Annotated in this window: 50 protein-coding genes and 1 tRNA gene; 30 read left to right on the top strand and 21 right to left on the bottom strand. The window is 67.8% G+C overall.

Annotated features, from left to right (window positions below):
• Nucleotides 1-33 precede the first annotated feature (33 nt).
• From lipA to AC07YS_RS27200, 4 genes are read right to left on the bottom strand one after another with little or no spacing between them, the layout of a single operon-like run.
• Complete coding sequence (lipA, locus tag AC07YS_RS27185) at nucleotides 34-1,017, bottom strand: lipoyl synthase (RefSeq protein ID WP_495269895.1); 984 nt, start codon at nucleotides 1,015-1,017, stop codon at nucleotides 34-36.
• A gap of 7 nt (nucleotides 1,018-1,024) precedes the next feature.
• Nucleotides 1,025-1,702, bottom strand: coding sequence for a lipoyl(octanoyl) transferase LipB (lipB, locus tag AC07YS_RS27190; protein ID WP_062480168.1), 678 nt, complete (start codon nucleotides 1,700-1,702; stop codon nucleotides 1,025-1,027).
• Entirely contained in the window at nucleotides 1,699-2,007 is a 309-nt protein-coding gene (locus AC07YS_RS27195; protein ID WP_070063793.1) for a YbeD family protein, read from the bottom strand. The genes lipB and AC07YS_RS27195 overlap by 4 nt, the downstream gene beginning before the upstream one ends.
• On the bottom strand, nucleotides 2,004-2,897 hold the full coding sequence (locus AC07YS_RS27200; protein ID WP_495269894.1) for a D-amino acid aminotransferase: 894 nt from the start codon (nucleotides 2,895-2,897) through the stop codon (nucleotides 2,004-2,006). The genes AC07YS_RS27195 and AC07YS_RS27200 overlap by 4 nt, the downstream gene beginning before the upstream one ends.
• Nucleotides 2,898-3,034: 137 nt before the next feature.
• On the opposite strand from AC07YS_RS27200, the gene AC07YS_RS27205 reads away from it, so the two are divergent.
• The 16 genes from AC07YS_RS27205 (at nucleotide 3,035) to AC07YS_RS27280 (ending at nucleotide 17,731) form a co-directional block, all read left to right on the top strand.
• Nucleotides 3,035-3,505, top strand: coding sequence for an ATP synthase subunit I (locus AC07YS_RS27205; protein WP_056576477.1), 471 nt, complete (start codon nucleotides 3,035-3,037; stop codon nucleotides 3,503-3,505).
• 26 nt (nucleotides 3,506-3,531) lie between these two features.
• Nucleotides 3,532-4,410, top strand: coding sequence for a F0F1 ATP synthase subunit A (atpB, locus tag AC07YS_RS27210; RefSeq protein WP_062480174.1), 879 nt, complete (start codon nucleotides 3,532-3,534; stop codon nucleotides 4,408-4,410).
• 49 nt (nucleotides 4,411-4,459) lie between these two features.
• Nucleotides 4,460-4,729 (top strand): F0F1 ATP synthase subunit C, encoded by a 270-nt coding sequence (gene atpE / locus AC07YS_RS27215; RefSeq protein WP_056576471.1) that lies wholly within the window; start codon nucleotides 4,460-4,462, stop codon nucleotides 4,727-4,729.
• A gap of 33 nt (nucleotides 4,730-4,762) precedes the next feature.
• Nucleotides 4,763-5,233: a F0F1 ATP synthase subunit B gene (locus AC07YS_RS27220; RefSeq protein WP_062480176.1), complete on the top strand. Its 471-nt coding sequence runs from the start codon at nucleotides 4,763-4,765 to the stop codon at nucleotides 5,231-5,233.
• A gap of 7 nt (nucleotides 5,234-5,240) precedes the next feature.
• Nucleotides 5,241-5,771, top strand: coding sequence for a F0F1 ATP synthase subunit delta (locus AC07YS_RS27225; RefSeq protein ID WP_062480178.1), 531 nt, complete (start codon nucleotides 5,241-5,243; stop codon nucleotides 5,769-5,771).
• A gap of 47 nt (nucleotides 5,772-5,818) precedes the next feature.
• A complete protein-coding gene (atpA, locus tag AC07YS_RS27230; RefSeq protein ID WP_095747008.1) occupies nucleotides 5,819-7,432 on the top strand; it encodes a F0F1 ATP synthase subunit alpha in 1,614 nt (537 codons plus the stop codon).
• Between the two features lie 33 nt (nucleotides 7,433-7,465).
• Entirely contained in the window at nucleotides 7,466-8,341 is an 876-nt protein-coding gene (gene atpG / locus AC07YS_RS27235) for a F0F1 ATP synthase subunit gamma (protein WP_489062055.1), read from the top strand.
• A 43-nt stretch (nucleotides 8,342-8,384) separates the two neighbouring features.
• Complete coding sequence (atpD, locus tag AC07YS_RS27240; protein WP_062480184.1) at nucleotides 8,385-9,800, top strand: F0F1 ATP synthase subunit beta; 1,416 nt, start codon at nucleotides 8,385-8,387, stop codon at nucleotides 9,798-9,800.
• Nucleotides 9,801-9,818: 18 nt separating this feature from the next.
• The gene (locus AC07YS_RS27245; protein ID WP_062480186.1) at nucleotides 9,819-10,238 is read left to right on the top strand and encodes a F0F1 ATP synthase subunit epsilon; all 420 of its coding nucleotides are present in this window, start codon (nucleotides 9,819-9,821) and stop codon (nucleotides 10,236-10,238) included.
• A gap of 250 nt (nucleotides 10,239-10,488) precedes the next feature.
• Nucleotides 10,489-11,658, top strand: coding sequence for an ROK family protein (locus tag AC07YS_RS27250; RefSeq protein WP_062480207.1), 1,170 nt, complete (start codon nucleotides 10,489-10,491; stop codon nucleotides 11,656-11,658).
• Nucleotides 11,655-13,190 carry a sugar ABC transporter ATP-binding protein gene (locus tag AC07YS_RS27255; RefSeq protein ID WP_495269893.1) on the top strand — a complete coding sequence of 512 codons (1,536 nt, stop codon included), beginning with the start codon at nucleotides 11,655-11,657 and terminating at the stop codon, nucleotides 13,188-13,190. Before AC07YS_RS27250 ends, AC07YS_RS27255 begins: the two co-directional genes overlap by 4 nt.
• A complete protein-coding gene (locus tag AC07YS_RS27260; RefSeq protein ID WP_492699624.1) occupies nucleotides 13,156-14,193 on the top strand; it encodes an ABC transporter permease in 1,038 nt (345 codons plus the stop codon). Before AC07YS_RS27255 ends, AC07YS_RS27260 begins: the two co-directional genes overlap by 35 nt.
• A gap of 53 nt (nucleotides 14,194-14,246) precedes the next feature.
• The gene (locus tag AC07YS_RS27265) at nucleotides 14,247-15,212 is read left to right on the top strand and encodes a substrate-binding domain-containing protein (RefSeq protein WP_495269892.1); all 966 of its coding nucleotides are present in this window, start codon (nucleotides 14,247-14,249) and stop codon (nucleotides 15,210-15,212) included.
• 37 nt (nucleotides 15,213-15,249) lie between these two features.
• Nucleotides 15,250-16,380, top strand: coding sequence for a Gfo/Idh/MocA family protein (locus AC07YS_RS27270; protein WP_495269902.1), 1,131 nt, complete (start codon nucleotides 15,250-15,252; stop codon nucleotides 16,378-16,380).
• 52 nt (nucleotides 16,381-16,432) lie between these two features.
• Entirely contained in the window at nucleotides 16,433-17,137 is a 705-nt protein-coding gene (locus AC07YS_RS27275; RefSeq protein WP_495269891.1) for a phosphatase PAP2 family protein, read from the top strand.
• Nucleotides 17,138-17,206: 69 nt separating this feature from the next.
• Nucleotides 17,207-17,731, top strand: a complete 525-nt coding sequence (locus AC07YS_RS27280) for a DUF3617 domain-containing protein (RefSeq protein WP_495269890.1) — start codon at nucleotides 17,207-17,209, stop codon at nucleotides 17,729-17,731.
• Nucleotides 17,732-17,749: 18 nt separating this feature from the next.
• Here the strand turns inward: AC07YS_RS27280 and trxC are convergent, their stop codons facing one another.
• From trxC to AC07YS_RS27300, 4 genes are all read right to left on the bottom strand, one after another.
• Entirely contained in the window at nucleotides 17,750-18,199 is a 450-nt protein-coding gene (gene trxC, locus AC07YS_RS27285) for a thioredoxin TrxC (protein ID WP_495269889.1), read from the bottom strand.
• 61 nt (nucleotides 18,200-18,260) lie between these two features.
• Entirely contained in the window at nucleotides 18,261-18,791 is a 531-nt protein-coding gene (locus AC07YS_RS27290; protein ID WP_495269888.1) for a TPM domain-containing protein, read from the bottom strand.
• A 5-nt stretch (nucleotides 18,792-18,796) separates the two neighbouring features.
• Entirely contained in the window at nucleotides 18,797-19,723 is a 927-nt protein-coding gene (locus tag AC07YS_RS27295) for a TPM domain-containing protein (protein ID WP_495275743.1), read from the bottom strand.
• Nucleotides 19,724-19,735: 12 nt separating this feature from the next.
• Nucleotides 19,736-20,335, bottom strand: a complete 600-nt coding sequence (locus tag AC07YS_RS27300) for a LemA family protein (protein ID WP_172438430.1) — start codon at nucleotides 20,333-20,335, stop codon at nucleotides 19,736-19,738.
• Nucleotides 20,336-20,382: 47 nt separating this feature from the next.
• On the opposite strand from AC07YS_RS27300, the gene AC07YS_RS27305 reads away from it, so the two are divergent.
• The 4 genes from AC07YS_RS27305 to AC07YS_RS27320 all read left to right on the top strand — a co-directional run bounded on the left by AC07YS_RS27305 (nucleotide 20,383) and on the right by AC07YS_RS27320 (nucleotide 23,339).
• The gene (locus AC07YS_RS27305) at nucleotides 20,383-21,186 is read left to right on the top strand and encodes a hypothetical protein (protein ID WP_495269021.1); all 804 of its coding nucleotides are present in this window, start codon (nucleotides 20,383-20,385) and stop codon (nucleotides 21,184-21,186) included.
• Nucleotides 21,187-21,238: 52 nt separating this feature from the next.
• Entirely contained in the window at nucleotides 21,239-21,691 is a 453-nt protein-coding gene (locus AC07YS_RS27310) for a YybH family protein (RefSeq protein WP_062481770.1), read from the top strand.
• Nucleotides 21,692-21,781: 90 nt separating this feature from the next.
• Entirely contained in the window at nucleotides 21,782-22,798 is a 1,017-nt protein-coding gene (locus AC07YS_RS27315; RefSeq protein ID WP_495269041.1) for a YheT family hydrolase, read from the top strand.
• Nucleotides 22,791-23,339 carry a DUF2946 family protein gene (locus AC07YS_RS27320; RefSeq protein WP_495269022.1) on the top strand — a complete coding sequence of 183 codons (549 nt, stop codon included), beginning with the start codon at nucleotides 22,791-22,793 and terminating at the stop codon, nucleotides 23,337-23,339. The genes AC07YS_RS27315 and AC07YS_RS27320 overlap by 8 nt, the downstream gene beginning before the upstream one ends.
• A gap of 91 nt (nucleotides 23,340-23,430) precedes the next feature.
• On the opposite strand, the gene AC07YS_RS27325 is transcribed toward AC07YS_RS27320, so the two are convergent.
• From AC07YS_RS27325 to AC07YS_RS27340, 4 genes are all read right to left on the bottom strand, one after another.
• Complete coding sequence (locus AC07YS_RS27325) at nucleotides 23,431-24,036, bottom strand: c-type cytochrome (RefSeq protein WP_062481762.1); 606 nt, start codon at nucleotides 24,034-24,036, stop codon at nucleotides 23,431-23,433.
• A gap of 115 nt (nucleotides 24,037-24,151) precedes the next feature.
• Complete coding sequence (locus tag AC07YS_RS27330) at nucleotides 24,152-25,576, bottom strand: efflux transporter outer membrane subunit (RefSeq protein WP_062481759.1); 1,425 nt, start codon at nucleotides 25,574-25,576, stop codon at nucleotides 24,152-24,154.
• Nucleotides 25,569-28,736, bottom strand: coding sequence for an efflux RND transporter permease subunit (locus AC07YS_RS27335; protein ID WP_062481757.1), 3,168 nt, complete (start codon nucleotides 28,734-28,736; stop codon nucleotides 25,569-25,571). Before AC07YS_RS27335 ends, AC07YS_RS27330 begins: the two co-directional genes overlap by 8 nt.
• A 15-nt stretch (nucleotides 28,737-28,751) precedes the next feature.
• A complete protein-coding gene (locus AC07YS_RS27340) occupies nucleotides 28,752-30,047 on the bottom strand; it encodes an efflux RND transporter periplasmic adaptor subunit (protein WP_495269023.1) in 1,296 nt (431 codons plus the stop codon).
• A gap of 179 nt (nucleotides 30,048-30,226) precedes the next feature.
• Between AC07YS_RS27340 and AC07YS_RS27345 the strand changes: the two genes are divergently transcribed.
• The 4 genes from AC07YS_RS27345 to AC07YS_RS27360 all read left to right on the top strand — a co-directional run bounded on the left by AC07YS_RS27345 (nucleotide 30,227) and on the right by AC07YS_RS27360 (nucleotide 32,219).
• A complete protein-coding gene (locus tag AC07YS_RS27345; RefSeq protein WP_139705040.1) occupies nucleotides 30,227-30,895 on the top strand; it encodes a TetR family transcriptional regulator in 669 nt (222 codons plus the stop codon).
• 42 nt (nucleotides 30,896-30,937) lie between these two features.
• A tRNA-Arg gene (locus AC07YS_RS27350) sits at nucleotides 30,938-31,012 on the top strand.
• Nucleotides 31,013-31,173: 161 nt separating this feature from the next.
• The gene (locus AC07YS_RS27355) at nucleotides 31,174-31,401 is read left to right on the top strand and encodes a hypothetical protein (RefSeq protein ID WP_062481748.1); all 228 of its coding nucleotides are present in this window, start codon (nucleotides 31,174-31,176) and stop codon (nucleotides 31,399-31,401) included.
• A gap of 89 nt (nucleotides 31,402-31,490) precedes the next feature.
• Nucleotides 31,491-32,219 carry a glutathione S-transferase gene (locus AC07YS_RS27360; RefSeq protein ID WP_495269024.1) on the top strand — a complete coding sequence of 243 codons (729 nt, stop codon included), beginning with the start codon at nucleotides 31,491-31,493 and terminating at the stop codon, nucleotides 32,217-32,219.
• A gap of 2 nt (nucleotides 32,220-32,221) precedes the next feature.
• Here AC07YS_RS27360 and rsmI read toward each other — a convergent pair whose 3' ends face one another.
• Nucleotides 32,222-33,178, bottom strand: a complete 957-nt coding sequence (gene rsmI, locus AC07YS_RS27365; protein ID WP_495269025.1) for a 16S rRNA (cytidine(1402)-2'-O)-methyltransferase — start codon at nucleotides 33,176-33,178, stop codon at nucleotides 32,222-32,224.
• A gap of 48 nt (nucleotides 33,179-33,226) precedes the next feature.
• Between rsmI and AC07YS_RS27370 the strand changes: the two genes are divergently transcribed.
• The 3 genes from AC07YS_RS27370 to AC07YS_RS27380 all read left to right on the top strand — a co-directional run bounded on the left by AC07YS_RS27370 (nucleotide 33,227) and on the right by AC07YS_RS27380 (nucleotide 35,119).
• Nucleotides 33,227-33,598: a YraN family protein gene (locus tag AC07YS_RS27370; RefSeq protein ID WP_495266704.1), complete on the top strand. Its 372-nt coding sequence runs from the start codon at nucleotides 33,227-33,229 to the stop codon at nucleotides 33,596-33,598.
• An 85-nt stretch (nucleotides 33,599-33,683) separates the two neighbouring features.
• Complete coding sequence (locus tag AC07YS_RS27375) at nucleotides 33,684-34,325, top strand: SIS domain-containing protein (protein WP_062482322.1); 642 nt, start codon at nucleotides 33,684-33,686, stop codon at nucleotides 34,323-34,325.
• Nucleotides 34,322-35,119: a BON domain-containing protein gene (locus tag AC07YS_RS27380; protein ID WP_095950095.1), complete on the top strand. Its 798-nt coding sequence runs from the start codon at nucleotides 34,322-34,324 to the stop codon at nucleotides 35,117-35,119. The genes AC07YS_RS27375 and AC07YS_RS27380 overlap by 4 nt, the downstream gene beginning before the upstream one ends.
• A 30-nt stretch (nucleotides 35,120-35,149) precedes the next feature.
• Here AC07YS_RS27380 and AC07YS_RS27385 read toward each other — a convergent pair whose 3' ends face one another.
• The 3 genes from AC07YS_RS27385 to AC07YS_RS27395 all read right to left on the bottom strand — a co-directional run bounded on the left by AC07YS_RS27385 (nucleotide 35,150) and on the right by AC07YS_RS27395 (nucleotide 38,337).
• The gene (locus tag AC07YS_RS27385) at nucleotides 35,150-36,058 is read right to left on the bottom strand and encodes an NAD(P)-dependent oxidoreductase (RefSeq protein ID WP_495269026.1); all 909 of its coding nucleotides are present in this window, start codon (nucleotides 36,056-36,058) and stop codon (nucleotides 35,150-35,152) included.
• Between the two features lie 69 nt (nucleotides 36,059-36,127).
• Nucleotides 36,128-37,264, bottom strand: coding sequence for a PilT/PilU family type 4a pilus ATPase (locus AC07YS_RS27390; protein ID WP_307588155.1), 1,137 nt, complete (start codon nucleotides 37,262-37,264; stop codon nucleotides 36,128-36,130).
• 29 nt (nucleotides 37,265-37,293) lie between these two features.
• Nucleotides 37,294-38,337 carry a type IV pilus twitching motility protein PilT gene (locus tag AC07YS_RS27395; protein WP_062482334.1) on the bottom strand — a complete coding sequence of 348 codons (1,044 nt, stop codon included), beginning with the start codon at nucleotides 38,335-38,337 and terminating at the stop codon, nucleotides 37,294-37,296.
• Nucleotides 38,338-38,388: 51 nt separating this feature from the next.
• On the opposite strand from AC07YS_RS27395, the gene AC07YS_RS27400 reads away from it, so the two are divergent.
• Nucleotides 38,389-39,090 carry a YggS family pyridoxal phosphate-dependent enzyme gene (locus AC07YS_RS27400; protein WP_495269027.1) on the top strand — a complete coding sequence of 234 codons (702 nt, stop codon included), beginning with the start codon at nucleotides 38,389-38,391 and terminating at the stop codon, nucleotides 39,088-39,090.
• A 5-nt stretch (nucleotides 39,091-39,095) separates the two neighbouring features.
• Here AC07YS_RS27400 and AC07YS_RS27405 read toward each other — a convergent pair whose 3' ends face one another.
• The 3 genes from AC07YS_RS27405 to AC07YS_RS27415 form a co-directional block, all read right to left on the bottom strand.
• On the bottom strand, nucleotides 39,096-39,833 hold the full coding sequence (locus tag AC07YS_RS27405) for a hypothetical protein (RefSeq protein ID WP_307588150.1): 738 nt from the start codon (nucleotides 39,831-39,833) through the stop codon (nucleotides 39,096-39,098).
• Nucleotides 39,834-39,929: 96 nt separating this feature from the next.
• On the bottom strand, nucleotides 39,930-40,397 hold the full coding sequence (locus AC07YS_RS27410) for an Lrp/AsnC ligand binding domain-containing protein (RefSeq protein ID WP_062478450.1): 468 nt from the start codon (nucleotides 40,395-40,397) through the stop codon (nucleotides 39,930-39,932).
• 143 nt (nucleotides 40,398-40,540) lie between these two features.
• Complete coding sequence (locus AC07YS_RS27415) at nucleotides 40,541-40,996, bottom strand: hypothetical protein (RefSeq protein WP_095950083.1); 456 nt, start codon at nucleotides 40,994-40,996, stop codon at nucleotides 40,541-40,543.
• 252 nt (nucleotides 40,997-41,248) lie between these two features.
• Here AC07YS_RS27415 and AC07YS_RS27420 point away from each other — a divergent pair, with 252 nt between their 5' ends.
• Both AC07YS_RS27420 and AC07YS_RS27425 read left to right on the top strand, forming a co-directional pair.
• On the top strand, nucleotides 41,249-42,523 hold the full coding sequence (locus tag AC07YS_RS27420) for a Glu/Leu/Phe/Val family dehydrogenase (protein WP_062478443.1): 1,275 nt from the start codon (nucleotides 41,249-41,251) through the stop codon (nucleotides 42,521-42,523).
• Nucleotides 42,524-42,627: 104 nt separating this feature from the next.
• Nucleotides 42,628-43,305: a DUF2242 domain-containing protein gene (locus AC07YS_RS27425; RefSeq protein WP_495269028.1), complete on the top strand. Its 678-nt coding sequence runs from the start codon at nucleotides 42,628-42,630 to the stop codon at nucleotides 43,303-43,305.
• A gap of 13 nt (nucleotides 43,306-43,318) precedes the next feature.
• On the opposite strand, the gene rocF is transcribed toward AC07YS_RS27425, so the two are convergent.
• Both rocF and AC07YS_RS27435 read right to left on the bottom strand, forming a co-directional pair.
• Nucleotides 43,319-44,245: an arginase gene (gene rocF / locus AC07YS_RS27430; RefSeq protein ID WP_492687256.1), complete on the bottom strand. Its 927-nt coding sequence runs from the start codon at nucleotides 44,243-44,245 to the stop codon at nucleotides 43,319-43,321.
• On the bottom strand, nucleotides 44,242-44,461 hold a 220-nt coding region (locus AC07YS_RS27435; RefSeq protein ID WP_495273945.1), incomplete at its 5' end, for a prolyl oligopeptidase family serine peptidase. The genes rocF and AC07YS_RS27435, both read right to left, overlap by 4 nt.

Consider the following 44,461-nt stretch of genomic DNA (forward strand, 5'->3'; position numbering starts at 1 on the left):
CGCCCGCGCATGGCGGGCGGCCGGGCGGTGCCGTCAGACGCCGGCGGCGTGCGCCTGCTGGTCGGCGTGGTAGCTGGAGCGCACCATCGCGCCCACGGCCGCGTGGCTGAAGCCCATCTTGTAGGCCTCTTCCTCGAACATCTTGAAGGTGTCGGGGTGCACGTAGCGGCGCACCGGCAGGTGCGAGCCCGACGGCGACAGGTACTGGCCGATGGTCAGCATGTCGATGTCGTGGGCGCGCATGTCGCGCATCACCTGCAGGATCTCTTCGTCGGTCTCGCCCAGGCCGACCATGATGCCGCTCTTGGTCGGCACGTTGGGGTGCAGCGCCTTGAACTTCTTCAGCAGGTTCAGGCTGAACTGGTAGTCGCTGCCCGGGCGCGCTTCCTTGTACAGGCGCGGCGCGGTTTCCAGGTTGTGGTTCATCACGTCGGGCGGCGCGGCCTTGAGGATTTCCAGCGCGCGGTCGTCGCGGCCGCGGAAGTCGGGCACCAGGATCTCGATCTGCGTCATCGGCGAGAGCTCGCGGATGTGGCTGATGCAATCGACGAAGTGCTGGCTGCCGCCGTCGCGCAGGTCGTCGCGGTCGACGCTGGTGATCACCACGTACTTCAGGCGCAGCTTGGCGATGGTCTTGGCCAGGTTGAGCGGCTCGTCCTTGTCCAGCGGGTCGGGGCGGCCGTGGCCCACGTCGCAGAACGGGCAGCGGCGCGTGCACTTGTCGCCCATGATCATGAAGGTGGCCGTGCCGTTGCCGAAGCATTCGCCGATGTTCGGGCACGAGGCTTCTTCGCAGACCGTGTGCAGGTTGCTTTCGCGCAGGATCTGCTTGATCTCGTAGAAGCGCGTGGTGGGGCTGCCGGCCTTGACGCGGATCCACTCGGGCTTCTTGAGCACTTCGCCGGTCTGCACCACCTTGACGGGGATGCGCGAGAGCTTGGCCGCGGCCTTCTGCTTGGCCAGCGGGTTGTAGGTTTCGGCGCTCTGGGCGTCGCGGACGACTTCGGTGGTGCTCATTGGTGTGTCAAGGAGCCAGGAAAGCCCCGAGCTTTTGGCTCAGCACTTTGGCGGCTTCTTCCCATGTGGTTTGGACGCCGATTGTAGAAAGGTCGACCGTTTGCAGCCCCGCGTAGCCGCAAGGGTTGATGCGCGAGAAGGGTTCGAGGTCCATCGCGACATTGAGCGACACACCGTGGTAAGTGGCGTGGCGGCTCACCTTGATGCCCAGCGCGGCGATCTTGCCCAGGCCCCGGAACGGGTCGGCGCCGGGCATCGGGCCGGTGAGGGCGGCGTGCGAGAACGGGTCGTCCAGGCGCACGTAGATGCCCGGCGCGCCCGCCACGCGGTGGCCCGTCACGCCGAAGTGGGCGAGCGTGCGCAGCACCGATTCCTCGATGCGGTAGACGTATTCCTTGACGTAGTAGCCCGCGCGCCGCAGGTCGATGAGCGGGTAGGCCACCACCTGGCCCGGGCCGTGGAAGGTGACCTGCCCGCCCCGGTCGGTCTGCACGACGGGGATCGGGCCGGGGGCCAGGATGTGGTCGGTCTTGCCCGCCAGCCCCTGCGTGAACACGGGGTCGTGCTCGCAGATCCATAGCGCGTCGGGCGTCTCGGGCGTGCGCTCCTGCGTGAAGCGCTGCATCGCCGCGTAGGTGGCGAGGTAGTCGGCCCGGCCGAGCCACTGCGCTTCGAGGGGCGTCAAAGAACGACTTTCACCATCGGGTGCGCGGACAGGGCGCGGTAGAGGTCGTCGAGCTGTTCGCGGCTGGTGGCGGTGACGGTGATGGTCACGCCCAGATAGTTGCCGGCCTTGCTGTCGCGCAGCTCGACCGTGGTGGCGTCGAAGGCCGGGTCGAAGCGCTCGGCGATCTGCGTGATGGCGTGCACGAAGCCGTCGACCTTCGCACCCATCACCTTGATGGGGAACTGCGAGGGGTACTCGATCAGCGATTCCTTGCGCGGATCGGGGATCGATGCGGTGTCGGTAGGGGTCGTTGTGTCGGTCATGCGGTGGCTCCTGGCGCGTCGGCGTTGCGTTGCTTGGCCTGTTGGTAGGCGGCATACAAGCTCTGGTAGATGGGGCCGGGATGGCCATTGCCAATGGCCTGGCCGTCGAGTGTGACGACGGGCAACACTTCCTTGGTGGCCGAGGACAGCAGCAGCTCGTCGGCGCCGAACACCTCGTCGCGCGACACGCGCCGCAGCGCGAAGGGAATGCCGCTGTCCTGGCACAGGCGCTCGAGCAGGCCGTAGCGGATGCCGGTCAGCACGAGGTTGTCTTTCGGTGGGCCGATGAGCGTGCCGCCCTTCACGATCCACACGTTGCTCGACGAGGCTTCGCTGAGCCAGTCGCCGCGGAACATCACGGTCTCGGTGGCGCCGGCCTCGACGCTGATCTGCCGTGCGAGCACCGCGCCCAGCAGGCTGGTGCTCTTGATGTGGGCCTTCTGCCAGCGGAAGTCGTCGGCCGTGACGCAGGCCACGCCCTTGGCGCGCACCGCATCGGCCACCGGCGGCAGGGGGTTCACCATCGCGAACACGGTGGGGCGCAGGCCGCGCACCATGGCGTGGTCGCGTGGTGCCACGCCGCGCGAGACCTGGAAGTAGATCGCCTGCGGTGCCTTGCCCTGCGGTGCGGCAAGCTGCATTGCAATGGCGCGCCATTCGTCGCGGGTGTAGGGGTTGTCGATCTGCAGCTCGGCCAGCGAGCGCTCGAGGCGCGCGATGTGTTCATCGAAGCAGAAGGGCACGCCGAAGTAGACGGGGATCACTTCGTAGATGCCGTCGCCGAAGATGAAGCCGCGGTCGAGGACGCTGATCTTCGCGTTGCGCAGGGGGGTGAATTCGCCGTTGAGAAAGCACGGCGTGTCGGGCAGTGCCGAGGTGATGTCTTGCATCCGCAAATTATGGGCGGACGCCACACTCGGTGCAGAACTGTCGACGAAGTGTCACGTTATGGCGGGACCCCGCTAGGTTTTACTTATAATCAATGGCTTTGTAAAATTCTCCGGGGACAAACACGGGGTGCATTCGAATGACAACCAACGCCCCTGTCCCTGAGGTTGACGCCGAAGAATCCGATTTCAAGCCACTCACGGCCGAAGAGGCCCAGAAGTTGCGCGAGCAAAACCCCGAGCTGTCACCCTGGTGGGTGATCGCAGCCCAAGTGGCTGCAGGCGTGGTGGTAGCTTGCCTGGCGTGGATCTGGACGGCGCGATCCGAGGCTGCAATCTCGGCGTTTTACGGAGCCATGACAGTAGCGATCCCCGCGGCCTTGTTTGTCCGCGGTGTCCGGCGCAAACCGGGCATGCCGTCGCAGGCTGTCATGTTGAGGTTTTTTGTGTGGGAGATGATCAAGATCGCGCTGACCGTTGCCTTGCTGGCCGCGGCGCCGTGGCTGATCGGGGGGCTCGTCTGGCTGGCCATGGTGGCTGGCGTGGTGGTCGCCATGAAGATGTACTGGGTGGCACTGCTGGTGCGGCCCAAATTTTTGAACCGGATTTGACTGTTTTGGAAGAGAGACGCTGAAAGATGGCCGCCGAAGGACACGCCCCGACCGCGAGTGAATACATCGTTCACCACCTCCAGCACTGGCAAGTCGACTGGAGCCTCAAGCCCGTCGTTCAATCCGCCATTGTTGACTTCAACGTCATCAACCTCGACTCGGTGCTCTACGCGCTGATCATCGGCGCATTGGGCTGCTTCGTGCTGTGGCTGGCTGCCCGCAAGGCAACGCCCGGCGTGCCCGGCCGTTTCCAGGCGGCGGTCGAGATCCTGGTCGAGATGGTCGACAACCAGGCCAAGGCCAACGTGCACAACGCCGCGAGCCGCAAGTTCATCGCCCCGCTGGCGCTCACCGTGTTCGTCTGGATCTTCCTGCTGAACGCGATGGACATGCTGCCGGTCGACCTGCTGCCGGCCATCTGGACCCAGGTCTACTCGGCACTGGGCCACGATCCGCACCACGCCTACATGCGTGCCGTGCCGACCGCCGACCTCTCGACCACGCTCGGTCTTTCCACTTCCGTGCTGCTCCTGTGCCTCTTCTACAGCGTCAAGGTCAAGGGCCTGGGCGGCTGGGGTCACGAGCTGATCACCGCGCCCTTCGGTGCCCACCCTCTGCTGTGGCCCGTCAACCTGCTGATGCAGGTCATCGAGTACCTGGCCAAGACGGTCTCGCACGGCATGCGGTTGTTCGGCAACATGTATGCGGGCGAGCTCGTCTTCATGCTCATCGCCCTCATGGGCGGTGCCATGGCGGCCTCGTTCTCCGGTGTGATGCTGCCCATCGGGCACATCATTGCCGGCACCGTCTGGGCGATCTTCCACATCCTGGTGATCACGCTGCAGGCTTTCATCTTCATGATGCTGACCCTGATCTATCTGGGCCAGGCGCATGAGGCGCATTGAGTTTCCCTTTTTCTTTTCGTTTGCTTTAAATCTGTTCTAAGGAGTCATCATGGAAAACATTCTCGGTCTCGTCGCTCTCGCTTGTGGTCTGATCGTCGGTCTCGGCGCCATCGGTGCTTCCATCGGCATCGCGCTGATGGGTGGCAAGTTCCTGGAATCGTCGGCCCGTCAACCTGAGCTCATGAACGACCTGCAGACCAAGATGTTCATCTTGGCTGGTCTGATTGACGCGGCCTTCCTGATCGGCGTGGCCATCGCCCTGCTGTTCGCCTTCGCCAACCCGTTCGCCGCGACCCTGCTGGCCAACCTGCCCAAGTAAGCCGGTTCAACGCCACTCCAGAAAGGTGTTGCCGTGAGTATCAACGCGACCCTGTTCGTTCAGGCCATCGTCTTCTTGCTGCTGGTGCTGTTCACGATGAAATTCGTGTGGCCGCCCATCGCGAAGGCTTTGGATGAACGCGCACAAAAGATCGCTGCGGGCCTGGCGGCCGCCGAGAAGGCCAAGGCTGAACTCGCTTCCGCCAACCAGCGCGTCGAGCAGGAACTGGTTCAGTCTCGCAACGAGACCACCAGCCGCCTGGCCGATGCCGAGCGCCGCGCCCAGCAGATCATCGAAGAGGCCAAGGGCCGTGCAACGGTGGAGGCCAACAAGATCGTGGCCGACGCGCACGCCGAAGCCGAACAGCAGTCCGTGCGTGCCCGTGAAGCCCTGCGTGAGCAGGTTGCTGCGCTGGCCGTCAAGGGTGCCGAGCAGATTCTCCGCAAGGAAGTCAACGCCGGTGTCCACGCCGACCTGCTCCAGCGCCTGAAGACCGAGCTCTGAGGACGATATGGCCGAACTTGCGACCATTGCCCGCCCCTACGCGGACGCGCTCTTCGGGGCTACTTCGAGCGACCTCGAAGGCACGGCCGGATGGATCGGCCAGCTGGCCGCCATCACTGCCGATCCGCAGCTCCTGCAGTTCGCTGCCGACCCGAAGGTGTCGCCGGAACAGATCTTCGATCTGATCTCCGGTCTGCTGCCGCAAGCCTTGCCGGACACCGGCAAGAACTTCCTGCGCACGGTGATCGACAACGGCCGGCTTGCTGCATTGCCTGAAGTCGCGGCCCAGTACCGCGAGCTCAAGAACGCCAAGGGCGGCACGGCCGACGCGGTGATCTACAGCGCCTTCCCGATCGACGCGGCGAGCCTCGCCGAGGTCGCCGTGGCACTGCAGCGCCGTTTCGGTCGCCCGCTGAACACGCGTGTGGAATCCGATCCTTCGCTGATCGGCGGCATCCGTGTGGTGGTGGGGGACGAAGTCCTCGACACCTCCGTCAAGGCGCGTCTCGAACAAATGAAAGCAGCGCTCACCGCCTGAGGCGGCGAGCCGCGGTTGGCCCTATTTATTGAAAGAAGGAAAGAGTCATGCAACTCAATCCCGCAGAAATTTCCGAACTGATCAAGAGCCGTATCGAAGGCCTTGGCGTCAGCGCCGACATCCGCAACCAGGGCACCGTGGTCTCGGTGACCGACGGCATCGTGCGCGTGCACGGCCTGTCGGACGCGATGCAAGGCGAAATGCTGGAATTCCCGCCCACGGCTGACGGCACGCCGTCGTTCGGCTTGGCGCTGAACCTTGAGCGCGACTCGGTCGGCGCCGTGATTCTGGGCGAGTACGAGCACATCTCCGAAGGCGACACCGTCAAGTGCACGGGCCGCATCCTGGAAGTGCCCGTGGGCCCCGAGCTCATCGGCCGCGTGGTGAATGCACTGGGCCAGCCGATCGACGGCAAGGGTCCGATCAACGCCAAGATGACCGACGTGATCGAAAAGGTCGCTCCGGGCGTGATCGCACGGAAGTCCGTGGACCAACCGATGCAGACCGGCCTGAAGTCGATCGACTCCATGGTGCCCGTCGGCCGTGGCCAGCGCGAGCTGATCATCGGTGACCGCCAGACCGGCAAGACGGCCGTGGCGATCGACGCGATCATCAACCAGAAGGGTCAGAACATGACCTGCGTCTACGTTGCGATCGGCCAGAAGGCTTCGTCGATCAAGAACGTGGTGCGCTCGCTGGAACAAGCCGGCGCGATGGACTACACCATCGTGGTGGCCGCATCGGCTTCCGAATCGGCTGCCATGCAGTACGTGTCGGCCTACTCGGGCTGCACGATGGGCGAGTACTTCCGCGACCGCGGCCAGGACGCCCTGATCGTCTATGACGACCTGTCCAAGCAAGCCGTGGCTTATCGCCAAGTGTCGCTGCTGCTGCGCCGCCCGCCAGGCCGCGAAGCCTACCCCGGCGACGTGTTCTATCTCCACAGCCGTCTGCTCGAGCGCGCAGCCCGCGTGAACGCCGACTACGTCGAAGCCTTCACCAAGGGTGAAGTCAAGGGCAAGACCGGTTCGCTGACCGCACTGCCGATCATCGAAACGCAAGCCGGTGACGTGTCCGCCTTCGTTCCGACCAACGTGATCTCGATCACCGACGGCCAGATCTTCCTGGAAACCAGCCTGTTCAACGCCGGCATCCGTCCCGCCATCAACGCCGGTATCTCGGTGTCGCGCGTGGGTTCGTCGGCGCAGACCAACCTGATCAAGAACCAGTCGGGCGGTATCCGTACCGACCTGGCCCAGTACCGTGAACTGGCCGCGTTCGCGCAGTTCGCTTCCGACCTCGACGAAGCGACCCGCAAGCAACTCGACCGCGGTGCGCGCGTGACGGAACTGCTCAAGCAGACCCAGTACAGCCCGCTGCCGATCTCGCTGATGAATGCCACGCTGTTCGCAGTGAACAAGGGCTTCATGGACGACATCGAAGTCAAGAAGGTGCTCCCGTTCGAACACGGCTTCCACCAGCTCCTGAAGACCAGCCACGCTGCGCTGCTCGAGACCATGGAAAAGAACGGTGCCAAGTGGGATGCCAAGCCCGCCAAGCCGGACGACAGCGCAGAAAAGCAGGCCTTCAAGAAGGTGTGCCAGGACGCCGAAGCCGAACTGCTGGCCGCAGCCACCTCGTTCAAGAAGTCGTTCGCCTGAGCGACCTTTTGACCGACGCAAGAAGGAGCTCATATGGCAGCTGGTAAGGAAATCCGCGGCAAGATCAAATCGGTGGAGAACACCAAGAAGATCACCAAGGCCATGGAAATGGTCTCGGTTTCCAAGATGCGCAAGGCGCAAGAGCGCATGCGTGCCGCACGCCCCTACAGCGAGAAGATCCGCAACATTGCGGCGAACCTTGGCAAGGCGAATCCCGAGTACACGCACGCCTTCATGAAGAAGAACGACGCCAAGGCGATCGGCTTCATCATCGTGACGAGCGACAAGGGCCTGTGCGGTGGCTTGAACACCAACCTGCTGCGCGCCGTGACGACCAAGCTGCGCGAAGCGCAGGCCGCTGGCGTGGCCATCGAGTCGGTCGCCATCGGCAGCAAGGGCCTGGGCTTCCTGAACCGCATCGGTGCCCGCGTGGTGGCGCACGTCACCCACCTGGGTGACACGCCGCATCTGGACAAGCTCATCGGCCCGGTCAAGACGCTGCTGGACGCTTACGCGGAAGGCAAGCTCTCGGCCGTGTACCTGTGCTACACGAAGTTCATCAACACGATCAAGCAGGAGCCGCTCGTCGAGCAGCTGCTGCCGCTGGCCGCTGACTCGCTGCAAGTCGAGGAAGGCCAGCATTCGTGGGATTACATCTACGAGCCCGATGCGCAAAGCGTGATCGACGAGCTGCTGGTTCGCTATGTGGAGTCGCTGGTCTACCAGGGCGTGGCAGAAAACATGGCGTCCGAGCATTCGGCGCGGATGGTGGCCATGAAGGCTGCCACCGACAACGCAGGCAACGTGATCAGCGAGCTGAAGCTGGTCTACAACAAGACCCGCCAGGCCGGCATCACCAAGGAGCTCTCGGAAATCGTTTCGGGCGCTGCGGCGGCCGCCGGTGTCTGAGCCCTTCGGACCTCAACAGATTTAAATTTTTATCGGAGCAGACATGGCTCAAGCAGAAGCAGTTCAAGGCAAGATCGTTCAGTGTATTGGCGCTGTGGTCGACGTGGAATTCCCGCGCGACAAGATGCCCAAGATCTACGACGCCCTCAAGTTCGAAGGCAGCGCACTGACGCTCGAAGTCCAGCAGCAGCTCGGCGACGGCGTGGTCCGCACGATTGCGCTGGGTTCTTCCGACGGCCTGCGCCGCGGCCTGATCGTGACCAACACGCAAGCCCCCATCACCGTGCCCGTGGGCAAGGCGACGCTGGGCCGCATCATGGACGTGCTGGGCGCGCCCATCGACGAGCGTGGTCCGGTCGACCAGACGCTGACCGCCTCCATCCACCGCAAGGCTCCCGCGTACGACGAACTGTCGCCGTCGCAGGACCTGCTGGAAACCGGCATCAAGGTGATCGACCTGGTGTGCCCGTTCGCCAAGGGCGGCAAGGTGGGCCTGTTCGGTGGTGCCGGCGTGGGCAAGACCGTGAACATGATGGAACTCATCAACAACATCGCCAAGGCCCACTCGGGTCTGTCGGTGTTCGCCGGTGTGGGTGAACGTACCCGTGAAGGCAACGACTTCTATCACGAGATGGCCGACTCCGGCGTCGTGAACCTCGAGAAGCTCGAAGACTCCAAGGTCGCCATGGTCTACGGCCAGATGAACGAGCCCCCGGGCAACCGTCTGCGCGTGGCCCTGACCGGCCTGACCATCGCCGAGTCGTTCCGCGACGAAGGCCGCGACGTGCTGTTCTTCGTGGACAACATCTACCGCTACACGCTGGCCGGTACCGAAGTGTCGGCACTGCTGGGCCGCATGCCTTCCGCCGTGGGCTACCAGCCGACGCTGGCCGAAGAAATGGGCCGTCTGCAAGAGCGGATCACGTCGACCAAGGTCGGCTCGATCACCTCGATCCAGGCCGTGTACGTCCCTGCCGACGACTTGACCGACCCGTCGCCTGCCACGACCTTCGCCCACTTGGACTCGACCGTGGTGCTGTCGCGTGACATCGCTTCGCTGGGTATCTACCCCGCCGTGGACCCGCTGGACTCGACCTCGCGCCAGCTCGACCCGAACGTGGTCGGCGAAGAGCACTACAACGTGGCCCGCGCCGTGCAAGGCACGCTGCAGCGCTACAAGGAACTGCGCGACATCATCGCGATTCTGGGCATGGACGAACTGGCTCCCGACGACAAGCTCGCCGTGGCCCGCGCTCGCAAGATCCAGCGTTTCCTGTCGCAGCCGTTCCACGTGGCCGAAGTGTTCACGGGTTCGCCGGGCAAGTACGTGCCGCTGTCGGAAACCATCCGCGGCTTCAAGATGATCGTGAACGGCGAAGCCGACCACCTGCCGGAACAAGCGTTCTACATGGTCGGCACCATCGACGAAGCGTTCGAAAAAGCCAAGAAGGTCGCCTAAGGCGGCATGGGAACTCAGATGGCAAACACCATTCACGTCGACGTGGTCAGCGCGGAAGAGTCGATCTTCTCGGGCGAAGCCAAGTTCGTCGCGCTGCCCGGTGAAGCCGGTGAGCTCGGCATCTATCCGCGTCACACGCCGCTGATCACGCGCATCCGCCCCGGCGCCGTGCGCATCGAGACGGCCGACGGCGGCGAAGAGTTCGTCTTCGTGGCCGGTGGCATCCTCGAAGTGCAGCCCGACGCCGTCACCGTGCTGTCCGACACCGCGATCCGCGGCAAGGACCTCGACGACGAGAAGGCCAACAAGGCCAAGGCGGCCGCCGAGGAAGCGCTGAAGAACGCGAAGAGCGACATCGACATCGCGATGGCGCAGTCGGAACTGGCCGTGATGGCTGCGCAGATCGCTGCGCTGCGCAAGTACCGCCAAAAGAAGTAAATCAAAGCCGCTGCCCTCGGGCAGAAGCCAAGAAAAAGCCGCCTCCGGGCGGCTTTTTTTCGTTCGTCCCAGCCGGGATGAAGATGTGTTCGATCTGAAATAGGTCGAAGTTCAGCCTTGCCCGGCTGAAGATGCCCTCCTAGTATTCGCCTTCGCCCGGCGACCGATCACCCGATCGTTCGACCGGCGCCTTTCCAAAAAGAGCGGAGACAAACGCGTGGCACCCTGGAGCGGCATCACGACCGACGAAATGCGGTTGCTGGAATCGACCTTCTGGTCGGCCGGCGGCTCGCGCCATGCCATGGCCGAACAGCTCGGCTTCTCCAAGAGCAAGGCCAACGGCCTGATCGCCGGCCTCGTCGACCAGGGCCTGCTCGCCGAGGCCGGCCTGCAGCGCTCCTCGGGCGGTCGCCGCGCCGAAAACCTCCAGCTCAATGCCGAACTCGGCGTGCTCGTCGGCATCGACATCGGCGCCACCAGCCTGGACGTCGCGGTGCTGCGTCCCGACCTCACGGTGCTGGCCCAGCACGAAGAAGCCGCCGATGTGCGCGAAGGCCCGGCCGTGGTGCTGGCGCGCGTGCGCGTGCTCATGCGCGAACTGCTCGCGCGTTGCGGGCAGGGCCCACGGAACGTCCTGGGCATCGGCATCGGCGTGCCCGGCCCCGTCAACTTCGAGATCGGCCAGCTCGTGAACCCGCCGCTGATGCCGGCCTGGGACAGCTTCTCGATCCGCGACTACCTGCGTGAAGACTACGCGGCGCCGGTGTTCGTCGACAACGACGTCAACCTGATGGCGCTCGGCGAGCTGTGGCGGCTGCGGCGCTCGCTCTCGAACTTCCTTGTGATCAAGATCGGCACCGGCATCGGCTGCGGCATCGTCTGTCACGGCGAGGTGTACCGCGGCGCGGCCGGCTCGGCTGGCGACGTGGGCCACATCTGCGTCGACCAGGAAGGCCCGCGCTGCCACTGCGGCAACCTGGGCTGCGTCGAGGCGATGGCGGCGGGCCCCGCGATCACGCGCATGGCGATGCAGGCGGCCGAAGCCGGTGAAAGCGCGACGCTCGCCGAATGCCTGCGCACGCGCGGACGCATCGATGCCTTCGACGTGGGGCAGGCCAGCCGCGGCGGCGACCCGGCGGCCAACGCCATCATCCAGCGCGCCGGCAGCCTGATCGGGCAGATGCTCGCGTCGGTCGTCAACTTCTTCAATCCCTCGCACGTGTTCATCGGCGGCGGCATCACGCGCATCGGGCCGCTGTTTCTCGCGGCCGTGCGCCAGAGCGTCTACCAGCGCTCGCTCGCGCTGTCGACGCGACACCTCGAGATTCAATACACGCCGCTGGGCACGCAGGGCGGCCTCGTCGGCGCGGGCGTGCTGGCGATGCAGGAAACGCTCAAGGCCCGAGGGGTAGCGCCATGACGAACGCCGTGGCAACCAAGGGCAGCGTGGCCGTCGAGTTCGACGGCGTGGTGAAAGCCTTCGGCCCCGTGCAGGTGCTGCATGGCGTGAGCTTTGCGCTGGCGCCGGGGCGGGTGTACGGCCTGCTCGGCGAGAACGGCGCGGGCAAGTCCACGCTGATGAAGATCCTGTCGGGCTACGAGTCGCTGACCGGCGGCATCTTGCGCATCAACGGCCAGCCGCAAAGCTTCACGAGCTCGCGCGATGCCGAGGCGCTGGGCATCGTGCTCATCCACCAGGAGTTCAACCTCGCCGAAGACCTCAGCGTGGCGCAGAACATCTTCCTGGGCCACGAGAAGAAAAAAGGCTGGCTGCTCGACGACGCCGCGATGGAGCGCGATGCCGCCACCGCGCTCGCCGCCGTCGGCCTGGCCATCGACCCGCGCACCAAAGTGCGCCGCCTCATCGTCGCCGAGAAGCAGCTCGTCGAGATCGCGAAGGCCATCGCCCGCCGCGCGCGCCTGCTCGTCATGGACGAGCCCACCGCCACGCTCACGCCCGGCGAGACCGAGCGCCTGTTCAAGCTCATCGCGCAGCTGCGCGCCGACGGCGTGACCATCGTCTACATCTCGCACAAGCTCGACGAGGTGGAGCAGGTCACCGACGAGGTGATCGTGATGCGCGACGGCCGCTTCGTGGCGCGCGCACCGACGCCCGAGGTCTCGCGCCAGCAGATGGCCAACCTCATGGTGGGCCGGGAACTCGCCGACCTGTACCCGCCGCGCGACCTCGTCGTGGCGGCCGACAAGCCCGCCCTGCGCGTGCGCAACTTCAGCGTGCCCGGCTGGGCGCAGGACGCGAGCTTCGAGGTGCGCCCTGGCGAAATCCTCGGCTTCGCGGGCCTCGTCGGCGCGGGCCGCACCGAGCTGTTCGAAGGCCTGCTCGGGTTGCGCCCGGCCAGCGGCACCGTCGAGATGCGCGGCGAGCCCGTGCCCCACGGCAAGGGCTGGCGCAACCCGCGCGATGCCGCGAAACACGGCCTCACGTATCTCAGCGAAGACCGCAAGGGCAAGGGCCTGCACGTGCACTTCGGCCTGCGCCAGAACCTCACGCTGATGGCGCTGGAGCGCTACGCGCAGCCCTGGCTGAAGCCCGACGCGGAACGCGCGGCGCTCGGCGAGGCGGTGAAGGACTACGGCATCCGCACCGGCTCGCTCGACGTGCGGGCCTCGTCGCTGTCGGGCGGCAACCAGCAGAAGCTCGCGCTCGCCAAGGTGCTGCAGCCGCAGCCCAAGGTGGTGGTGCTCGACGAGCCCACGCGCGGCGTGGACATCGGCGCCAAGCGCGACATCTATTTCCTGATCCAGCGACTCGCCCGCGAAGGCCTCGCGGTGATCGTCGTCTCGTCCGAGTTGATGGAGCTGATCGGCCTGTGCCACCGCGTCGCGGTGATGCGCGCGGGTCGGCTCGTTGCCACGCTGGACGCGACCCACCTGACTGAAGAGGAGCTCATCGCTCATGCCACCGGAACCGCAGACACCCACGCAGCCTGACGCCGCACAGCAGCCGCAGCAGCAACACCGCAGCGAAGGCACGCCGCGCTGGACCGAGCGCCTGCACGGCCTCGGCCCGGTCATCGGCCTCGTGCTGCTGTGCATCGCGGGCACGCTGCTCAACGGCGACTTCGCCACCGTCGACAACGCGATGAACGTGCTCACGCGCACCGCCTTCATCGGCATCATCGCGGTGGGCATGTGCTTCGTGATCATCTCGGGCGGCATCGACCTGTCGGTGGGCTCGATGGCCGCGCTCATCGCGGGCAGCGTGATCATGTTCATCAACTGGGCCGGCCCGGCCTCGGGCTCGCCGCTGATGGCGGTGATGATGGGCGCGGTGCTCGCCGTGGTGCTGGGCGCGCTGTTCGGCCTGGCGCACGGCCTGCTCATCACCAAGGGACGCATCGAGCCCTTCATCGTGACGCTGGGCACGCTGGGCATCTTCCGCGCGTACCTCACGTACTTTGCCGACGGCGGCGCGCTCACGCTCGACAACGAGCTGTCCGATCTCTACGCGCCGGTGTACTACGCGAGCCTTGCAGGCATCCCGGTGCCGGTGTGGGTGTTCGTGATCGTCGCGATCATCGGTGGTGTCATCCTGAACCGCACGGCCTACGGGCGCTACGTGCAGGCCATCGGCTCCAACGAGCAGGTGGCGCGCTATGCAGCCGTGGACGTCGACCGCGTGAAGATCCTCACCTACGTGCTGCTCGGCGTGTGCGTGGGCATTGCGACGCTGCTGTACGTGCCGCGCCTGGGCTCGGCCTCGCCGACCACGGGCCTGCTGTGGGAGCTCGAAGCGATCGCTGCGGTGATCGTCGGCGGCACTGCGCTCAAGGGCGGCGCGGGCAGCATCACCGGCACGGTGGTGGGCGCGATCCTGCTCTCGGTCATCAGCAACATCCTGAACCTCACCAGCATCATCAGCGTGTACCTGAACGCTGCGGTGCAGGGCTTCGTGATCATCGTCGTCGCGTTCCTGCAGCGCGGACGCCGCTAGTTTTTCGTTGTTCGTTCCGTTCCCGTTCCACCACCCAAGAGGAGACATCCAGCATGACGACTTTCACCCGACGCCTCGCGCTCACGGCGGTTGCCACCGCAGCGTTCGCCGCCAGCCTGCCCGCGCTTGCCGCGGAAAAGGTCAACCTCGGCGTGTCGATTCCCGCGGCCACGCACAGCTTCATGGGCGGCATCAACTACTGGGCCAACCAGGCGAAGAAGGACCTCGAGAAGCAGCACAAGGACCTGAAGATCACGATCAAGACGGCAGCCAATGCGCCCGAGCAGGCCAACCAGCTGCAGGACTTGTCGACGGTCACCAAGATCAACGCGCTCGTCGTGTTCCCCTTTGAATCGGCCGCACTGACCAAGCCGGTCGCGCAGGTCAAGGCCAAGGGCGCGTACGTCACCGTGGTCGACCGCGGCCTGACCGACACCAGCGCACAAGATGCGTATGTGGCCGGCGACAACACGGCCTTCGGCAAGATCCCGGCCGAGTACATCGTCAAGCAGCTCGGCGGCAAGGGCAATGTGGTGGCGCTGCGCGGTATCGCGACCACGCTCGACAACGAGCGCATGGACGCCTTCAACGCCGTGCTCAAGGGCAGTCCCGACATCAAGCTGCTCGACGCCAAGTACGCCAACTGGAACCGCGACGACGCCTTCAAGGTCACGCAGGACTACCTGACGCGCTTCAAGCAGATCGACGCGATCTGGGCGGCCGACGACGACATGGCCGTGGGCGTGCTCAAGGCCATCTCGCAGGCCAAGCGCGACGACATCAAGATCGTGTTCGGCGGCGCCGGCGCCAAGGACATGGTCAAGACCATCATGGACGGCAAGGACAAGCGCATCACGGCCGACGTGAGCTACTCGCCCAAGTTCATCTACGACGCGATCAAGCTCACGGCCGAGGCACGCCTGAAGGGCGAGAAGCTGCCGGCGACCACGATCATTCCGTCGGTGCTGATCACCAAAGAGAACGCCAAGGATTTCTACCACCCGAACTCGCCGTTCTAAGGTGACCGAGATCGCTTCACGTCCCCTGCGCTGCGCCATGGTCGGCGGCGGTCGCGACGCCTTCATCGGCGCCGTGCACCGCAAGGCCATGGCGCTCGACGGCCAGATCGCGCTGGTCGCCGGCGCGCTGTCGTCGAGCCCGGACAAGGCGCGCGCCTCGGGCCGCGACCTCGGCCTGGCCGACGACCGCAACCACGGCGACTGGCAGGCGCTGCTGGCCGACGAGCTGAAGCGCCCGGCCGATGAGCGCATCGACTTCGTCTCGATCGTCACGCCCAACCACGTGCACTACCCGGTGGCGCAGGCCTTCGCGGAAGCCGGCTTTCACGTGGTGTGCGACAAGCCGCTGGTGCACACGCGCGCGCAGGCCGACGCGCTGGTCGCCACCGTTGCGCAGCAGGGCACGGTGTTCGGCGTGACCTACAACTACACCGGCTACCCGATGGTGCGGCAGGCGCGCGAGATGGTGCGCACGGGCCAGATCGGCGAGGTCCGCAAGGTCGTCGTCGAATACAACCAGGGCTGGCTCGCCAGCCACGTGGAAGCCGCGGGCGGCAACAAGCAGGCCGACTGGCGCACCGACCCCGCGCGCAGCGGCGCGGCCGGCGCCATCGGCGACATCGGCTCGCATGCCGAGAACCTCGTGGCCACCGTCACCGGCCTCGACATCGAGAGCCTGTGCGCCGACCTCGGCGCGCTGGTGCCGGGTCGCCTGCTCGACGACGACGGCAGCCTGCTGCTGCGCTTCCAGGGCGGCGCACGCGGCGTGCTGGTGGCCTCGCAGATCAACACCGGGCTGGAGAACGACCTGCGCCTGCGCGTCTCCGGCACGCTGGGCACGCTCGAATGGCGTCAGGAGCAGCCGAGCCAACTGGTGCACCTGCCGCACGACGGGCCCCGGCGCGTGCTCACGCGCGGCGCGCCCTGGCTGTGCGAGTCGGCGCGGCGCGCGAGCCGTCTGCCGGCCGGCCATCCCGAAGGCTTCATCGAGGCGTTTGCGAACGTCTATGCGGGCGTGGCGGCGGACATCCGCGCGCGGCTCGCGGGGCAGGCGGCCGATCCGCTGGCGGCGGACTATCCGCGCGTGGAAGACGGGGCGCGCGGCGTGCGCTTCATCGAGCGCACGGTGGCGTCGGCTGGAAGCGAATTAAAGTGGACGCCCTGGTAGCCGCGCACGGGCCCCGTTGAAACGAGGCTAGGCCGCGGCACCAGCGGCCGCCATGACGCACTCCTCCTCTTCCTTCGATGCCCCTTCGCCGCCACCTTCATGGCCGCGCGCCCTCTGGCAGCGCTGCCGGACGCTGTGGCTGCTCAAGCTGGCCGGCAACACCGTCGCCACGCTGGGCTTCTTCCCGCTGTACTTCTGGGTCATGCACCACGCCGGGCCGGCGTGGGTGCTGCCGCTCACGGCCGTCGACCGGCTGATCGCGTTCTGGCCGGCGATGCTGCCGGTGTACCTCACGCTGTGGGCCTACATCGCACTGCCGGTGCTGCTGGCCAAGGACCGGCGCGAGCTGAACACCATCGCCATCGGCTGCGCGGTGATGACGGCGATCGCATTGGCCGTGTTCTGGTGGATGCCCACGGCGATCCCGAACTTCACGATCGACGCCGTGCCGGGCTCGTCGCTGCACTTCCTCAAGACCTTCGACGCGGCGGGTAACGCCTTTCCTTCATTGCATGTGTCGTTCTCGGTGTTCGCCTGCATGGTGCTGGGGCGGCAGCTGCGCGAAGCGGGTGCGCCGGGCTGGTTGCGGCTGCTCAACCTCGCGTGGGCCGTGGCCATCGTGTACTCGACGATGGCCGTGCGCCAGCATGTGCTGATCGACGTGCTGGGCGGCCTCGGGCTGGGCCTGGCGCTGGGCTTCGCGTTGCGCGAGCGCCCATCGGCGGCTTTGGCCCCGGTCGCGGCGCGGGCGGCGTAGACCGATCGCGGTATTCCGCCGCGCGGGCGCCGACGGTACAAAGCGGCATCGCCGTCCACCGAGCCTGCCATGACCTTTCGCCTGTTCTCCCTCGCTGCCGTCGCCTGTCTTCTCGCCGGCCCCGCGCTGGCCATCGATTACCCGGCGCGCAAGCCGGGGCTGTGGGAAATACAGACCGGCGAGGGCGGCGCGGCCACGGCCAAGGCGCCGGGCCAGACGATCCAGCAGTGCATCGACGCGGCCACCGACAAGGCGATGCGCGAGATGGGCCAGGGCATGGGCAAGGACATGTGCTCCAAGCAGGACCTGCGCCTCGAAGGCGTGAAGCTGGTCATCGATTCGGTCTGCAAGATCGGCCCCACCACCGCGACCTCGCGCGCCGTGATGAGCGGCGACTTCAGCAGCGCCTACCGCGTCGAAAGCAAGTCGACCTACAGCCCGCCGCTGATGGGCCGCACTGAGGGCACGAGCGTCGTCGAAGCCAAGTGGGTCGGCCCCTGCAAGCCGGGCCAGAAGCCGGGCGACATGGTCATGGGCAACGGCATGAAGATGAACATGCTCGACGCGATGGCGAAGATGCCGGCGCGGAAGTGATCGCGGCCGGTGGTCGGATCAGCCCGCGCCGTTGGCCTTGACCCAGCGCACGATGTCGGCGGCGCCCATCGCGCCGGCCTGCCGCGCGACCTCGCGCCCGCCCTTGAACAGCGCCAGCGTCGGGATGCTGCGGATGTTGAAGCGCGCGCCCAGCGCCTGCACCGCCTCGGTGTCGACCTTGGCCAGCCGCACCTGCGGTTCGAGCTGGGCCGCCGCCTGTTCGTAGGCCGGCGCCATCTGGCGGCAGGGGCCGCACCAGGGCGCCCAGAAATCGACCAGCACGGGAATCTCGTTGCGCGCGATGTGGCGATCGAAGGTGGCCACGTCGGGCAGTGCGGTGGAGTGGCCGGTGAACAGCGGGCGGTGGCAGCTGCCGCAGTCGGGCGCGCTGCCCAGTTGCGCCGTGCGCACGCGGTTGGTCGTGTGGCAGTGGGGGCAGACGATGTGCAGCGATGCGGATTCGGTCATGTCCGAAAAATAGGGGCCGGGTGCCCGGATTGCAAGGCGCCGGCACCGAGGGCGCCGAACCTCAGAGCACCACGGGCGCGTCGGGCAGCTCGTTGGTGTCGGGCTGGTCGTCGGCCAGCGGGAAGTGGGCCATCAGCAGCGCCGACACTTCTTCCAGCGCCAGCGTGATGCCGTCCTCGAAGCGGCCTTCGCGGAAGGCCGTGGCCATGCGCTGCGTCATGGCCGCCCATTCGGCGGAGCCCACATGGGCGTCGATGCCGCGGTCGGCCACGATCTCGATGGCGTGCTCGGCCAGCAGCAGGTAGATCAGCACGCCGTTGTTGTGCGCGGTGTCCCACACGCGCAGCTTGCCGAACAGCGTCACGGCGCGCTCCCGGGGCGGTGCGTGGCGCCACAGGTAGGACATCGGCAGGCCGGCCTCGACGCAGATGCGGATCTCGCCGCTGTGGCGGCGCTCGCTCGCGGCCACGCGGCCCGCGAGCCGCTCCAGCGCGTCGGCCGGCAGCACGCGGCGCACCGCGGCTTCGTCGGTCCAGCGATGCCGCCAGATGCGGCCGAGCTTCGAGAAGAGCGTGGGGTTTGCAGTTGCCATGGGGTTCACCAGTCTCCCGAGGCGCCGCCGCCGCCGAAATTGCCACCGCCGCCGGAGCTGAATCCGCCGCCGCCACCTCCGCCGCCGCTGCTCCAGCCGCCGCCACCGCCACCACTGCTCCAGCCACCCCCGCCGCCGCCTCGGCCGCCGCGACCGGGGCCGAACCCGGCAAGGCCCGAGAACAGCGAGACCATGAGCGCGATCAGCCCGGCGATCACCGCGATCACGGTGCTGGTCGTGAGGAAGAACGCGACCACGCCGATGCCGCCGCCCATGGCGACCGAGCCCATCGTCTTGCCCAGGATGGCGCGCGCGATCGGGGCGCCGACGAAGACGCCGACGAACAGGAAGATCGCGAGGTTCTCCCAGTCGAAGCCGTCGTTGCTGCCTGAGCTGCCGCTGTTGCTGCGCGAAGGCTCGGGCAGCGGCTCGCCATCGACCAGGCCGATGAGCCGGTCCACCGCCGCGTTCAGGCCGCCCGCGAAGTCGTTGTTGCGAAAGCGCGGCTTCATCTCCTCGTCGATGATGCGCACCGCCGCGAGGTCGGGCACCGCGCCTTCGAGCGTCTTGGCGGTGGCGATGCGCATCTTGCGATCGTCCTTGGCAACGATGACCAGGAGGCCGTCGCCCACGCCCTTGCGGCCGATCTTCCAGGCGTCGCCCACGCGCTGCGCGTAGCTCGCGATGTCTTCGGGCGCCGTGGTCGGCACCATCAGCACCACGATCTGCGAGCCCTTGCGCTGCTCGAAGGCCGCGAGCTTGGTTTCGAGGCCCGAGCGCTGCGCGGCGTCGAGCGTGCCGGTCTGGTCGATCACGCGCGCCGTGAGCGTGGGGATCGGCAGCAGGCCCTGCGCCAGCGCGGGCAGGCCGGCCCATGCGAGGGCCGCGATGAAGATCGCTGCCAGTGCGCGGCGGATCAGGGCTGCGGCCATCGGCGCCGCTTCTTACTTCTTGGGGGTGCTGAAGTCGACGGTCGGAGGCGTCGAGATCTGGGCTTCGTTCTGCACTGAGAAATTCGCCTTCGGCTTGTAGCTGAAGACCATGGCCGTGAGGTTGGTCGGGAAGCTGCGCGCGAGCACGTTGTACTCCTGCACGCTCTCGATGTAGCGGTTGCGCGCCACGGTGATGCGGTTCTCGGTGCCCTCGAGCGTCACGCGCAGGTCGCGGAAGGCCTGGTTGGCCTTGAGGTCGGGGTAGCGCTCGGCCACCACCATGAGCCGCGACAGCGCCGACGAGAGTTCGCCCTGCGCCTGCTGGAACTTGTTGAAGGCCTCGGGGTTGTTGAGCGTCTCGGGCGTCACCTGGATCGAGGTGGCCTTGGCGCGCGCCTCGATCACCTTGGTGAGCGTGTCCTGCTCGAAGCTGGCTTCGCCCTTCACGGTGGCGACGATGTTCGGCACGAGGTCGGCACGCCGCTGGTACTGGTTGAGGACCTCGCTCCAGGCCGACTTGCTGGCCTCGTCGAGGGACTGGAACTGGTTGTAGCCGCATCCGCTGAGGGACAGGACGGCCGCGAGAATCAGGAACCAGCGCTTCATCATCATTTGCATTACCTCCGCAGAAGGAGGCCGAAGTTAGCATAGATGGGGTCATGGCCCTCGATCCCCTCCACGCCCTGCAGGCCGCGAACCGCGCGGTCCCGCCGGTGGCCGCGCCGCCCACCGGCACGCTGCTGATCGCGGGCGCGACCGGCGCGCTCGGCCAGGAGCTGCTGCACCGGCTCGCGGGCCGTCACCGCTTCAAGCACACGCGCGTGCTGGCGCGTGAGCCCATGCACGACGGGCTGCCCGGCGTCGAGACCGTGCAGTGCCCGGCGCTGCCGATCGCGCAGTGGCCGCCGGTCGCGGCCGACGTCGCCGTGGTCGCCTTCGATCCGCCGCGCCTGTACCACGGCCGTGAGCGCGCGCTGTGGCACCCCGAGCCCGCCGACCTGCCCGAACTGGCGCGCTGGCTGCGCGCCAGCGGCGTGCGCACGCTGGCCATCGTGCAGCCGCACGACCGCGGCCGGCTGCCCGAGGCGCTCAAGCGCGGGCTGGCCAGCCTGGACGAGCAGGCCGTGGTCGCCTGCGACTTCGAGCGCCTGATCCTGCTGCGCTCGGCGCGCAAGCCGGCCGACGTGCGCCTGGCCAACCTGGGCGAGCGGCTCGCGGCCTGGATGCTGTCGATCATGCGATTCATGGTGCCGGCCAACGAGCAACCTGTGCGCGCGCCCAAGATGGCCGAGCTGGTCGACCTCGCGCTGCGCGTGGCGCCGCCCGGCGTGCACGTGGCCGCGCCCGAGATGGTGTGGCAGGCCGCGCAGGGCGCCACCGAGGCGGCGGCGCGCGCGTGGCTGATTCCGGCGTCCGCGCCCGAAGCACCCACGGCCGGGTCGCCTGCTGCCACATGGCCGTGACATGGGCAGGGCAAAATCCGGCCTACCCCCTTCGCTCTCGCCCTTCACCGCCATGCCCAAGACCCCTTTCCGCGCCGCCGCGGCCATCGGCGGCACTGCCGACGATGTCGAGGCCGCCTTCTACGAAGCGCTGCAACGCGGCGATGTCGATGCGCTGATGGCCTGCTGGGCCGACGAGGACGAGGTGTTCTGCGTGCACCCGGGCGGTCCGCGGCTGGTGGGCGCGGTGGCGATCCGCGCGGCCTTCGAGCAGATGTTCGCCAACGGCGCCATCCATGCGACGCCGGCGCGCGTGCGCAAGATCGAGTCGCTGGCGAGCGCCGTGCACAACGTGCTGGAGCGCATCGAGGTGCTCACGGCCGAGGGGCCGCGCCATGCCTTCGTGCTGGCCACCAACGTGTATCACAAGACCGCGCAGGGCTGGCGCATGGTGGCGCACCACGCGAGCCCGGGCAGCGCGCGCGAGCCGGACGACGCGAACGATCCACCGCAGGTCCTGCACTGAGTCCTGCTTCGAGCGATGGCCTCTCCCTTTCCTTCTTCCTCTTTTTCACCGCCTTCCGCGTCACCCGGTGCGCACGACGTGCACGACGCGATGGGCTACATCGCCCCGCGCTGGCTGCCCGGCGGCAACCTGCAGACCATCTGGGCCGCGCTGTGCGCGCGCCGTTTCGACGGGCCGGCGCCGGTGTACCGCCGCGAGCGCTGGACCGCGCCGGACGGCGACTTCATCGACGTCGACTTCGTCGATGCGCCGCAGCCCGGCCCCCGGCCGCTGCTGGTGCTGTTCCACGGGCTCGAGGGCTCGTCGCGCAGCCACTACGCCGAGGCCTTCGCGGCTTTTGCCGCCGCGCGCGGCATGGCCTTCGCGGTGCCGCACTTTCGCGGCTGCAGCGGCGAGCTGAACCTCGCGCCGCGCGCCTACCACTCGGGCGACCACGAGGAGATCGACTGGATCCTGCGGCGCATGCACGCGCAGCACGTGGTGCAGGGCGGCGGCGGGCCGGTGCTGGCGGCCGGCGTCTCGCTGGGCGGCAATGCGCTGCTGCGCTGGGCCTGCGAGGCCGGCGAGAGCGCGCGGGCCTCGGTCGACGCGGTGGCGTCGGTGTGCGCGCCGCTCGACCTGGCGGCGGGCGGCGAGGCGATCGGGCGCGGCTTCAACCGGCTGGTCTACACGCGCATGTTCCTCGCGACCATGAAGCCCAAGGCGCTCGCCAAGCTGGCGCAGTTCCCGGGCCTGTTCGACCGCGACCGGCTGATGGCCGCGCGCGATCTGTACGACTTCGACGACGTGTTCACCGCGCCGCTGCACGGCTTTCGCAACACCGACGACTACTGGGCGCGCGGCTCGTCCAAGCCGCTGCTGGGCGCGATCCGCGTGCCCGCGCTGGTGGTGAACGCCCGCAACGACCCCTTCATTCCGGCCCGCAGCCTGCCGGGGCCGAACGAGGTCGGGTCGCACGTCACGCTGTGGCAGCCCGCGGGCGGCGGCCACGTGGGCTTTCCGCTCGGCCTGCCGCCGGGGCACGTGGGCGGAATGCCCGAGCGCGTGGGAGGGTGGCTGGCGCACCACCTCTCGTCGACGCAGGCGCAAAATACGGCCCATGGATGACATCGTCAAACAGGCATTGGCCAAGTGGCCGAACGTGCCGCACTGCTACGGCTGGCTCGGCCTGGACGCGCGCGGCAACTGGTACATGCGCGACGACCGCACGCAGGCGCAGGGCCCGTTTCGCAGCGCCAAGGGCTCGATGCTGCGGCACGACAAGCTGATCGACTTCATCCACCGCAACTACGAGCACGACGCCGACGGCCAGTGGTTCTTCCAGAACGGGCCGCAGCGCGTGTATGTCGAGCTGGAGGCGGCGCCGCTGGTGTGGCGCGTGGCGCAGCAGGGCGCGGGCGCGTTCACGGTCGCGGCCCACACGGGCGTGCCGGCCGGGGTGTCGGGCTGCCTGCTTGACGAAGAGGGCCGGCTCTATCTGGTCGCGCCGGCGGGGCTCGGGCTGGTGCACACGCAGGACGTGGGCATCGCCGCCGAGGCCGTGGAGCAGGGCGTCTGGACGCCGGAGCCGGTGCGCGCGGCCGACCTGCCGGGGCGCTTCGGCCATGTGCTGAGCCCAGCAGAGCGCCATGCAGGCGTGGTTGTATAGCTACTGAAAAGATAGCAATCCGGATCGTCCGGGCGTAAAAAAACCGGCCTGAGAGCCGGTTTTTTCATGGGCGCGAGGCGCCGTCGATCGCTTACTTGGCAGGCGCGCTGGCCGCAGCCGATGCACCTTCGGCCGGCGCGGCAGCCGCTGCCGGACGGTCCGGCACCGGGAACTTGGCGCCGCCGGCGTTGGCCAGGTACACCACGGCACGGCCGATTTCGATGTCTTCGAAGTCGCCGCCGCCCTGGGCGGGCATGGCGCCCTTGCCCTTGAGCGCGTGCTCGAGCAGCGTCGCGTAGCCCTGGCCGATGCGCGGGCCCCAGGCTGCGGCGTCGTTCAGGTGCGGGGCGCCGGGGATGCCGGGTGCGCCGTGGCAGGCCACGCACTGGGCCTTGAACACGGCATCGCCAGCGGCCAGCGGCCGGTTGGCGTCACGGATCTCGATGGAGCCGACCTTCTTGAGGCGCTCGGCCACTTCCCGGTCGCGCGATTCCTTGGTCACGCCGTAGAGCGCCATGTTGTCGCCCTCCGCGGTACCGGCGGGCTTGGTGCCCGAGACCACATAGGACACGAGGCCCACGATGATCAGGATCGGAATGATGAAAGAGAAAAATACCGCGAGCAGCAGTTGCTTCGGGTTCTTGATCGGGCCGGTATGGGCTTCTTCTGTGGCCTGGTTGTGCGGGTCTGCGCTCATGGCGTCCTCAATAACGGGGGGCTCGTCGGGGGCTTTTTCTAACCAACCGGCGATTATAGAGAGGCCCTTTGCCCGCGCGGGCAATTGACCTCTCCATATCGGACGCGCAGGTGTCTCAACCGTTGTTGCGTGTGGCCCAGCCGCCACCCAGCGTCTTGTACAGCGTGACCTGGTTCTGCAGCTGCAGCAGGCGCGTGGCCACTGCCGATTGCTGCGCCGTGAACAGCGAACGCTGTGCGTCGAGCAGGTCGAGCGCGCTGGCGATGCCGTTGCGATAGCGCAGGTCGGACAGCTTGTAGCGCACCGCCTCGGCGTCGGCCTGCGCGGTCTGCGCGCGTGCCTGCTCGCCCAGCGTGGCGCGGCCCGCGAGTGCGTCGGCCACTTCGCGGAACGCGGTCTGCACCGACTTCTCGTACTGCGCCACCGCGATCTCGCGCCCGGCCTTGGCCGAGTTGAGCCCCGCGATGTTGCGGCCCGCATCGAAGATCGGCAGCGTGACCGTGGGCGCGAAGCTCCAGGCCTTGGTGCCGCGATCGAACAGGTTCGAGAACTCGCTGCTCGCGGTGCCGATCGAGCTCGTGAGCGACACGCGCGGGAAGAAGTTCGCACGCGCTGCGCCGATGTTGGCGTTGGCCGCAATCAGCTGCTGCTCGGCCGCACGGATGTCGGGCCGCTCGGTCAGCAGGTCGGAGGGCAGGCCGGCCGGCACGTCGGGCATCGGGCGGATGCCCGCGAGACCCTTGGTGCCGCCGGCGGTGGCCTCGGCCGGCACCGGCGCGCCCAGCAGCAGGGCGAGCGCGTTCTCGTCCTGCAGGCGGGCACGCTGCTGCTGCGCATAGGCGGCGCGCGCGGTCTCGGCCTGCGAGTTCGCAGCCTGGAAGTCGATCTCGGACGACACGCCGTTGTCGAAGCGCAGCTTGGTCAGGCGCACCGATTCGTCGCGCGTGACCATGGTCTGGCGCGTGATCTCGAGCAGCTCGTCGTCGGCCAGCAGCGTGAGCCAGCCGCTGGCCACGGCCGCGATCAGGCTGATCTGCGCGGCCTTGCGCGACTCTTCGGTGGCCAGGTACTGCGACAGCGCCTGGTCCTTCAGCGCGCGGATGCGGCCGAAGAAGTCGAGCTCCCACGCGGTGAAACCGAAGTTGACGGCGTACTGCGAGGCCACGCTGCCCTGCGTCGGATCGATCGCCTGGTAGGCGTTGGGGCTCGAGCGCGAGCCCGTGCCCGTGAGGCCGAGCGCCGGGAACAGCGCCGAGCGTTCGATCTGGAACTGCGCACGCGCCTGCTCGATGTTGAGCACCGACACGCGCAGGTCGCGGTTGTTCGCCAGCGCCGTCTGGATCAGGCCCGCCAGGCGCGGGTCGGTGAAGAAGTCCTGCCAGGGCAGGGCGGCCGCGGCGGGGCCCGACGGCTGCGCCGGGTCGCCCGGGTAGGTCGTCGGCACCGGCGCCGCGGGGCGCTCGTAGGTCGGGATCAGCGAGCAGCCTGCCAGCAGCATCGCGGCGGCCAGCACGGTGGGGATCAGAGGTTTCTTAGTCATGGTGTGTGGTATCTCCCGTGATGCCGGCAGCTGCCGCATGCCGCTTGTCGGCCTCGTGCTGGCGCGCGCTGCCCTTGAACAGCGTGCGCACCACCACGAAGAACACCGGCACGAAGATCACGGCCAGGACCGTGCCGGTCACCATGCCGCCGAGCACGCCGGTGCCGATGGCACGCTGGCTCGCCGAGCCTGCGCCCGAAGCCAGGACCAGCGGCAGCACGCCCAGGCCGAAGGCCAGCGAGGTCATGATGATGGGACGGAACCGCAGGTGTGCGGCCTCGAGCGCGGCCTCGACCACGCCGCGGCCCTGCGCCTGCAGGTCTTTCGCGAACTCGATGATCAGAATCGCGTTCTTCGCGGACAAGCCGATGATGGTGATCAGGCCCACCTGGAAGTACACGTCGTTGGAATAGGCGCGCAGCATCGTCGCCACCAGCACACCCAGCACGCCCAGCGGCACCACCAGGATCACCGACAGCGGGATCGACCAGCTCTCGTACAGCGCGGCCAGGCAGAGGAACACCGCCAGGATCGCGAAGCCGTACAGGATCATGGCCTGCGAGCCGGCGAGCTTTTCTTCACGCGACTGGCCGGTCCACTCGAAGCCGAAGCCTTGCGGCAGCTGGCCGGCGAGCTTTTCCATCTCGGCCATGGCCGCGCCCGTGCTCTGGCCCGGCGCCGCGTCACCGCTGATGCGGATGGCGGGGTAGCCGTTGTAGCGCACGGTCTGCGTGGCGCCCGAGACCCACTTGGTGGTTGCGAAAGCCGACAGCGGCACCGGTTGGCCCTTGGTGTTGACGGCGTTCAGGCGCAGCAGGTCGTCCGGCTGCATCCGTGCCGGCGCATCGGCCTGCACCACCACGCGCTGCAGGCGGCCGCGGTTCGGGAAGTCGTTGATGTAGCTCGAACCCAGCGAGGTCGACAGTGCACTGTTGATCGCGTCGAAGCTCACGCCCAGGGCGTTGGCTTTGTCGCGGTCGATGTCGATCTCCAGCTGCGGCGCGTCTTCCAGGCCGTCAGGGCGCACCTGCGCGAGGATCTTGCTCTGCGAGGCCATGCCCAGCAGCTGGTTGCGCGCGTTGATCAGTGCCTCGTGGCCCGCGCCCGCGCGGTCTTGCAAGCGGAAGCTGAAGCCGCTGGCATTGCCCAGCTCGGGAATCGGCGGCGGGCTCAGCGGGTAGATGAAGGCGTCGCGGATGCCCGACAGCGCACCGAAGGCTCGGCCGGCCAGCGCACTGGCCGAGTTGGCCGGGTCTTTGCGTTCTTCCCAGTCCTTCAGCGTCACGAAGGCAAGGCCCGCGTTCTGGCCCTGGCCGGAGAAGCTGAAGCCCATCACGCTCACGATGCTCTGCACTTCAGGCTGCTTCAGGATGAAGCCTTCGACCTGCTGCATCACCGACAGCGAACGCTCTTGCGTCGCGCCCGGGGGCAGTTGCACGTTCACGATGATGTTGCCCTGGTCTTCCTCGGGCAGGAACGAGCTCGGCAGGTGCGTGTAGAAGTACGCGACGGCGCCGATGATCGCGGCGTAGATCACGAGGTAGCGTGCGGCGCGGCGCAGGATGCGCGCGACCACGCCTTCGTAGCCCTTGGCCGTGCGCGAGAAGCCGCGGTTGAACCAGCCGAAGAAGCCGCGCTTCTCATGGTGGTGGCCGGCTTCCACCGGCTTGAGCAGCGTGGCGCACAGCGCCGGTGTGAGCGACAGCGCCATGAAGGCCGAGAAGCCGATCGAGGCTACCATCACCGCCGAGAACTGGCGGTAGATGTTGCCGGTCGAGCCCGCGAAGAAGGCCAGCGGCACGAACACCGAGATCAGCACCACGGTCACGCCGATGATGGCGCCCGAGATCTGCTGCATCGCCTTGCGCGTGGCGTCGAGCGGCGACAGCCCCTCTTCGCTCATGATGCGCTCGACGTTCTCCACCACCACGATGGCGTCGTCCACCACGATACCGATCACCAGCACCATGCCGAACATGGTGAGCACGTTGATCGAGAAGCCGAGTGCAAGCAGCGTGGCGAAGGTGCCCAGCAGCGCGATGGGCACCACGATCGTCGGGATGATCGTGTAGCGCCAGTTCTGCAGGAACAGGAACATCACCAGGAACACCAGCGCGATGGCCTCGAACAGCGTCTTGACCACTTCGGAGATCGAGATCTGCACGAAGCGCGAGCTGTCATAAGGAATGTCCCACTTCACGCCCTTGGGGAAGTAGCGCTCCAGCTCGGCCATCTTGGCCCGCACGGCCTTGGCCGACTTCAGCGCGTTGCCGGTGGGCGTGGGCTGCACGCCGATACCGACCGCCGGCACGCCGTTCAGGCGTGCGGAGGTGGCGTAGTTCTGGCCGCCGAGTTCGACGCGTGCCACGTCTTTGAGGCGCACGGTCGAGCCGTCGGTGTTGGCGCGCAGCACGATGTTCTGGAACTGCTCGACGCTGTTGAGCTGGCCGTTCACAGTGACCGTGGCGGAGATCGCCTGGCCGGGGATGTTCGGCAGGTCGCCGAGCGTGCCCGAGGCCACCTGGGCGTTCTGCGCGCGGATCGCGGCATTCACGTCATTGGCCGACAGGTTGAAGCCTTGCAGCTTCGCCGGGTCGATCCAGATGCGCATCGCGTTCTCGGAGCCGAACAGCTGGGCCTGGCCCACGCCGTCGATCCGCTGCAGTTCCGGCACGATGTTGCGCGCGGCATAGTCACCGAGCGCCACCGGGTCGAAGTCGGGGTTGTCCGAGGACAGCATCGCGAACAGCAGGAAGTTGTTGCGCGACTTGTCCACGCGCACGCCCTGCTGCGTCACGGCCGAGGGCAGCCGCGGCGTGGCGCGCGAGAGCCGGTTCTGCACGTCCACCTGCGCGAGGTCTTCGTTGGTGCCGGCCTCGAAGCTGATGGTGATGGCGCCGGTGCCGTCGGCCTGGGCCACCGATTCCATGTAGATCAGGCCGGGCGAGCCGTTCATCTCGCGCTCGATCACGGACAGCACGCTGTCCTCGAGTGTTTGCGCGGAGGCACCGGGGTAGGCGACGTTGATCACGATGGCCGGTGGGGCCACCGGCGGGTACTGCGAGATCGGCAACTGCGTGATGGCGACGCCGCCCACCACGATGATGAACAGTGCGATCACCCACGCGAAGATCGGTCGGTCGATAAAGAATTTGGCCATGCGAGGCGCTCCTGATTACTTCTTGTCAGCCGGGGCCGAAGCCGGGCTGGCGGCGGGTGCCGCTGCGGCAGCAGATGCTGCCGATGCCGCGGGTGCAGCCGCGCCGTTCGGCGTCGGCTTCTGCCATGGCACCGCCTTCACGGGCGTGCCGGGCGGCATCATCTGCAGGCGCTGGAAGCCGTCGACCATCACCTGTTCGCCGGCCTTCAGGCCGTCGAGCACCACCCACTGGTTGTCCTTGGCGGCGCTGATCTTCACGGTGCGCTGGCTCAGCTTGCCGTCGGCGCTGACCACCGTCACGTGGTCGCCCTGCTGGGTGCGCGTGACGGCCTGTTGCGGCACCGTGATCGCGTTCGTCACCTGGGCCTGCTCGAGCTTCACGCGCACATACAGGCCGGGCAACAGCTCGCCCTTGGGGTTCGGGATCTCGGCGCGCAGCGTGACCTGGCCGGTGGTCGGGTCGACCGTGAGGTCGGAGAACAGCAGCTTGCCGTCCTGTCCGTAGTCGGTGCCGTCTTCGAGCACCACGCGGATGCTCGCGGCTTCTTCGCCGCTCGCACGCTTGTACTGGCCGGCGGCCACGGCGCGGCGCAGCTTGAGCACGTCGGAGGCCGACTGCGTGAAGTTCACGTACAGCGGGTTGATCTGCTGCACCACGGCCAGCTCGGTGGCGTCGCCCTGGCCGACCAGTGCGCCTTCGGTGACCAGCGCGCGGCCGATGCGGCCCGCGATGGGCGAGGTGACATCGGCGTAGCCCTGGTTGATCTTGGCGGTCTGCAGCAGCGCGCGGTTGGCGGCCACGTCGGCGTCGGCCGTCTTGGCGGAGGCCACGGCGGTCGCGTATTCCTGCTTGCTCACGGCGTTGGCCTCGACCAGCGGCTTGTAGCGGTCGGCCAGTGCCTTGGCCTGCACGGCGTTGGCTTCGGCGCGGGCCAGTGCGGCCTGGGCGTTCTGCGTGGCGGCCACCAGCGGTGCCGGGTCGATGCGGAACAGCAGCTGGCCGGCCTTCACGTCGCTGCCTTCGCGGAACTCGCGCTTGAGCAGGATGCCGGGGGTGCGGGCGCGCACCTGGGCGATGCGCGAGGCTTCCAGGCGGCCGGGCAGCTCGGTCACGAGGCCCACGTCGGTGGGCTTGACCGTCACCACGCCGACTTCAGGCGCCGGACGCGCACCGCCGCCACCACCGCCCGGACCGGCCGGGGCCTCGCCCTTGCCGCAGGCGGCCAGGAACAGGAGGGAGACGAGGGCCACGGTCGCGAGACGCGGCGAAAACGACAAGGACGGTTGACGCGAGACATGCAGAAGAGGCATGTGATTCCTTTGATGCGAAGACGGGAGATGGCGCGTTTGCGGGAGAGATCCGTAAACCAGCACGGGCAGGTGGGCCATCCGAGAAGCGCGCTAGTTTACATACATTCATGGATGTATAGTGACAGCCATGCAATGGCCCCACGATACGCAAAGGGCGTTCGCTTTACAAATCAGGAGACTTGGTGGCACGTCGTACGAAGGAAGAAGCACTGGCGACGCGGAATCGATTGCTCGATGCCGCGGAGTTGCTGTTTCAGGCGCAAGGTGTTTCGCAGACCACGCTGCAGCAGATCGCGCAGCAGGCCGGCGCGACCCGGGGCGCCATCTACTGGCACTTCAAGGACAAGGCCGATCTGTTCAACGCCATGATGGAGCGCGTGATCCTGCCGCTGGAGACGCCGCCCAAGAGCGACATCCCCGGCGATGACCCGCTGGTCGAGATCGAGGAAGGCCTGATCCACGCGCTGACGCTCATGGTCGCCGACCCGCAGGTGCGGCGCGTGTTCGACATCGCGACCCACAAGGTCGAGTACACGCACGACATGGCCTCGGTGCAGCAGCGCCACCTGGACGCGCGCAACGCCTGCGTGGTCGATTTCGAAAAGGCCCTGCGGCTGGCCGCGCGGCGCGCCCGCATCCGGCTGCCGTTGCCGGGTGCGGTCGCGGCGCAGGGCATGCACGCCCTGATGGGCGGGCTGATCCAGAACTGGCTGCTCGATCCCACGGCCTTCGACCTCGTGTCGACCGGGCGGCGCACCTTCCGCGTCTACCTGGCCGGGCTCGGTTTCTCGCGCACGCCGGCCGGTGGCGTCCCGACGGCGCACGACGCGGAAACCACCGCGGCCTGATAGGCCATAATGTGTGGCTCCGGTGCATTCCGGAGCACCCCTCTCGCTGTATTTCAACGGATAGAATTCGGCCCTCCGAAGGCTGAGATCCAGGTTCGATTCCTGGCGGCGGGACCACCTTCAAGACCGGAAATTCCGCAAGGGCTTCCGGTTTTTTCACTTCTTCCCCGACCCGGCCCGGCCTTGCGCGACAAGGCCGATCCGGAGATCCGCGCGACCGGGCCGTGACACGCCGTTGCACCCTGTCACCCGGACGCACGCATGTAAAAATTCCCCGCATGATGGAGCTCTCCGAACTGGACGAAACCAGCCTCGCAGCACACGCCGCCGAATGGCGTCGGCGCGCGCTGCGCGGCGAGAAACAGGCCCGCGGCATCGCACATGCCCTGGAGGCCGAGATGCGCCGCCGCTTCGGCGATTCGATTCCGCCGAGCCAGAGCGCCGACCTGGACACCCGCCCCCTGGCGCTGCGCCAGCCGCCGCGCCCGTGGTGGAAGTTCTGGTGAGCCGGCCGCGCGCCTTCGTCGCCTGATCTGACATCCCTCGCAGCCGGTCATCGGTTGCAGCGCCCCGCCGGCCCTGACACCATGGCCGCATGGCATACCAACTTCATTACTGGCCCACGATCCAGGGCCGCGGCGAATTCGTGCGGCTCGCACTCGAAGCGGCGGGCGCCGACTACGTCGATGTCGCGCGGCTGCCCGCCTCGCAAGGCGGCGGCGAGGCCGCGCTGGGCCGTCGGCTCGGCGACCCCGGCAACCCGCGCGCCGCGTTCGCACCGCCGTTCCTCGTCGACGGCGACATCGTGGTCGGCCAGACCGCCGCGATCCTGCTGTACCTCGGCCCCAAGCTCGGGCTGGCCGGCATCGGCGAATCCGACGGCCTGTGGACGCACCAGCTGCAACTCACCATTGCCGACGCGGTGGCCGAGGCGCACGATACCCACCACCCGATCTCGACCGGCGACTACTACGAAGACCAGCGCGACGCGGCCCTGCAGCGTGCGCGTGCCTTCCGCGAAGCGCGCATCCCGAAATTCCTGAACTGGTTCGAGCAGGTGCTGCAGCGCAACCCCTCGGGCGACCTGCACCTGGTCGGCGACGTGTTGACCTATGCCGACCTGTCGCTGTTCCAGCTGGTGGATGGGCTGCAGTACGCCTTTCCCAAGGCTGCCGCGCGGGCGCTCGACGCCACGCCCGCGGTCGTGAAGCTGCACGCGAACATCCGGCGACGCCAGCGCGTGCACGACTACCTGCAAAGTCCCCGACGCATCGCGTTCAATGAGGATGGGATCTTTCGGCGCTATGCCGAGCTGGACGGCTGAGGCTAGTCGTCGCCAGCTTCGTTGCGGATGCGCAGCGCCAGCTCGTACAGCGTGTTGCGCGGCGCGCCGCTGATCTCGGCGGCCAGCTTCACGGCGGTTTTCACCGGCAGTTCCGCCAACAGCAGGCGCAGCACGCGCTCGCCTTCCGCGCCGCCGTCGCCGCTCACCGCCACGGGATGCAGCACCAGCGCGAACTCGCCACGCGTGCGGTCGCGGTCGGCGCCGAACCAGTCGGGCAGCGCGCGGGCGGCCACGGTGGCGATTTCTTCGAACTGCTTGGTGAGCTCGCGGCCGACGGTGATGCGGCGCTCGCCCAGCACGGCCAGCGCGCGGGCCAGGCTGTCGATGCGGTGCGGCGCTTCGAGCAGCACCACGGCGCGCGGCTCCTGCGCGAGGGCCTGCACGGCGGTGTCGCGTTCGCCGGACTTGCTGGGCAGGAAGCCCGCGAACACGAAGGCGCTGCTGTTGTGCGCGTGGCTGCTCTCGCCGCCGTCGGCCACGAGCCCGGCTGCGCTCACGAGCGTGATGACGCTGCTGGCGCCCGGCAGCGGCAGCACGCGCTGGCCGGCGGCGCGCACGGCGGCGGCCAGGCGCGCGCCGGGGTCGCTCACGCCGGGCGTGCCGGCGTCGCTCACGTAGGCGATGCGCTCGCCCTGCGCGAGCCGCGCGACCACGGCCTGTGCGGCCTCGGCCTCGTTGTGCTGGTGCACCGCGAGCAGCCGTGCGCCGGGGCGGTCGATGCCGTAGGCGCGCAGCAGCGTCTGTGTGTGGCGCGTGTCCTCGCAGGCGATCACGTCTACCAGTTGCAGCACATGCAGCGCGCGCAGCGTGATGTCGGCCAGGTTGCCGATCGGCGTGGCGACGACATACAGCGTGCCCTGCGGATAATGCTGCGCGCCCGCGGCGTCGAGCGCGGCCGGCAGGGCCGCGCCGAAGGAAGCGGGGGCGAGTGAAGCCAAGGGGTTTCTCCGTAGGGCAGCGAAAACAAGAAAACAGGGCAGGGAGCCATGACGACCAGCACCACGACGACGAAGCATCGCGGCGATGCGGCGGAAGACGCCGCGCTCGACCACCTGCGCCAGGCCGGCCTCGTGCCGGTCGCGCGCAATTATCGGACGCCGGGGCGCGGCGGTGGCGAGGTCGACCTGATCATGCGCGATCCGCGCGACGGCACCCTGGTGTTCGTCGAGGTGCGACAGCGCAGCGCGGGCTCGCACGGCGGCGCGGGCGGCAGCATCACGGCGGGCAAGCAGCGGCGCATCGTGCTGGCCGCGCGGCACTATCTGGGCCGGTTGCGGTCGCTGCCGCCGTGCCGTTTCGACGTGGTGCTGATCGAGGAGAAAATCACCTGGCTGAAAGCCGCCTTCGACGCCGGCTGACGCACCCGCCAGGGAACTGAAGCCTTGCTGAAGGCTCCACCACTCAAACTTCTTGTTTCACGACCCCCAGTTATCATCGCGCCCCATGCTCGAGCAACGGATTCAGCAGCACTTCATCGACAGTGCCGACCTCAAATACCAGACCGGCCCGGTCCTCAGCAAACCCATCTCTCAAGCGATGCAGGCCCTGCTGGCCTGCGTGACCAGCGGCGGCAAGGTGCTGGCCTGCGGGGCCGGCGTGTCGGGCCTGCTGGCCGCGCAGTTCGCCTCGAACTTCGTGGGCCGCTTCGAACGCGAGCGGCCCGAGCTGGGTGCCATCGCGCTGCCCGGCGACACCACCGACCCGGCGGCCGACAGCCCGCAGGCCGCCGATGCCGACCGCTTCGCGCGCCAGGTGCGCGCGCTTGGCCAGGCCGGCGACGTGCTGCTGGTGCTCAGCGCCAGCGGGCAGTCGTCCGCGGTGCTGGCCGCCGTGCTTTCCGCGCATGAGCGCGACATGACGGTGGTGGCGCTGCTCGGCAACGCCGCCACGGGGCTGGCCACCGCGGCGCCCGGCGTCGGCGGCACCGGCGGCGCCATCGGCCGCGCGCTGCGCGAAACCGATGTACAGATCAGCGTGCCGCACGAGCGTGCGGCGCGCATTCACGAAATCCACCTGCTCGCGCTGCATTGCCTGTGCGACGGCGTGGATGCCCAGTTACTCGGAGAACAGGAAGTTTCCTCATGACCATGACGACCCTGACCAAGGCCTCGACCCAACGTTTCGCCCTGGCGCTCACCCTGGGCGCCGCCCTGGTGGCCGGACTGTCCGCCTGCGTGCCGCTCGTCGTGGGCGGCGCCGCGGTGGTGGGCGTGGGCATGGTGGCGACCGACCGCCGCAGCTCGGGCGCCCAGCTCGACGACCAGGGCATCGAGCTGCGCGCCGCGGCCCGCGTGCGCGACATCGCCAACGACAACATGTACGTGAGCGTCACCAGCTTCAACCGCCAGGTGCTGCTGACCGGCGCCGTCGGCAACGACGCCGACCGCCGCCGCGTCGAGGACGAGGTGAGCCGCGTGGTCAACGTGCGCTCGGTGGTGAACGAACTCACCATCGGCGCCCCGAGCACTTTCCAGGACCGCTCGAACGACCTGTACATCACCGGCAAGGTGAAGGCCTCGCTGCTCGACGCCAAGGACATCTTCGCCAACTCCTTCAAGGTCGTGACCGAGCGCAGCACGGTCTACCTGATGGGCATCGCCACGCGTCGCGAGACCGACCGCGCCACCGAGATCACGCGCGGCGTGACGGGCGTGGCGAAGGTCGTGCGCGTGGTCGAGGTGGTGAGCGAGGCCGACCTGGCCGCGAGCCAGGCGGCCAACCAGTCCGCCGCGCAGCGCGGCGGCACGGGCCCCGCACCGGTGAGCAATGCGACGCCATCGACGCCGGGTGCTTCCTCCTCGGGTTCGCGCGTGCCGCTGCCGCCGATGGAGCCGCTGCCGGCACCGGCCGGTGGGGCGACGACCTCGCCGGTCCGCTGAAACCAAAAAGCCCGCTTCCGCGGGCTTTTTTCATTTGAGCCGGATGATCAGGCTGGAGGTGTCCCAGCGCCTGCCGCCGGCCTGCTGCACGTCGGCATAGAACTGGTCGACCAGCGCCGTCACCGGCACGCGCGCGCCGTTGCGCTTGGCTTCGTCGAGCACCAGGCCCAGGTCCTTGCGCATCCAGTCGACGGCAAAGCCGAAGTCGAACTTGCCCTCGATCATGGTCTTGCCGCGGTTGTCCATCTGCCAGCTCTGGGCCGCGCCCTTGCCGATGACGCCGAGCACGGCTTCCATGTCCAGGCCGGCGCGCTGGCCGAAGGCGATGGCTTCCGACAGGCCCTGCACCAGCCCTGCGATGGCGATCTGGTTCACCATCTTCGCGAGCTGACCCGCGCCGCTGTCGCCCAGCAGCGTGACGGCGCGCGCGAAGGCCATGGCCGCCGGACGGATGCGCTCGAACACCGCGGCCTCGCCGCCGCACATCACGGTGAGTGCGCCGTTCTGCGCACCCGCCTGGCCGCCCGACACGGGCGCGTCGATGAAGTGCAGGCCGCGCGCCTGCGCCGCCTTCGACAGCTCGCGCGCCACGTCGGCCGAGGCCGTGGTGTGGTCCACGAGCACGGCGCCGGGTTTCATGCCGGCCAGGGCGCCGTCGTCGCCCAGCACCACCGAGCGCAGGTCGTCGTCATTGCCGACGCAGCAGAACACGATGTCGGCGCCGGCCGCTGCTTCGCGCGGGGTGGGGGCGTGGCGGCCGGGGGCTCCGAACTCGGCGACCCAGGCCTGCGACTTGGCGGGCGTGCGGTTGTAGACCGTGACCGTGTGGCCGGCCTTGGCCAGGTGCCCGGCCATGGGCCCGCCCATGACGCCGAGGCCGAGAAAGGCCACCGTCTGGGCGGGAACGGATTCGTAGGTGCGGGAGTTGATGCTGCTCATGGCCGACAGCTTAAAGCCAAAGAAAGAAACAAGGCCGGCGCGCCCCGCGGTGCGCCGGCGGGGGCGGCCTCAGACGATCGCGAAGTGCTCGGTGCCGGCCGCCAGGTCGGTGCTGCGCGCGCGCTGGCTGTTGAGCTTGATCTGCAGGCGCAGGTCGTTGGCCGAATCGGCGTTGCGGATCGCCTCTTCGAAGTTGATCGCGTTGCCCTCGAACAGGTCGAACAGCGCCTGGTCGAAGGTCTGCATGCCCAGGTTGCGGCTCTTCTTCATGATCTCCTTGATCTCGCCCACCTCGCCCTTGAAGATCAGGTCGGAGATCAGCGGCGTGTTCAGCAGGATCTCGACGGCGGCCACGCGGCCCTGGCCGTCTTCGGTGGGCACCAGCCGCTGCGAGACCAGCGAGCGCAGGTTCAGCGACAGGTCCATGAGCAGCTGCGCGCGGCGCTCTTCGGGGAAGAAGTTGATGATGCGGTCCAGGGCCTGGTTGGCGCTGTTGGCGTGCAGCGTGGCCATGCACAGGTGGCCGGTTTCGGCGAAGGCCACGGCGTGCTCCATGGTCTCGCGGTCGCGGATTTCGCCCATGAGGATCACGTCGGGCGCCTGGCGCAGCGTGTTCTTCAGCGCGGCTTCCCAGCTGTCGGTGTCGATGCCCACTTCGCGCTGCGTCACCACGCAGTTCTTGTGCGGGTGCACGAACTCGACCGGGTCTTCCACCGTGACGATGTGGCCGTAGGAGTTCTCGTTGCGCCAATCGATCATCGCGGCCAGCGTGGTCGACTTGCCCGAACCCGTGGCGCCCACCAGGATGGTGAGGCCGCGCTTGGTCATCGACACGTCTTTCAGCACCTGCGGCATGCCCAGCCCGTCGATGGTCGGCAGCTTGGCGGGAATGGTCCGCAGCACCATGCCGACCTTGCCCTGCTGCACGAAGGCGTTGACGCGAAAGCGCCCGATGCCGGTCGGCGAGATCGCGAAGTTGCACTCCTTGGTGCGCTCGAACTCGGCCGTCTGGCGGTCGTTCATGATCGAGCGCGTGAGCGCCAGCGTGTGCTGCGCGCCCAGCGCCTGCTGCGACACCTTGGTGACCTTGCCGTCGACCTTGATGGCCGGCGGGAAGTCGGCGGTGATGAACAGGTCGCTGCCGTTGCGGCTCACCATGAGCTTGAGCAGGTCGTTGATGAACTGGCTGGCTTGATCGCGTTCCATGATGTCTGTGCTCCGAAGGACTGTGGGGATCAGCCGGGGAAATTCTCGGGAATCTTCGCTTTGCCGCGCGCTTCGGCGGCAGAGATCGTATTGCGGCGCACCAGCTCCGTCAGGTTCTGGTCGAGCGTCTGCATGCCCGAACCCTGGCCGGTCTGGATGGTGGAGTACATCTGCGCGACCTTGGCCTCGCGAATCAGGTTGCGGATGGCCGGCGTGCCCAGCATGATCTCGTGCGCCGCCACGCGGCCCTGGCCGTCCTTGGTCTTGCACAGCGTCTGCGAGATCACGGCCTGCAGCGATTCGGACAGCATCGCGCGGATCATTTCTTTTTCTTCGCCCGGGAACACGTCGATGATCCGGTCGATGGTCTTGGCGGCCGACGAGGTGTGCAGCGTGCCGAACACCAGGTGGCCGGTTTCGGCCGCGGTCATCGCGAGGCGAATGGTTTCGAGGTCGCGCAACTCGCCCACCAGGATGGCGTCCGGGTCTTCGCGCAGGGCGGAGCGCAGCGCGTTGGCAAACGACAGCGTCATCGGCCCCACTTCGCGCTGGTTGATCAGGCACTTCTTCGATTCGTGCACGAACTCGATCGGGTCTTCCACCGTGAGGATGTGGCCGTACTCGTTCTCGTTGAGGTAGTTCACCATCGCCGCCAGCGTGGTCGACTTGCCCGAGCCCGTGGGGCCCGTCACCAGCACGAGGCCGCGCGGCTTGAGCGCGAGTTCGCCGAAAATCTTCGGCGCGTTGAGCTGCTCGAGCGTGAGGATCTTCGAGGGAATGGTCCGGAACACCGCGGCCGCACCGCGCGCCTGGTTGAAGGCGTTCACGCGGAAGCGCGCGAGGCCGTCGATCTCGAACGAGAAGTCGACCTCCAGGAATTCTTCGTAGTGCTTGCGGTGCGTGTCGCTCATGATGTCGTACACCATGGCGTGCACCGCCTTGTGGTCCAGTGCATCGACGTTGATGCGGCGCACGTCGCCGTTCACGCGGATCATCGGCGGCAGGCCGGCCGACAGGTGCAGGTCGGAGGCTTTGTTCTTGACGCTGAACGCCAGCAGTTGGGTGATGTCCACGGGGCTCCTCAGGCAGGATTTAGTGACGTTTTGATACGAATTCGGAAGATTATGACGATGATTGGCGACGATCTCCAGCAAGTAAGGGCCCGGATCGACCGGGCCTGTGCGCAGGCCGGGCGCGACCCGGCGGCGGTGCGCCTGCTGGCGGTGTCCAAGACCTTCGGGCCCGAGGCGGTGCGCGAGGCGCACGCGGCGGGCCAGGCGGCCTTCGGCGAGAACTACGTGCAGGAGGGCCTGGACAAGATCGCCGCGCTGGCCGATCTGCGCGCGGGGCTCGAATGGCACTGCATCGGCCCTCTGCAGAGCAACAAGACGCGGCCCGTGGCCGAGCAGTTCGACTGGGTTCACAGCATCGACCGCCTGAAGATCGCCGAGCGCCTGTCGGCCCAGCGCCCGGCCCATCTGCCGCCGCTGCAGGTGTGCCTGCAGGTCAACGTGGACGGCGGCGCGAACAAGTCCGGCGTGCCGCCGGAAGAGGCCTTGGCGCTCGCGCGCGCTGTGGCGGTCTTGCCACAACTGACGCTGCGCGGGCTCATGGCGATCCCCGAACCCGCGCCCGATTTCGCGGCGCAGCGTGAACTGTGCCTGCGCGCGCACGCGGTGTTCGAATCGATCCGCGCGGCGGGCATCGCGCTGGACACGCTGTCGTTGGGCATGAGCGGGGACCTCGAAGCGGCGGTCAGCGCCGGCAGCACGATGGTGCGGGTCGGTACGGCGATCTTCGGCGGGCGGGTGAAGGCGCCCGCATAGGCCGGTCAGGGGGCGGCGGCTGTCTTCTGGACGCGCTTCAGATCCTGGGCCACCGAATCGGCGATGTCCGAGGCGCTCTTCTCAAGGCGGCTGGCGCTGGCCTTGGTGTCCGCCATCAGTGCGGCGAAGTCGGGAAAGGTCGTCTTCGCTTCCGTGTTGCGCCACCCTTCGGCGAGGGGCTTCCATCCGGCCGAGTGGTAGCCGCGGTAGATCGGCTTCGTCTTGTCCTTGCCCAGCAGGACCACGACCGAGGTGATCGTCGGCAGGTAGACGCCCACCCGAGGCGGCGAGACGAAGCCGACCATCGTGGGGGACACCACGAGGATCGCGTCCGCGGGGCTTTCGAGCTTGTCGAACGCGAGCGTGTAGCCGCCATTGGCTTCCACCCACGGTGCGTCCTGCTCGGTGACGGCATATCCCTGTGCCTCGAGGCGTGTGGCGAGCTGCTTCACCAGCAGGGTGTTGATCGCCGTGCCCTGTGCCTTGTAGGCCGCCGACAGCGTGTCCTGCTTGCTGGATTGGTCAGCCGCTGCAACCAGGCCGCCGATCAGGCCGAAGGCCATGCCAGGATGGCCCATGTTGAACACCGTGTAGGTCTTGGGCTCCGGCACCTTGACCACGGCAATCGACTTGATCTCCACCAACCGTTCGAGCGGTGCGTCGATCTTCGGTACCGGGCCCACGCAGGCGCCCAGCAACAAGGTTGCAACCAGGACGACCGCCGATCCAATGCGTTTGAACATTCCCTCGCTCCGTTGTGTTGATATGGCGGAGCATTCTGGGTAAGCAACAGAAATGTTTCAATAGGTACTGACGTTGCAGCCCTCGGGCTGCAACAGTCAGACCCCCAGCGGCAAGCGCGCGCTGCTCTTGACCTCTTCCATCACCGCATAAGTCCGCGTCTCGCGCACCCCGGGCAGCTGCCACAGCACGGTGCCGGCGAACTCGCGGTAGGCGGCCATGTCGGCCATGCGGGTCTTGAGGAGGTAGTCGAAGCCGCCGGCGACCATGTGGCATTCCATGATCTCGTCGCGCACCTGCACGGCGGCCTTGAACTGGTCGAACACGTTGGCGGTGGTGCGGTCGAGCAGCACCTCGACGAACACGGTGAAGCCGCGACCCAGCTTGTAGGGGTCGAGGCGGGCCTCGTAGCCCAGGATGAAGCCGTCGCGCGTGAGGCGCTGCACGCGCGCCAGCACGGCGGTGGGGGACAGCGCGACCGCCTCCGCCAGCTTGAGGTTGGTGATGCGGCCGTCTTCCTGAAGGATCTTCAGCAGGCGCAGATCGATGCGGTCCAGATCAAGCATTCGAGGATTATCCGGCGCACACATCGATCGACTGCAAGAAATGCGGCCTATTTGCCACGGCCATAGGAGATAGAACCAAGGAAATGCCGTTGGACTACCCTTTCGCAGTCATTTGAACTACCGAAAGCCGTGGGTCACCGCATTCAACGCACCGTGGTCGAGCCCGGTGCGGCGGCCTGGCGGCCCGAGAGCTGGTCGACCAGCGCACCGTAGGCCGGGCCTTCGCGCAGCTTGGTGTAGGCGGCCTGGGCTTCGCGGTAGCCGGGGCGCGACGTGTCGGCGCCGGCTTCGCCCGACTGCTGAGCGGCCAGGCCCGAACGGATCCACAGCTGCGTGTCGGCGGCCACGGCGGCGCGGCTGTTGGCCGAGACCACGACGGGCTCCTGGCCCATGTTCTCGTTGTAGCCCTGGGTGGGCGCGGTCTTCAGCCACTGCTGGGCGTCGGCCGTCACGGCGGCGCGCGTCGTCGACGACGCGAAGGGCGCGGGACGCGGGTCGCCTTCGGCGTAGTTGCCGGCAAAGCTCGGCGCGGCGGCCAGGCCCAGCAGGGCGGCGACGGCGGCGGTGTTCAGCAGGCGGGTGGTGGCAGACAGCTTCATGTTCGTTCACTCCTTGAGGTGGTTGCTTGGTTGGTGAGAACGACTGTACGAAGCGCATCCACGCGACCGATAACGTCTGGATGACGGTTTTGTCATGTGCGTATCCACCTGCATCGGGCCGCGCCGAGAGGGACCGCAAGGGGCCTTCCAACTTCTCTTGCATAACCGCCATCGCGGCATGCATAAGCCATGGCGCGCGGCCCGCAGTCGGAATATCGTTGCGCCCATCCATTCCAACCAAGGGAATCTTCCATGAACGAGAAACTCTCCTTCGTCAATCCGACGGCCAACAGCCCCTGGGGCACCTACCTGTCGCAGGTCGATCGCGTCGTGCCGTACCTCGGCCCGCTGGCGCGCTGGGTCGAAACCCTCAAGCGCCCCAAGCGTGCGCTGATCGTCGACGTGCCGATCGAGATGGACAACGGCACCATCGCCCACTTCGAGGGCTACCGCGTGCAGCACAACATGAGCCGTGGCCCGGGCAAGGGCGGCGTGCGCTTCCACCCCGACGTCACGCTGGAAGAAGTGATGGCGCTGTCGGCCTGGATGACCATCAAGACCGCGGCCGTCAACCTGCCGTACGGCGGTGCCAAGGGCGGCATCCGCGTCGACCCGAAGAAGCTGTCGCTGCAAGAACTCGAGAAGGTCACGCGCCGCTACACCAGCGAGATCGGCATCATCATCGGCCCGCACACCGACATCCCCGCGCCCGACGTGAACACCAACGCGCAGATCATGGCGTGGATGATGGACACCTACTCGATGAACGTCGGCGGCACCGCCACCGGCGTGGTCACCGGCAAGCCGCTGCACCTGGGCGGCTCGCTGGGCCGCGTGAAGGCCACCGGCCGCGGCGTGTTCGTCACCGGCCGTGAAGCGGCCCGCCGCCTGGGCATGGACCTGCGCGGCGCGCGCATCGCGGTGCAGGGCTTCGGCAACGTGGGCTCGGTCGCGGCCGAACTCTTCGTCGAGGCAGGCGCCAAGATCGTCGCGGTGCAGGACCACACCGGCACCATCGTGAACACCAACGGCCTCGATCTGACCCAGCTGGTGCCCATCTCGCGCACCGACGGCGTGGTCGGCTTCAAGGCCGGCGGCGACATCGTGCCGAACGAAGACTTCTGGGACGTGGCCTGCGACATCCTCATTCCGGCCGCCCTCGAAGGCCAGCTCACGGCCGAACGTGCCAAGAAGACCACCGCCAAGCTGGTGCTCGAAGGCGCCAACGGCCCGACGGTGCCCGAGGCCGACGACATCCTGGCCGAGCGCGGCGTGCTGGTCGTGCCCGACGTGATCTGCAACGCCGGCGGCGTGACGGTCTCGTACTTCGAATGGGTGCAGGACTTCTCGTCCTTCTTCTGGGACGAGGACGAGATCAACGTGCGCCTCGATCGCATCATGATGAACGCGCTCAACCAGATCTGGGACACGGCCGACAAGCACAAGATCCCGCTGCGCACCGCCACCTACGCGGTCGCCTGCGAGCGCATCCTGATGGCGCGCCAGGAACGCGGTCTGTACCCCTGAGGCGATCTCCGGGGCTTGCAGGGCCTTTCGGGAACCCCCGGCCCGCCGGGGGCTCGAAGCGAAGCCGCCGGTTGGTTAGCATCCGGTGTCCTTCCCGCCCTGCCATGCCCCAGACCTCTTCTGCTGCCTTCTTCTCTTCGCCGGCCCGCGTGCCGGCGTTTCTGTTCCCGGGCCTGCTGTCGGCCCTGCTGCTGGCCGGCTGCGGCAGCTTCGGCACGGGCCAGGCCTACGAGCCCGAAGACTTCGACTCCACCACCACCCACACGCGCAACTACGCCGCCAGCGAGGCCCAGGCCTGCGAGGCGGCGCGTCGCGCGCTGCTGAGCCAGGGCTACATGGTCACGGCCGCCAACGCCGACCTGGTGACCGCGCGCAAGAGCTTCCAGCCCGCGGCCGAGACGCACGTCGAGGTCGAGTTCCGCGTGGTCTGCGCGCGGGAAGGGGGCGCCGGCAGCGCCTCGGGCGGACGCAGCACCGTGGCCTTCGCGACCGCATTGCAGGACCGCTACGGCCTGAAGAAGGGCAGCAACTCGGCCAGCCTGGGCGTGGGCGCCATCGGCTCGCTCTCGCTGCCCTTCGGCGGCAGCAACGAGGCGATGGTCAAGGTGGCGAGCCAGACGCTCACCGACGAACGTTTCTACGACCGCTTCTTCACGCTGGTCGAGCGCTTCCTGCAGGGCGGCGGCCCCGACATGCCGGCCGATGCTGAGGACGCGCCGAAGCCCGCCACGCGCCCCGCGGCCACCACCTTCCCGGTGGCGCCGTCGCCCAACCGCGGCTGAACAGGCTTGGCAGTCAGCGCACCAGCGTCGACTTGCCGAACAGGCTCTCGATCAGCTCCACCGCCACCTCGGCCGTCTGGTTGCGCACGTCGAGCGCGGGGTTGAGTTCCACCACGTCGACCGAGCCGAGCCGGCCCGTGTCGGCGATCATTTCCATGCACAGCTGCATCTCGCGGTAAGTCGGCCCGCCGCGCACGCCCGTGCCCACGCCGGGCGCGTCGGCCGGGTCGAGGCAATCGAGGTCGAAGCTCACGTGCAGGTGGGTGTCTTCGTCCACATCTTGAAGCGCCTCGGTCATGGTGGTGCGCATGCCGTTCTCGTCGATGTGGCGCATGTCGAACACGTGCAGGCCCAGCGTGCGGATCGCTTCCTTCTCGTCGGCGTCGACGCTGCGGATGCCGATGAAGCGAATCGCGTCGTGCGCCAGCGCCGCGGGCTCGCCGCTCCAGCCCGTGAGGTCCGCCGGCCCGTGGCCCAGCAGGCACGACACCGGCATGCCGTGCAGGTTGCCGCTGGGGCTCGTGGTTTCGGTGTTGACATCAGAGTGCGCATCCAGCCACAGCACGCGCAGCTTCTTGCCGCGTTTTCGCGCATGCCAGGCCACGGCGCTGATGGAGCCGATCGCCAGGCAGTGGTCGCCGCCCAGCATCACCGGCACGTGGCCGGCGCCCAGCGCGGTGTCGACGGCGGCGTAGACCGAGCGGTTCCATGCGATCACCTCGGTGAGGTGGCGCAGCCCGTTGGCCGGCGGTGCCCACGGCGTGGCCGGGCCCGCGAGGTTGCCGCGGTCGAGCACCGTGAAGCCCTGGCCCGCCAGCGCTTCGGCCAGGCCGGCCACGCGCAGCGCGTCGGGGCCCATGCCCGCGCCGCGCACGCTGGCGCCGATGTCGGTCGGCGCGCCGATCAGTTCGAGGGTGGTGGCGGTGCTGCTGCTGTTCATGCCGGTCTCCCGATGTGGTGCCAGATGTAGGCGTAGCCGAGCGCATCCATGAAGGCGGACGCCTTGTTGTCCGCGGCGGCGCTGTGGCCGCCTTCCATGTTCTCGTAGAAGCTGCTGTCGTGCCCCTGCGCGAGCAGTTTCGCGTGCATCTTGCGCGCATGCACGGGCCCCACGCGGTCGTCGCGCGTGGAGGTGGTGAAAAGGGCGGGCGGGTAG

Source organism: Variovorax sp. GW458-11-26-14-LB1 (genome assembly GCF_059423965.1).

Excerpts from the sequence above, each read along its gene's own strand:
- AC07YS_RS27250 (WP_062480207.1), top strand. The coding sequence starts at position 10,489 with ATGCGGTTGCTGGAATCGACCTTCTGGTCGGCCGGCGGCTCGCGCCAT.
- AC07YS_RS27385 (WP_495269026.1), bottom strand. The coding sequence starts at position 36,058 with ATGAGCAGCATCAACTCCCGCACCTACGAATCCGTTCCCGCCCAGACG.
- AC07YS_RS27325 (WP_062481762.1), bottom strand. The coding sequence starts at position 24,036 with ATGAGCGCAGACCCGCACAACCAGGCCACAGAAGAAGCCCATACCGGC.
- AC07YS_RS27335 (WP_062481757.1), bottom strand. The coding sequence starts at position 28,736 with ATGGCCAAATTCTTTATCGACCGACCGATCTTCGCGTGGGTGATCGCA.
- AC07YS_RS27355 (WP_062481748.1), top strand. The coding sequence starts at position 31,174 with ATGATGGAGCTCTCCGAACTGGACGAAACCAGCCTCGCAGCACACGCC.
- AC07YS_RS27400 (WP_495269027.1), top strand. The coding sequence starts at position 38,389 with ATGACGATGATTGGCGACGATCTCCAGCAAGTAAGGGCCCGGATCGAC.
- AC07YS_RS27200 (WP_495269894.1), bottom strand. The coding sequence starts at position 2,897 with ATGCAAGACATCACCTCGGCACTGCCCGACACGCCGTGCTTTCTCAAC.
- AC07YS_RS27375 (WP_062482322.1), top strand. The coding sequence starts at position 33,684 with ATGCTCGAGCAACGGATTCAGCAGCACTTCATCGACAGTGCCGACCTC.
- AC07YS_RS27380 (WP_095950095.1), top strand. The coding sequence starts at position 34,322 with ATGACCATGACGACCCTGACCAAGGCCTCGACCCAACGTTTCGCCCTG.
- AC07YS_RS27425 (WP_495269028.1), top strand. The coding sequence starts at position 42,628 with ATGCCCCAGACCTCTTCTGCTGCCTTCTTCTCTTCGCCGGCCCGCGTG.
- AC07YS_RS27415 (WP_095950083.1), bottom strand. The coding sequence starts at position 40,996 with ATGAAGCTGTCTGCCACCACCCGCCTGCTGAACACCGCCGCCGTCGCC.
- AC07YS_RS27360 (WP_495269024.1), top strand. The coding sequence starts at position 31,491 with ATGGCATACCAACTTCATTACTGGCCCACGATCCAGGGCCGCGGCGAA.
- AC07YS_RS27245 (WP_062480186.1), top strand. The coding sequence starts at position 9,819 with ATGGCAAACACCATTCACGTCGACGTGGTCAGCGCGGAAGAGTCGATC.
- AC07YS_RS27370 (WP_495266704.1), top strand. The coding sequence starts at position 33,227 with ATGACGACCAGCACCACGACGACGAAGCATCGCGGCGATGCGGCGGAA.
- AC07YS_RS27270 (WP_495269902.1), top strand. The coding sequence starts at position 15,250 with ATGGTCGGCGGCGGTCGCGACGCCTTCATCGGCGCCGTGCACCGCAAG.
- AC07YS_RS27330 (WP_062481759.1), bottom strand. The coding sequence starts at position 25,576 with ATGACTAAGAAACCTCTGATCCCCACCGTGCTGGCCGCCGCGATGCTG.
- AC07YS_RS27290 (WP_495269888.1), bottom strand. The coding sequence starts at position 18,791 with ATGGCAACTGCAAACCCCACGCTCTTCTCGAAGCTCGGCCGCATCTGG.
- rocF (WP_492687256.1), bottom strand. The coding sequence starts at position 44,245 with ATGAACAGCAGCAGCACCGCCACCACCCTCGAACTGATCGGCGCGCCG.
- AC07YS_RS27305 (WP_495269021.1), top strand. The coding sequence starts at position 20,383 with ATGGCCCTCGATCCCCTCCACGCCCTGCAGGCCGCGAACCGCGCGGTC.
- AC07YS_RS27315 (WP_495269041.1), top strand. The coding sequence starts at position 21,782 with ATGGGCTACATCGCCCCGCGCTGGCTGCCCGGCGGCAACCTGCAGACC.
- atpB (WP_062480174.1), top strand. The coding sequence starts at position 3,532 with ATGGCCGCCGAAGGACACGCCCCGACCGCGAGTGAATACATCGTTCAC.
- AC07YS_RS27265 (WP_495269892.1), top strand. The coding sequence starts at position 14,247 with ATGACGACTTTCACCCGACGCCTCGCGCTCACGGCGGTTGCCACCGCA.
- AC07YS_RS27300 (WP_172438430.1), bottom strand. The coding sequence starts at position 20,335 with ATGATGATGAAGCGCTGGTTCCTGATTCTCGCGGCCGTCCTGTCCCTC.
- AC07YS_RS27340 (WP_495269023.1), bottom strand. The coding sequence starts at position 30,047 with ATGCCTCTTCTGCATGTCTCGCGTCAACCGTCCTTGTCGTTTTCGCCG.
- atpA (WP_095747008.1), top strand. The coding sequence starts at position 5,819 with ATGCAACTCAATCCCGCAGAAATTTCCGAACTGATCAAGAGCCGTATC.
- AC07YS_RS27420 (WP_062478443.1), top strand. The coding sequence starts at position 41,249 with ATGAACGAGAAACTCTCCTTCGTCAATCCGACGGCCAACAGCCCCTGG.
- atpG (WP_489062055.1), top strand. The coding sequence starts at position 7,466 with ATGGCAGCTGGTAAGGAAATCCGCGGCAAGATCAAATCGGTGGAGAAC.
- AC07YS_RS27320 (WP_495269022.1), top strand. The coding sequence starts at position 22,791 with ATGGATGACATCGTCAAACAGGCATTGGCCAAGTGGCCGAACGTGCCG.
- AC07YS_RS27275 (WP_495269891.1), top strand. The coding sequence starts at position 16,433 with ATGACGCACTCCTCCTCTTCCTTCGATGCCCCTTCGCCGCCACCTTCA.
- trxC (WP_495269889.1), bottom strand. The coding sequence starts at position 18,199 with ATGACCGAATCCGCATCGCTGCACATCGTCTGCCCCCACTGCCACACG.
- lipA (WP_495269895.1), bottom strand. The coding sequence starts at position 1,017 with ATGAGCACCACCGAAGTCGTCCGCGACGCCCAGAGCGCCGAAACCTAC.
- AC07YS_RS27390 (WP_307588155.1), bottom strand. The coding sequence starts at position 37,264 with ATGGAACGCGATCAAGCCAGCCAGTTCATCAACGACCTGCTCAAGCTC.
- AC07YS_RS27410 (WP_062478450.1), bottom strand. The coding sequence starts at position 40,397 with ATGCTTGATCTGGACCGCATCGATCTGCGCCTGCTGAAGATCCTTCAG.
- AC07YS_RS27280 (WP_495269890.1), top strand. The coding sequence starts at position 17,207 with ATGACCTTTCGCCTGTTCTCCCTCGCTGCCGTCGCCTGTCTTCTCGCC.
- AC07YS_RS27310 (WP_062481770.1), top strand. The coding sequence starts at position 21,239 with ATGCCCAAGACCCCTTTCCGCGCCGCCGCGGCCATCGGCGGCACTGCC.
- atpE (WP_056576471.1), top strand. The coding sequence starts at position 4,460 with ATGGAAAACATTCTCGGTCTCGTCGCTCTCGCTTGTGGTCTGATCGTC.
- AC07YS_RS27255 (WP_495269893.1), top strand. The coding sequence starts at position 11,655 with ATGACGAACGCCGTGGCAACCAAGGGCAGCGTGGCCGTCGAGTTCGAC.
- AC07YS_RS27295 (WP_495275743.1), bottom strand. The coding sequence starts at position 19,723 with ATGGCCGCAGCCCTGATCCGCCGCGCACTGGCAGCGATCTTCATCGCG.
- AC07YS_RS27195 (WP_070063793.1), bottom strand. The coding sequence starts at position 2,007 with ATGACCGACACAACGACCCCTACCGACACCGCATCGATCCCCGATCCG.
- AC07YS_RS27225 (WP_062480178.1), top strand. The coding sequence starts at position 5,241 with ATGGCCGAACTTGCGACCATTGCCCGCCCCTACGCGGACGCGCTCTTC.
- atpD (WP_062480184.1), top strand. The coding sequence starts at position 8,385 with ATGGCTCAAGCAGAAGCAGTTCAAGGCAAGATCGTTCAGTGTATTGGC.
- AC07YS_RS27205 (WP_056576477.1), top strand. The coding sequence starts at position 3,035 with ATGACAACCAACGCCCCTGTCCCTGAGGTTGACGCCGAAGAATCCGAT.
- AC07YS_RS27260 (WP_492699624.1), top strand. The coding sequence starts at position 13,156 with ATGCCACCGGAACCGCAGACACCCACGCAGCCTGACGCCGCACAGCAG.
- AC07YS_RS27405 (WP_307588150.1), bottom strand. The coding sequence starts at position 39,833 with ATGTTCAAACGCATTGGATCGGCGGTCGTCCTGGTTGCAACCTTGTTG.